The 57,230-nt window shown below is 68.5% G+C and carries 50 protein-coding genes and 1 pseudogene (1 of these 51 running past the window's edge); 14 read left to right on the top strand and 37 right to left on the bottom strand.

Annotated features, from left to right (window positions below; all coding sequences use genetic code 11):
- The 17 genes from Q8O14_06350 to gcvT all read right to left on the bottom strand — a co-directional run.
- Positions 1-749 carry the beginning of a 2Fe-2S iron-sulfur cluster-binding protein gene (locus tag Q8O14_06350; protein ID MDP2360358.1) on the bottom strand. The gene continues 871 nt to the left of window position 1, outside the view, so only the first 749 of its 1,620 coding nucleotides appear in the window; its start codon is at positions 747-749; its stop codon lies off the left edge, out of view.
- A gap of 158 nt (positions 750-907) precedes the next feature.
- Entirely contained in the window at positions 908-2,122 is a 1,215-nt protein-coding gene (locus Q8O14_06345) for an NADH-quinone oxidoreductase subunit D (protein ID MDP2360357.1), read from the bottom strand.
- Complete coding sequence (locus tag Q8O14_06340) at positions 2,115-2,672, bottom strand: NADH-quinone oxidoreductase subunit C (GenBank protein ID MDP2360356.1); 558 nt, start codon at positions 2,670-2,672, stop codon at positions 2,115-2,117. The genes Q8O14_06345 and Q8O14_06340 overlap by 8 nt, the downstream gene beginning before the upstream one ends.
- A 1-nt stretch (position 2,673) precedes the next feature.
- Complete coding sequence (nuoB, locus tag Q8O14_06335) at positions 2,674-3,135, bottom strand: NADH-quinone oxidoreductase subunit NuoB (GenBank protein MDP2360355.1); 462 nt, start codon at positions 3,133-3,135, stop codon at positions 2,674-2,676.
- Positions 3,136-3,152: 17 nt separating this feature from the next.
- A complete protein-coding gene (locus Q8O14_06330; protein MDP2360354.1) occupies positions 3,153-3,521 on the bottom strand; it encodes an NADH-quinone oxidoreductase subunit A in 369 nt (122 codons plus the stop codon).
- Between the two features lie 241 nt (positions 3,522-3,762).
- On the bottom strand, positions 3,763-4,056 hold the full coding sequence (locus Q8O14_06325) for an RNA-binding protein (GenBank protein MDP2360353.1): 294 nt from the start codon (positions 4,054-4,056) through the stop codon (positions 3,763-3,765).
- Positions 4,057-4,172: 116 nt separating this feature from the next.
- The gene (gene pth, locus Q8O14_06320) at positions 4,173-4,775 is read right to left on the bottom strand and encodes an aminoacyl-tRNA hydrolase (protein MDP2360352.1); all 603 of its coding nucleotides are present in this window, start codon (positions 4,773-4,775) and stop codon (positions 4,173-4,175) included.
- 18 nt (positions 4,776-4,793) lie between these two features.
- Positions 4,794-5,342, bottom strand: a complete 549-nt coding sequence (locus Q8O14_06315; GenBank protein ID MDP2360351.1) for a 50S ribosomal protein L25 — start codon at positions 5,340-5,342, stop codon at positions 4,794-4,796.
- Between the two features lie 33 nt (positions 5,343-5,375).
- On the bottom strand, positions 5,376-6,308 hold the full coding sequence (locus Q8O14_06310; GenBank protein MDP2360350.1) for a ribose-phosphate pyrophosphokinase: 933 nt from the start codon (positions 6,306-6,308) through the stop codon (positions 5,376-5,378).
- Positions 6,309-6,381: 73 nt separating this feature from the next.
- A complete protein-coding gene (spoVG, locus tag Q8O14_06305) occupies positions 6,382-6,687 on the bottom strand; it encodes a septation regulator SpoVG (protein MDP2360349.1) in 306 nt (101 codons plus the stop codon).
- Positions 6,650-7,603 (bottom strand): 4-(cytidine 5'-diphospho)-2-C-methyl-D-erythritol kinase, encoded by a 954-nt coding sequence (gene ispE / locus Q8O14_06300; GenBank protein ID MDP2360348.1) that lies wholly within the window; start codon positions 7,601-7,603, stop codon positions 6,650-6,652. Before ispE ends, spoVG begins: the two co-directional genes overlap by 38 nt.
- Before the next feature lie 139 nt (positions 7,604-7,742).
- On the bottom strand, positions 7,743-10,076 hold the full coding sequence (locus tag Q8O14_06295; protein ID MDP2360347.1) for a polysaccharide biosynthesis tyrosine autokinase: 2,334 nt from the start codon (positions 10,074-10,076) through the stop codon (positions 7,743-7,745).
- Positions 10,073-11,191: a lysylphosphatidylglycerol synthase transmembrane domain-containing protein gene (locus tag Q8O14_06290; GenBank protein MDP2360346.1), complete on the bottom strand. Its 1,119-nt coding sequence runs from the start codon at positions 11,189-11,191 to the stop codon at positions 10,073-10,075. The genes Q8O14_06295 and Q8O14_06290 overlap by 4 nt, the downstream gene beginning before the upstream one ends.
- Positions 11,178-11,828, bottom strand: coding sequence for an outer membrane lipoprotein carrier protein LolA (locus Q8O14_06285; GenBank protein MDP2360345.1), 651 nt, complete (start codon positions 11,826-11,828; stop codon positions 11,178-11,180). The genes Q8O14_06290 and Q8O14_06285 overlap by 14 nt, the downstream gene beginning before the upstream one ends.
- Entirely contained in the window at positions 11,825-14,179 is a 2,355-nt protein-coding gene (locus tag Q8O14_06280) for a DNA translocase FtsK (GenBank protein ID MDP2360344.1), read from the bottom strand. Before Q8O14_06280 ends, Q8O14_06285 begins: the two co-directional genes overlap by 4 nt.
- Positions 14,179-14,982, bottom strand: coding sequence for a 2-phosphosulfolactate phosphatase (locus Q8O14_06275; protein ID MDP2360343.1), 804 nt, complete (start codon positions 14,980-14,982; stop codon positions 14,179-14,181). The genes Q8O14_06280 and Q8O14_06275 overlap by 1 nt, the downstream gene beginning before the upstream one ends.
- Positions 14,979-16,082, bottom strand: a complete 1,104-nt coding sequence (gene gcvT, locus Q8O14_06270; protein ID MDP2360342.1) for a glycine cleavage system aminomethyltransferase GcvT — start codon at positions 16,080-16,082, stop codon at positions 14,979-14,981. Before gcvT ends, Q8O14_06275 begins: the two co-directional genes overlap by 4 nt.
- 111 nt (positions 16,083-16,193) lie before the next feature.
- On the opposite strand from gcvT, the gene Q8O14_06265 reads away from it, so the two are divergent.
- From Q8O14_06265 to Q8O14_06245, 5 genes are all read left to right on the top strand, one after another.
- Positions 16,194-17,591, top strand: coding sequence for a peptidoglycan DD-metalloendopeptidase family protein (locus tag Q8O14_06265; protein ID MDP2360341.1), 1,398 nt, complete (start codon positions 16,194-16,196; stop codon positions 17,589-17,591).
- Positions 17,592-17,656: 65 nt separating this feature from the next.
- Positions 17,657-18,856, top strand: coding sequence for a hypothetical protein (locus tag Q8O14_06260; GenBank protein MDP2360340.1), 1,200 nt, complete (start codon positions 17,657-17,659; stop codon positions 18,854-18,856).
- Entirely contained in the window at positions 18,853-19,989 is a 1,137-nt protein-coding gene (ricT, locus tag Q8O14_06255) for a regulatory iron-sulfur-containing complex subunit RicT (GenBank protein MDP2360339.1), read from the top strand. Before Q8O14_06260 ends, ricT begins: the two co-directional genes overlap by 4 nt.
- Before the next feature lie 263 nt (positions 19,990-20,252).
- Entirely contained in the window at positions 20,253-22,301 is a 2,049-nt protein-coding gene (gene metG / locus Q8O14_06250) for a methionine--tRNA ligase (GenBank protein MDP2360338.1), read from the top strand.
- A gap of 211 nt (positions 22,302-22,512) precedes the next feature.
- Entirely contained in the window at positions 22,513-25,152 is a 2,640-nt protein-coding gene (locus Q8O14_06245; GenBank protein MDP2360337.1) for an ATP-binding protein, read from the top strand.
- Here Q8O14_06245 and lon read toward each other — a convergent pair.
- From lon to Q8O14_06200, 9 genes and pseudogenes are all read right to left on the bottom strand, one after another.
- The gene (gene lon / locus Q8O14_06240) at positions 25,145-27,484 is read right to left on the bottom strand and encodes an endopeptidase La (GenBank protein MDP2360336.1); all 2,340 of its coding nucleotides are present in this window, start codon (positions 27,482-27,484) and stop codon (positions 25,145-25,147) included. The two genes, Q8O14_06245 and lon, sit on opposite strands and share 8 nt — an antisense overlap.
- Positions 27,484-27,921, bottom strand: a complete 438-nt coding sequence (locus Q8O14_06235; GenBank protein ID MDP2360335.1) for an Hsp20/alpha crystallin family protein — start codon at positions 27,919-27,921, stop codon at positions 27,484-27,486. Before Q8O14_06235 ends, lon begins: the two co-directional genes overlap by 1 nt.
- Positions 27,922-27,997: 76 nt before the next feature.
- Positions 27,998-28,981, bottom strand: coding sequence for a tRNA-dihydrouridine synthase family protein (locus Q8O14_06230; GenBank protein ID MDP2360334.1), 984 nt, complete (start codon positions 28,979-28,981; stop codon positions 27,998-28,000).
- 89 nt (positions 28,982-29,070) lie between these two features.
- Positions 29,071-29,508 (bottom strand): SUMF1/EgtB/PvdO family nonheme iron enzyme, encoded by a 438-nt coding sequence (locus tag Q8O14_06225; protein MDP2360333.1) that lies wholly within the window; start codon positions 29,506-29,508, stop codon positions 29,071-29,073.
- 66 nt (positions 29,509-29,574) lie between these two features.
- Positions 29,575-30,156 (bottom strand): annotated as a pseudogene (locus tag Q8O14_06220) (SUMF1/EgtB/PvdO family nonheme iron enzyme).
- Positions 30,157-30,735: 579 nt separating this feature from the next.
- Positions 30,736-31,653 (bottom strand): HDOD domain-containing protein, encoded by a 918-nt coding sequence (locus Q8O14_06215; protein MDP2360332.1) that lies wholly within the window; start codon positions 31,651-31,653, stop codon positions 30,736-30,738.
- 25 nt (positions 31,654-31,678) lie between these two features.
- Entirely contained in the window at positions 31,679-31,930 is a 252-nt protein-coding gene (locus tag Q8O14_06210; protein ID MDP2360331.1) for a hypothetical protein, read from the bottom strand.
- A gap of 25 nt (positions 31,931-31,955) precedes the next feature.
- Entirely contained in the window at positions 31,956-33,158 is a 1,203-nt protein-coding gene (locus Q8O14_06205; protein ID MDP2360330.1) for a response regulator, read from the bottom strand.
- Between the two features lie 106 nt (positions 33,159-33,264).
- A complete protein-coding gene (locus Q8O14_06200; GenBank protein ID MDP2360329.1) occupies positions 33,265-34,686 on the bottom strand; it encodes a sigma-54 dependent transcriptional regulator in 1,422 nt (473 codons plus the stop codon).
- Between the two features lie 118 nt (positions 34,687-34,804).
- On the opposite strand from Q8O14_06200, the gene Q8O14_06195 reads away from it, so the two are divergent.
- Complete coding sequence (locus Q8O14_06195; GenBank protein MDP2360328.1) at positions 34,805-35,113, top strand: hypothetical protein; 309 nt, start codon at positions 34,805-34,807, stop codon at positions 35,111-35,113.
- A gap of 553 nt (positions 35,114-35,666) precedes the next feature.
- Here the strand turns inward: Q8O14_06195 and Q8O14_06190 are convergent.
- Positions 35,667-36,572 carry a DnaJ domain-containing protein gene (locus tag Q8O14_06190; protein ID MDP2360327.1) on the bottom strand — a complete coding sequence of 302 codons (906 nt, stop codon included), beginning with the start codon at positions 36,570-36,572 and terminating at the stop codon, positions 35,667-35,669.
- 388 nt (positions 36,573-36,960) lie between these two features.
- Here Q8O14_06190 and Q8O14_06185 point away from each other — a divergent pair, with 388 nt between their 5' ends.
- Together Q8O14_06185 and Q8O14_06180 are read left to right on the top strand one after the other, a co-directional pair.
- Complete coding sequence (locus Q8O14_06185; protein ID MDP2360326.1) at positions 36,961-37,269, top strand: hypothetical protein; 309 nt, start codon at positions 36,961-36,963, stop codon at positions 37,267-37,269.
- A gap of 191 nt (positions 37,270-37,460) precedes the next feature.
- Positions 37,461-38,933: a hypothetical protein gene (locus tag Q8O14_06180; protein MDP2360325.1), complete on the top strand. Its 1,473-nt coding sequence runs from the start codon at positions 37,461-37,463 to the stop codon at positions 38,931-38,933.
- A gap of 118 nt (positions 38,934-39,051) precedes the next feature.
- On the opposite strand, the gene Q8O14_06175 is transcribed toward Q8O14_06180, so the two are convergent.
- The 9 genes from Q8O14_06175 to Q8O14_06135 form a co-directional block, all read right to left on the bottom strand.
- The gene (locus Q8O14_06175) at positions 39,052-39,822 is read right to left on the bottom strand and encodes an NYN domain-containing protein (GenBank protein MDP2360324.1); all 771 of its coding nucleotides are present in this window, start codon (positions 39,820-39,822) and stop codon (positions 39,052-39,054) included.
- A gap of 103 nt (positions 39,823-39,925) precedes the next feature.
- Positions 39,926-41,098: an RluA family pseudouridine synthase gene (locus tag Q8O14_06170; GenBank protein MDP2360323.1), complete on the bottom strand. Its 1,173-nt coding sequence runs from the start codon at positions 41,096-41,098 to the stop codon at positions 39,926-39,928.
- Entirely contained in the window at positions 41,095-41,694 is a 600-nt protein-coding gene (locus tag Q8O14_06165; protein MDP2360322.1) for a signal peptidase II, read from the bottom strand. The genes Q8O14_06170 and Q8O14_06165 overlap by 4 nt, the downstream gene beginning before the upstream one ends.
- Positions 41,669-42,046: a TraR/DksA family transcriptional regulator gene (locus Q8O14_06160; protein MDP2360321.1), complete on the bottom strand. Its 378-nt coding sequence runs from the start codon at positions 42,044-42,046 to the stop codon at positions 41,669-41,671. The genes Q8O14_06165 and Q8O14_06160 overlap by 26 nt, the downstream gene beginning before the upstream one ends.
- A 39-nt stretch (positions 42,047-42,085) precedes the next feature.
- Positions 42,086-45,241 carry an isoleucine--tRNA ligase gene (gene ileS, locus Q8O14_06155; GenBank protein ID MDP2360320.1) on the bottom strand — a complete coding sequence of 1,052 codons (3,156 nt, stop codon included), beginning with the start codon at positions 45,239-45,241 and terminating at the stop codon, positions 42,086-42,088.
- A 16-nt stretch (positions 45,242-45,257) separates the two neighbouring features.
- Positions 45,258-46,142: a purine-nucleoside phosphorylase gene (locus Q8O14_06150; GenBank protein ID MDP2360319.1), complete on the bottom strand. Its 885-nt coding sequence runs from the start codon at positions 46,140-46,142 to the stop codon at positions 45,258-45,260.
- Positions 46,143-46,146: 4 nt separating this feature from the next.
- Entirely contained in the window at positions 46,147-46,659 is a 513-nt protein-coding gene (locus tag Q8O14_06145) for a DivIVA domain-containing protein (GenBank protein ID MDP2360318.1), read from the bottom strand.
- Between the two features lie 8 nt (positions 46,660-46,667).
- Entirely contained in the window at positions 46,668-46,916 is a 249-nt protein-coding gene (locus tag Q8O14_06140) for a YggT family protein (GenBank protein MDP2360317.1), read from the bottom strand.
- Positions 46,916-47,626: a YggS family pyridoxal phosphate-dependent enzyme gene (locus Q8O14_06135; GenBank protein MDP2360316.1), complete on the bottom strand. Its 711-nt coding sequence runs from the start codon at positions 47,624-47,626 to the stop codon at positions 46,916-46,918. Before Q8O14_06135 ends, Q8O14_06140 begins: the two co-directional genes overlap by 1 nt.
- 197 nt (positions 47,627-47,823) lie before the next feature.
- Between Q8O14_06135 and Q8O14_06130 the strand changes: the two genes are divergently transcribed.
- The 6 genes from Q8O14_06130 to Q8O14_06105 all read left to right on the top strand — a co-directional run bounded on the left by Q8O14_06130 (position 47,824) and on the right by Q8O14_06105 (position 56,200).
- A complete protein-coding gene (locus Q8O14_06130) occupies positions 47,824-48,501 on the top strand; it encodes a hypothetical protein (protein MDP2360315.1) in 678 nt (225 codons plus the stop codon).
- A 114-nt stretch (positions 48,502-48,615) separates the two neighbouring features.
- Complete coding sequence (locus Q8O14_06125; GenBank protein MDP2360314.1) at positions 48,616-50,442, top strand: N-6 DNA methylase; 1,827 nt, start codon at positions 48,616-48,618, stop codon at positions 50,440-50,442.
- Positions 50,439-51,728, top strand: a complete 1,290-nt coding sequence (locus Q8O14_06120) for a restriction endonuclease subunit S (protein ID MDP2360313.1) — start codon at positions 50,439-50,441, stop codon at positions 51,726-51,728. Before Q8O14_06125 ends, Q8O14_06120 begins: the two co-directional genes overlap by 4 nt.
- On the top strand, positions 51,725-52,846 hold the full coding sequence (locus tag Q8O14_06115; protein ID MDP2360312.1) for a Fic/DOC family N-terminal domain-containing protein: 1,122 nt from the start codon (positions 51,725-51,727) through the stop codon (positions 52,844-52,846). The genes Q8O14_06120 and Q8O14_06115 overlap by 4 nt, the downstream gene beginning before the upstream one ends.
- 116 nt (positions 52,847-52,962) lie before the next feature.
- The gene (locus Q8O14_06110; GenBank protein MDP2360311.1) at positions 52,963-55,914 is read left to right on the top strand and encodes an HsdR family type I site-specific deoxyribonuclease; all 2,952 of its coding nucleotides are present in this window, start codon (positions 52,963-52,965) and stop codon (positions 55,912-55,914) included.
- Positions 55,901-56,200 carry a M48 family metallopeptidase gene (locus Q8O14_06105; protein ID MDP2360310.1) on the top strand — a complete coding sequence of 100 codons (300 nt, stop codon included), beginning with the start codon at positions 55,901-55,903 and terminating at the stop codon, positions 56,198-56,200. Before Q8O14_06110 ends, Q8O14_06105 begins: the two co-directional genes overlap by 14 nt.
- A gap of 83 nt (positions 56,201-56,283) precedes the next feature.
- Here Q8O14_06105 and Q8O14_06100 read toward each other — a convergent pair.
- Positions 56,284-57,230, bottom strand: a 947-nt coding sequence (locus Q8O14_06100; protein ID MDP2360309.1) for an RsmB/NOP family class I SAM-dependent RNA methyltransferase, incomplete at its 5' end; no start/stop codon positions are given.

The raw sequence follows: 57,230 nt of genomic DNA, 5'->3' as shown, positions 1-57,230 counted from the left end.
TCCGTGTTCTTGTAGTCGCGCTTCAGATCGTATTGGATCTCGATGTTGCAGCCGCGGCTGCAACCTGGACAGATGCTGTCCGCCTTCCTCATGAACCAGACACGGCGCTGGAAGCGGAAGCTGCGGTCGGTGAGGGCGCCCACCGGACAGATGTCCACCACATTGCCCGAGTAGGCGTTGTCCAAGCGTTTGCCCTCGGCCAGGTGCAGGGTGCTGTGCGCGCCGCGCTCCTCGATGCCCAGCTCGTGCGTGCCGGTCACCTCCTGGCAGAAGCGCACGCAGCGGGTGCAGAGCACGCAGCGCTCGGAGTCCAGCATGACGTGAGGGCCGATCTCCTGGCGCTTGGGCTTGTGGATGGCCTCGGTCAGCCGGCGGCTGCCGGTGTCCACCGCCCCCCAGTCCATGTAATAGTCCTGCAGCTTGCACTCGCCGGCGCAATCGCAGTAGGGGCAATCGATGGGATGGTTGAGCAGGAGAAATTCCATCACGCCCAGGCGGGCATCGCGCACCTCTTCGCTCTCGGTGCGGACGACCATGCCCTCCATGGCCGGTTCCACGCAGGAGACGGCCACGCGCGAGCGGCCGCCCATTTCGATCTCGACCATGCACATGCGGCAGTTGCCGGCGACGGAGAGGCCGGGGTGGTAGCAGAAGTGGGGCACCACCACGCCGGCCTGCTTGCAGGCCTCGATCACGCGCGTGCCGGTCGGCACCTCCACCGGACGGCCGTCGACGATCAGTCTCGGCATCCGCTCACTCCTTATGCAAGCGTTGTGTCTGCCCCGGGCGGCATGATCCGCTCGACCAGGCGGAAAGCCCTTCCGCGCTCAGGCCCGGCTTCCCTTCACCGCCACCACCATTCGCCCAAGCCCGATCCGACCTGGCGATCGAGTTCCCCGCCGACATCCTAGCGATCGAGTTCCCCGCCGATCATGTTGATCGAGCCGAAAATGGGCACCACGTCGGCGATGGTGTGCCCGATGATCATCTCCCGCAGGGCCTGGGTCAGCCCGAAGCAGGGCGGCCGGCAGCGCACCTTCCAGGGCTGCTCCTCCCCCATCGAGATGAGGTAGAAGCCCAGCTCCCCGTTGCCGCCCTCCACGGCGTGGTAGACGGCGCCGGGCGGCGGCGCGATCATGTGGCCCCACATGTGGTGCTTGAAATGGTTCATGAGCGGCTCGATGCGCGTGTAGACCTTCTCCTTGGGCGGCAGCGTGTAACGGCCGTCCTCCACACTGACGGGACCGCTGGCGGGCAGCCGCTCGAGGCACTGCTCGACGATGCGCAGGCTCTGCTCCATCTCGTGCATGCGGACCAGGTAGCGGTCGTAGACGTCGCCATTCACGCCCACCGGCACCTCGAAATCCAGCCGGTCGTAGTACAGGTAGGGGTGCTGGACACGCACGTCGTACTCGATGCCGGCGGCGCGCGCCACCGGCCCGGTGAAGCCGTAGCTCAGACAACCGGCGCGGTCCAGCACGCCGATGCCCTTGGTCCGGTCGATGAAAATGCGGTTGTCCGTCATCAACTTGTGGATCTCGCGGTTGACGTCCCGCAGGTCCGGCAGGATGGCGCGGATCTCCGCGACCATGCCCTCGTAGGGCTCGTAGGCCAGTCCGCCGATGCGCGTGTAGCTGGTGGTGACGCGGGCGCCGCAGATCTTCTCCAGCACCTCCCAGATCAGCTCGCGCCCCTTCATCAGGTAAAGGAAGGCGGTGAAGGCCCCCAGTTCCATGTGATGCGCGGCGATGCAGGTCTGGTGGTCGCACACGCGCATCAGCTCGCTGGTCAGCATGCGCATCCACTGGCCGCGCTCCGGCACCTCGAGGCCGAGCAGCTTCTCCACGGCCATGTGGTAGCCCACGTCGTTGATGATGGGCGAGACGTAGTTGAGCCGATCCACGTAGACCACCGCCTGGTTCCAGGGATGGTTCTCGCACATCTTCTCGAAGCCGCGGTGCAGGTAGCCGATCTCCACCTCGCAGTCGACGATCTCCTCCCCCTGCACCTGCACCTTGAGGCGGACGATGCCGTGGGTGGTGGGATGGCTGGGTCCCATGTTGAGCGTCATCTCGGCGGGCAGGGGTCCCGGCGCGGCGGGCACGCCACGAAGCTCAGGCATGGGCGTCCTCCGTGGCCCCGTGGCCCGGGCTGCCCGGCCCGATCAGCGGCTGGCGGGCCTTCATCTTGTAGTCCTTGCGCAGGGGATGGCCCTTGAACTGGTCGTAGAGCAGCAGGCGGCGCAGGTCGGGGTGGCCGGCGAAGCGGATGCCGTAGAGATCCCAGGCCTCCCGTTCGAACCAGTCGGCGGCCTTCCACAATCCGGTCAGGCTGGGCAGTTCGGGCTGATCCCCGGCCAGGGGAATGCGGACGCGCAGGCGCCGGTTGCCCTGCAGGCTGTAGAAGTGGCAGACCACCTCGAAGCGGGGCTCGCGGCGACCCAGATAGTCCACGCCGCAGAGGTCCATGAGGTATTCGAAGCCCAGCTCATCGCGCAGGGCGCGGGCCAGGGCCGGCAGGATCTCGCGGCGGATGGCCAGCTCGCGCTCGCCCAAGGCGTCGGACTCCTCCAGGATGGACTCCCCGAAGCGGCGGCGCAGCTCCTCGCCCAGTTCCGGCCCCGCCCAGCTCCCCGTGGCGCTGAAAGCTCCCGCCCGCGGCGTGTCGCTCATCTCAGACCTCGTGCTTCTGGTGCTGGATCTTGGCCTGCAGCTTGACCAGCCCGTCCAGGACGATCTCCGGATGCGGTGGGCAACCCGGGATGTAGATGTCGACGGGAATGACCAGATCGATGCCCTGCAGCACGGCGTAGTTGTTGTAGGGTCCGCCCGAGATGGTGCAGGCGCCGAAGGCGATCACCCACTTGGGTTCGCACATCTGGTCGTAGACCTGCTTGAGCACGGGGGCCATCTTCTGGTTGATGGTGCCCACCACCAGGAGCACGTCGCTTTGGCGCGGGCTGAAGCGGGGCAGGCCGGCCCCGAAGCGGTCCAGGTCGTAGCGGCTGCAGGCGGCGGACATGTACTCCATGCCGCAGCAGGCCGTGACGAAGAGGTAGTTGAAGATCGAGTACTTGCGGCCCCAGCCCAGCACCTTGTCCAGCTTGGTGGTGACGAAGGGCTCGGACAAACCCATGCCCCGCTGGACGGGACTCAACTCCATGCCACGACTCCTTTCCGAAGCACGTAGAAGAGGCCGATGCCCAGAGCCCCCACGAACACGAGGATCTCGACCAGGCCGAAGAGGCCCAGCTCCGCGTAGCTGACGGCCCAGGGGAAGAGGAAAATGACCTCGATGTCGAACACGACGAAGAGGATGGCCACCACGTAGAAGCGCAGCCGCAGGCCTCCCTCGCGGGGGCTGCCCACCGGTGTCATGCCGCATTCGAAGGGCTGCAGCTTGGTGGCGTTGAATCGCTTGGGCCCCAGGTAGGTGGCGGCCAGGTACATGATCGCCACCAGGACCAGGGCCACGGAGAAGAGCACGGCCAGGGCCACAACGTTGGGATTCAGAGCGGTCATTGGACCTCGCCTCGTCTGAACTCAGCCGGCCTTCGCTCGCCGCGGATCAGGCTCCGCAGGCGGGTGTTCAACGATTGGCACGGCCCACAGGCGAATATAGGGATTCAGCCGGGAAGGCAGCTGCTGCGAACTGTCTCCCGCGGCGGCAAGGAATGGTCCAGCGGGCTGCCCGGCGTGGTCAGGCCATGAGAAAGCCCGCCATTGCGACGGGCTTCCACATCATGTCTGGTTTCGGCCGGGGCTACCAGCGACGCCCGCCGCCCCCGCCCCGGCGGCCGCCGTCATCCCCGCCCGGACGGGGTTGCGATTCGTTGACCTTCAAGACACGACCCATGAAGTCCAGTCCATTGGTCTGCTCGATGGCCTTGGCGCCCGCCGCGCCGTCCGGCATCTCCACGAAGCCGAACCCCCGGCTGCGCCCCGTTTCCCGATCCATCACCACCCGCGCCGCGCCAACCTCGCCGTACTGCTCGAAAAGCTGGCGCAGATCGTCATCCTGCGTGGAGTACGAAAGATTGCCCACGTAGAGGTTCATGCCTGCTTCCCCTGCTTGTGTCATGCGCTCCGCCACCGATTCTTCAGCCATGACACCAGATGAAGCTCGGCCTGGATCCCTGAAGACCCACGGCGAAAATGCCATCCTTTCGCCGATCAATCAACCGGATCGCCCTTGGTGGCCGGTCCGGCGGAGGCCGAACGGTTCCAGCCGTTCATGGCCCGGCGGATGCCTTCGCCCAGCCAGGCCCGCACGCCGGCCTCCGCCCGTTCCAGCATGGCGTCCACCTCCTCATGGAGGGCCGCGGGGATGGGGGCCAGGACAAAGCTTTTGAGCTGGGCGGCGGGCACCGGATGGAGTGGCCGGAAGCCCAGGCGCAGCCGGTGCAGCTGCGGCCCCAGGTGGAGCACCACGTGGCTCATGCCGTTGTGGTTGCCCCCGCTGCCGCTTTCACGGAAGCGGATCTCGCCCAGGGGCAGGTCGATGTCGTCGAACACGACCAGGACATCGGCCTCATCGACCTTGTAGAAATGGCAGGCCTCGGCCAGGGCCTGGCCGGAGAGGTTCATGAAGGTGGTGGGCTTGACGAGCAGGGTGTCCCGCCCCTCAAGCTGGAGGCGCGCTTCCAGGAAAGAGCCGCGCCCGCTGCGGAAACTGGCCGCCGGAGCGGCCAGCCGATCGAGCAGCATGAAGCCCAGGTTGTGCCACGTCCGGCGGTAGCGCTCCCCGGGATTGCCCAGCCCGCAGACGATCTTCACCTCAGGCTCCAGCGCGGATTACTTGGGCCGCGCCTTGGTGATCTGGACCACGGCCACGTGGTCGGGATTGAGCAGGCGGATCTTCTCGCTGCCCAGATCCTTGACCAGCAGGTTGCGCCCCGCCTCCAGGTTGGTGATGTCGATGTCGAAGAAGCTGGGCAGGTCCGCCACGGCGCAATTCACCTTGACGCGGCCCAGCAGCCGGCGCACCTGGCCACCCTGCTTGACGCCGATGGGGTTGCCGTTCAGGCGGACGGGCAGCTCGGTGGTCACCTTCTGGTCCGGCTGGACGACCATGAAGTCCACATGCACCACCTGCTCGTTGACCGGATGGCGCTGGATGTCGCGCACCAGGCAGGGCAGGACCTGGCCCTCGGCCTTGAGATCCACCAGGCGGGCGTTGCGGGTCAGGATCATCTCCAGATCGTGGGCCGGCACCGCCAGGTGGCGGGTCTCCTGGTTGTGGCCGTAGACAACGACCGGCACCAGTTTCTGGCGGCGCGTCTGGCGGGCGCCGCCTTTGCCCAGGCGCTCGCGGTTGAGGGCTTCAAGGGTTTCAGCACCCATGGATCGATCTCCCGAATTTGTTGATGTGCCAACTCAGCCGAACAAGGTCGCGATGGACCGTTCGTCATGGATCATGCGCACGGCCTCGGCGAATATGGGCGCCACGCTCAGCACGCGCAGCCGCTCGACCCCCATGTCCTCCCGGAAGGGGATGGTGTCCGTGACGATCAATTCCCGCATGGGCGCGGCGTTGAGGCGCTCCACGGCCTGCCCCGAGAGCAGGGCGTGCGTGCAGGCGCAAGTGACGCTGAGGGCGCCCAGGTCCATGGCCACCCGCACACTCTGGGTCATCGTGCCGGCGGTGTCCGCCATGTCGTCCACGATGATCACGTTGCGGTTCCGCACGTCGCCGATCAGGTTCATCACCTCCGCCACATTGGCGGCGGGGCGGCGCTTGTCGACAATGGCCAGGTCGGCGTCCAGGCGCTTGGCATAGGCCCGCGCCATCTTGACGGAGCCGATGTCGGGCGCCAGCACGGTGGGATTCTCCAGCTGCAGCGACTCCAGGTAGGGCAACAAGACCGCCCGCCCATAGAGGTGGTCGAAGGGGATGTTGAAGAAGCCCTGGATCTGCTCCGCATGCAGGTCCATGGTCAAGACCCGGTCCGCTCCGGCGCTGGTCAGCAGGTCCGCCACCAGCTTGGCGGCGATGGAGACGCGGGGCTGGTCCTTGCGGTCCTGCCGCGCGTAGCCGAAGTAGGGGATGACGCAGGTGATGCGGCGGGCGCTGGCCCGCTTGGCGGCGTCCAGCATCAGCAGCAGCTGCATCAGATTGTCGGCTGGCGCCAGGGTGGACTGCACCAGGAAGACGTCCGTGCCGCGGATGTTCTCCTGGTACTTGACGTAGAGTTCGCCATCGGCGAAGCGGCGCAGGTCCACGTCGCCCAGCGGGATGTGAAGTCCTTCGGCGATGCGGGCCGCCAGACGACGGCTGATCTCGCCGGCAAAAATGCGCAGATCCGTCACGCGGGGAATCCTCGTCTGCACGATCGAGCAGGCCGTCCCCTCGGGCGGCCATCGGGTGCTGCTGCGCGGCGGTTCAGCGTAAGGAGTCGCTCTCCTCCTCCGCCCGGCCCTCCGCCGGTGCTTGACCAGTCCTCAGCCGATCGTAGGCTGCCAGGACCTCGTCCTCGATCTCCTGCCGGAACTCGTTGGTGATGGGGTGGGCGATGTCGCGGTGGCTTCCATCCTCCAGGCGGCGGCTGGGCATGCAGACAAACAGGCCGCGCTGGCCCTCGATCACCTTCAAGCCCCGGATGACGAAGACGTCATCAAAGGTGATGTTGACGAAGGCCTTGAGCCGTTCCTCATTCCGGAGGTTCACATTGACTTCGGTGATTCTCATGGCGTCCCTTTCCGCCTTCCTCCCGGGCGAAGGCTGCACCCCGCGGCCGGGTCAGCTGGACGACCGGATGGCGGGAGCGGAGTTGCTGTGTCACACGCGAAGCCGACTGAGCGCTGTCAAAGAGGCCGTAGACGGCGGATCCGCTTCCGGACATGGCCGCATGGCGGGCCCCGGCATCCAGCAGTGTCTGCTTGAGCTCCCCCAGGACGGGATGCTCGGCGAACACGACCGGCTCGAAATCATTGCCGGGCCACGAAGCGGGATCTACCTGCCCGTTCACGAATCCGCTGAAGCCCTGGAAGCTAGCGTAGCGACCCTGCTTTGTCAACGAATCGGACAGGCGGGCATAGGCCCATGTCGTCGGAACATGGAGGCCCGGCCATACCAGAACCACGTCATCGGAGAAAAAGGGCGCGATGGGCGTGATGATCTCCCCGCGACCCGTGACGTGCGCCCAGTCAGGCTGCAGAAAGAAAGGAACATCGCTTCCCAGGGTCAAGGAAAGACTGGCCAGCACAAAATCCGGCAGGGCGGGCGGAAAAAGCCGCCCCAACAGCCGCAGACAGGCCGCGGCGTCACTGCTGCCGCCGCCCAGGCCGGCCCCGGCCGGGATCCTTTTCACCAGCTCCAGCTCCACCGGCCGGCTCCACCCGTCGTGGCCCGCCTCCCGCGCCGCCCCGCGCCAGACGGCAAGGGCCCGCCGCACCAGGTTGCCCTCGTTGGTGGGGAGGGAGGGATCCGAACAGGTGAAGAGATCCGCGCGCGCAGGCCGGCCGCGGAGCAGGTCGTGCCATTCCAGCGGCACGAAGACGGATTCCAACTCATGGAAGCCGTCGGGCCGGCGTCCGAGGATGCGCAGGCCAAGGTTCAACTTGGCGGGAGCCTCAGCGGTCAACCAGGGAGACTCGATGGGCATGACGCACTCTCAACTAAGCTGCTTGCCTCTTACGAGGATCTTTCACGAGGATCTTTCCAGAGATGTGTTAAATGGATTATCAAAAATCATTGAACTATGATTAATATCTACGTCTCATTAAATACTCTTTCAATGATCATCATACAATGGCTTTCTTCTTGCGCCGCTGCTTGGAGGAACGACGGGCACCCCGCTTCTGATCACCATAATAATAATACCTGTTGTAATAATGGTAGTAATAATAGTAACTACCATAAACTCGTTTCAAGTCATAATCATTCAACACCGCCCCCAGCACCCAGCATTCGCTGTGCTCCAGGCGTGACATGGCCTCGGTCAGTTCCCGGCGATGGCTGGCATTGCTGCGCACAACCAGGATGACGGTGTCCACCAGCCGCGTCAGGATGGTCGGATCGGTGACGGGGACGACGGGCGGCGTGTCGATGATGATGAAATCGTACTCGCGGCGGGCCCATGCCACCACATCCGCCATGGCCTGGCTGGCCAGCAGTTCGGCGGGATTGGGGGGAATGGGGCCGGCGCTGAGCACATAGAGGTTCTCGATGTCCGTGTCCGAGACGGTCGCCGCCGCGGTCTGGCTGCCCGAGAGCAGTCCGGAGAGGCCCACATTGCGCTCCAGGCCGAAATTCTTGTGGGCGGTGGGACGGCGCATGTCCGCGTCGATCACCAGGGTGCGCCGGCCAGTCTGGGCCAGGGTGACGGCCAGGTTGGCGCTGGTCAGGCTCTTGCCCTCCTGCGTGGTGCTGGAGGTGACAATCACGGCCGGCGCCAGGCCGCTGCCCGGCTGCGGTCCCCGCCGCTCCTGCTCCAGGCGCATGAGCAGGGCCGTGCGCAGGGCGCGGTAGGCTTCGCTGATGGGCGACTTGGGACTGAAGTGGGTGATCAGCTTGCGCTTGATCTTCCATACATCCTCTTCCCGCATGGCCTGCCCGCTCTTCACGCGCAAGGCCCGCTCCAGGCGGCGCACATTGATGGTGGGCACGGCCCCCAGCAGTTGCAGGCCGGACTTGCGCAGATCCTCCGGCGTGACGATGCGGGTGTCGAAAAGATGGTAGATGAAGGAGGCGCCCACCCCCAGCAGCAGCCCCAGCAGAAGTCCCAGCGCCAGGTTGAGCCGCTTGTTGGGGCGCACGGCCTGCGCCGGCACCTCCGCCGTGTCCAGCAGGCGCACATTGCCGATCATGCCCGCCGCCACCGCCTGGTTCTCCTGGTACTTCTCCATGAGCAGGCGGTAGAGCTTCTCGTTGATCTCCACGTCGCGGGTGAAGCGCACGTACTCGCGGCCGGCCTCCGGCAACTGGCGCAGGCGGGCCTCGAACTCGGCCACGACCCGCGACTGGGCCTCGCGGGCGGCGCGCAGGGCACGGCCCTCCACGTCCAGATCAATGATCCGCTCGAAGATCCGCTGCATGGTGCCCAGCGGATCGGCGCTGCGCATCTCGCTGGCGGACAGCTTGTTGGTCTCCTCCTTGAGGGAGGATTTGACCTTGCGCAGCTCATCCTCCAGCCGTTGGACGTAGCTCTCCCACCCCGGCTCGGCCTTGGCCCGCACGTTGGCGATCTGGGTCTGTTTGTCGGCGATCTCCTTGGACAGCCTCTCGATCGTGCCGGTGGAGAGGTTCTCCACATCATCGACCAGGCTGCTCTGGCCCTGGCTGTAATTCCGGCGCAGGTTCTCCAGGCTGACCTCGTTGGACTGCAGCTCGAGGTTGATGCGGCTGAGTTCAGTCTGGGCGTTGGCGCTCTGCTGGATGATGGTGGCCGTCTCCACGTCGAGGGCGGCCAGGCGGGAGCCCTCCTTGAAGGTCGTCAGCGTCATCTCCGCGCCTTGCAGGCGGAGGGTGACCTGGTCCAGCTGCTCCTTGAGGAAGCTGGCCAGTTCCGTGTACTCCGCCCGGCTGAACTCCTGGTTCTGGCGGTAGAAGCGCTCGGCCACCTGGTTGGCCAGGTAGGCGGCCTCGAAGCCCGAAGGCGCCTCGACGCTGATGGACAGCACGTTGGAGTTCTGCACCTGGCGGACAACCAGCCGGCTGAGCAGCCAGGAGACGGCCTCCTCCTCGGAAAAGCCCTTGGGCCGGTCGGGATGGCCCAGCACGGCCAGGCGGTCGGCGTAGGCGCCGTCGCGCACAGTGGTCACCACGTCCTTGGCCAGCCGCCGGCTCTCCAGGATGCGCAGTTGGTCCACCACGCTGTAGGAGGCGACGGAACCCTTCCCGTCCAGCGAGAGACCGGCCTCCCACGGGCTGTTGGTCACGACCATGGCCGTGGCCGTGGCGCGGAAGACGAAGGTCATTTGCGAATTGATGAGGAGGGCCAGGGCCAGCCCCGCCGCCATGGCCGCCAGGACGAACCAGCGCCCGGCGTAGATGACGCGGTAGATCTCGCCCGGATCCAGTTGGAAGGAGTCCTGCTCCATTTGGCCGTGGTCCGTCCGCTCGCGGGAGTTGGTCACGCCCTATCCTCCTTCCACTTCATCACGTCGCCGAAGCGCAGCCCCAGGAGGGGGAGCGCCACCAGGCCCATCAGGGTGAGCAGCAGCCAGGTGATTAGATGGTTGCCCAGCGCGTAACTCATGGCCTCCTCCGTGCCGGCGCCGATCAGCGACATGGCCAGGGCCGTGAAGTACTGCACCGTGCCGAAGGCGCCCGGCGCCGCCGGGATCATGTAGCCCAGGCTGACGAAGACCAGCAACAGCAAAAGGGAGGCCATTGGCGCCTGCTGGAGCAGGACCAGATCATCAGCCATGCCGTAGGCGTGGATCATGCATGCCAGCGATCCAAGATAGCACGCCAGCATGAAGGCCGTCTGGCCCAGTAGCAGCAGCGCCTCCCAGGGGGAGCGCAGGATCTCCAGGCCGGCGGCGAAGGAAACAGCCAGGCGGTGCAGGCGCGCGGCCGCCGGGGCGGGGAGGAGGCGGTCCAGCACGCGTTCGCCCATGTCCAGGAAGCCCTTGCGCCAGATCACGAGCGAGAGCAGGAGGGCGAGGCCCGCTCCCGCGGCCAGACCCAGCAGGGGAGCCAGAGCCCGGAAGCGGGCGAGCACGTCCAGGGCTTCGCCGTTGGCCGAGGCCTCGGCGGCCGCCACCAGGGAACCTTGCAGGAGCAGCATGGCCAGCAGCGCCGCCAGGGCGCCAATGACATCCAGCAGGCGCTCCAGGACGACGGTGGCCATCGCCCCGGGCAAGGGGATTGCGCTGCGCCCGGCCAGGGCCCCGGCCCGCAGCACCTCCCCCAGGCGCATGGGCAGCAGGTTGTTGGCCAGGTAGCCCAGATTGGTCAGGTGGAACATGCGCGTCAGGGGAACGCGGTCAAGTGGGCCGGCGATCACCCGCCAACGCCAGGCGCGCACCACCAGCGAGAGGAGCAGGCAGCCCGCCGCCCCGGCAAAGGGCAGGCCGCGCAGGTCGATGAGCAGGCGCCACACCTCCGGCCAATCCACCCGGCTGGTGAAAAAGGCCTCCCGCCAGGCCGCCTGGCCGGCCAGCCAGGCGGCCGGCGCGGGGTTGAAGGCGAAGAGGTAGAGGAAGAAGAGGGAGATGCCGAGGGACAGGGCGCTACCGCGTCGCATCGGGGTCCCCGCTGCGCAGGTCCACCACTTCCATGCCCCCGGGCAGCTTGAAGACCAGCTGCTCCCGGCGGGGGCCGCGGTCCGGCCAGGATTCGCGTCGCTGGACAAGGAAGCGCACGCGGGCGTCGGCGAAATCCGTGAAGGAGATCTCCCGCGGCCACCACTGGCCCTTCTCCCGCGTCATGATCAGGGTCACGTCGCGGAGGAACTCGGATCCGCTGCGCGGCTGCAGGCGGATGATGCGGCGCTCCGCCCCCTGGGAGCGGATGCCGGTGGGACGGAAGCGCTCCTCGACCAGAATGAGCATCTGATGGGGCAGCAGGACGTCCTCGCTCTGGCCCACCCGCTCCATCAGCACCTGGGAACCGCCGTCCTCCCAGCGCCAGAGGTCGCGGCCGTCGCTGAGCAGGTGCAGGCCCTCCATGTCCACGCGGAAGGCTCCGTCGGGACAGGCCAGCAGGCGTCCACCGCTGCGCAGCGTGTCGCCGCCCGCCCCGGGCAGCACCTGCTGCTCGAAGAAGATCTCCCACAGGCCACGGCCCTCGAACTGCCGGCGCGCCTGCCGCAGCAGATTCTCCGCCTCGCCGGCCCGGGCGGCCGGCGCCAGCAGCAGGATGATCAGGAGAAATGCTCTCATGTGCCGCGATGCTCCTCGATCCAGCTCAGGTCCACCAGGACCTGGCGCGCCTTGGAACCGTCGAAGGGCCCCACCACGCCGGCCAGCTCCAGTTCGTCGATGAGGCGGCTGGCCCGGCTGTGCCCGATGCGCAGCCGGCGTTGCAGGACGGAGACGGATCCCTGCTGGGAAAGGATGACCTGCTCGGCCGCCTCCCAGAACAGCTCGTCCCGCGCCGCCGGTTCCGCCACCTGTCCCCGCGCCCCTTCGCTTTCGACGGCGACGGGCAGGCGGAACTTGGGGAAATCCCGGCTCTGCTTGCGGATGTGATCGAGCAGGGCGCGGATCTCCTTGCCCGTGATCAGACTGTTGTGCATGCGGACGGGTTCGGGGCTGCCCGAGGCCAGGTAGAGCATGTCCCCCCGCCCCAGCAACTGATCGGCGCCCATGCAATCAATGATCGTCTTGCTGTCCACCTTCTGGCGGACGGCGAAGGCGATGCGGGCGGGAAAGTTGGCCTTGATCAGGCCGGTGAGGACGTCCACGCTGGGACGCTGGGTGGCCACCACCAGGTGGATGCCCACCGCCCGCGCCTTCTGGGCCAGCCGGGCGATGGAGATCTCGATCTCCTTGCCCGCCGTCATCATCAGATCGGCCAGTTCGTCGATGATGACCACCAGGTAGACCATCTTCTCCGGCAGCTGGTCCTGGCGGCCGGGCAGGGTCAGATCCCCCGCCTCGAGGCGGCGTCCCACCTCCCCCGCCGCCAGCGCCTCGTTGAACTCCTGGATGGAGCGGTAACCGGTCTGGCTCAGGTAGCGGTAGCGCCGGTCCATCTCCAACTCGAGGGAGGCTAGCACGCGCACGGCTTCCTGGGGATCGGTCACCACGTCGCCCTCCTGGCCGTCCATCCCTGCGATGAAGTGGTCGGCGATGCGGCGGTAGTCGGACAGCTCGATCATCTTGGGATCCACCATGACGAACTGCACCTCGGTGGGCAGGGCGCGCAGGAGGATGCTGCAGATGATGCCGTTCACGCAGACGCTCTTTCCCGAGCCGGTCTGCCCCGCCACCAGCACGTGGGGCATGGCGCGCAGGTCGGCCACCGCCGCCTCGCCGCTCGAGGTCTTCCCCAGCACGACGGTGAGCGGGCTGGCGGCGCGCGTGAACTTCTCCGTGTTGACGATGGACTTCATGAAGACCGTGTTGCGCACGCGGTTGGGCAGCTCGATGCCGACGGCGCCCTTGCCGGGCACGGGCGCGATGATGCGGATGCGCTCGGCCTTCAGCTTCATGGCCAGGTCATCGGCCAGGGCGACGATGCGGCTGACCTTGACGCCGGCCGCCGGCTCCAGGTCGTAGCGGGTGATGACCGGACCGGGGTGGACGTGGACGACCCGGGCTTCCACGTTGAAGTCGCGCAGACAGGCGATGAGCGCCTCCGAGTTGGCGCGCAGGTCCTCCTCCGTGACATGGTACTCGTCGGCGGGGGGGTCGGCCAGCAGGTCGACCGGGGGTGGCTTGTAGCGGAACTCGGCGCGGCGGTGGTCGGCCCGGAAACGCTGCTCCTCCTCCACCACCTCCTGGGTGATCTCGAACTCCCCGGCGGACGGCTCCTCCTCGGTCCGGCTTTCGTCCCTGGCCTTGATGGGAGAAAGGGGCGGCACGAAGTCGGGCGGGGCGGAACGGGGCGGCGGATCGTCCTGCTGGAGGCGGGTGGGGGCGGGCGGATCCTCCGCCGGCCGGGGCCTGGCCGATCGGCGCGCGGCGGCCTCGGCCCGGGCACGTCGTCGCTCGCGCCAGGCGGCCAGCAGACGGGGTCCCAGGCCGCCGGTGAGAGCCAGCGCCCTCTCCAGTGCGGGGGCGGGATTCCAGCGGAAGACGACGGCCAGCACGAGGAGATCGAAGGTGAGAAGGCTGATGAAGAGCCCCACGGCGCCCGTCCACTCCACCATCTGCCTGATGAGGGCATAAAGCCAGACTCCGCTCACCCAGCCGCCGCCGGCGTCCACGCTGTGCAGACCGCTCACCTGGGCCACCGCGCCGTGGCTGAGCGCCCCGGCCATGGCCAACAGGAAGAGGCGCAGGCCGCGCTTGAGGACTGGTCCCCAAACGCCGCCGCCGACCATGTTCCAGGCCACCAGCGCCAGGATGACAGGCAACGCCAGCGACCAGATGCGGCCCAGTCCGAAATCGATCAGCAGATGGGAGGTCCACCATCCGGCATGGGAGAGCAGGTGCTGGGCCGCCTCGCCGGCACCCAGGTCGCGCCGGGCGAACAGGAGGGAGACCAGCAGAAGCAGGCTTAGCCCCAACAGAGCCAGGCCGGCCAGGGTCCTCTTGCGCGGGGAGTTCTTGGCGCCGCGCGGCATCAGGTGCTTTCCCGCCGTTTCCGGCCCGTCCCGCCGCCGGTCGGTCCCGCCGGGGCGGTCGGATCGCGCAGGGTGATCTGCTCCCCGGCCTGGATGGGCAGGATGTCGAAGGCGTCGCGCCGGGCGCAGAGTTCCAGGTCGGCGGCGAAGCCGGCCTCGGCCAGGGCCCGCCCGTGGGCGGCCTCCGCCAGGCAGGCGGGCAGATCCCCGCCCCACTGCGCCGCCAGGACCAGTCCCACGCGGGCGGCGTCGCTAAGCTGCATGGGTTCCCCCCTGCGGAGATCCTGGATGCGCTGGACCAGCAGGCCGGCGCAGACGGCATCCTCCAGGCAAAAGCGGCCGTGATGGCCGGCGCAGACGATGGTGGCCCGCCCGCCGCCCCCCGCCAGCCATCGGGCGGCCCGCTCCAGATTGACGAAAGCGGCGACGGCCACGGCGCGCAGATGGCGCAGCCGCGCCAGGGCGGCCGTGCCGTTGCTGGTCAGCATGACCAGGTTGGCGCCGCGCAAACGGGGGTCGTCATACTCGCCCGGACTGTTGCCCAGATCGAAGCCGGCGATGCGGCGCGAGTCCCGCTCGCCGCCCAGCAGCAGGCTGGCGCGACCGAGGGTCTCGATCCGCTGGGTGGCCTCCCCCAGGTCGGCGACGGGGATGATCCGCTGGCAGCCCGCCGCCATGGCGTGGCAAATGGACGTGGTGGAGCGCAGGACATCGATCAACACGACGGCCCCGTCGCGCAGGTTGGTGCCCGACCCCACCGCGTCCTCCTCCCGCGGTGGCGTGAAATGCAGGTCCAGGATCACCGGCAAGGCACTTCCGGCTGCACGAAAGGGGTGGGCACCACCAGCGCCACGACGCGGCGAGCCCCCATCTCCACCTCGAACTCGAGGCCGATCCGGTCATGGGGCAGGTCCAGGTAGGCCATGCCGATCGCCTTTCCCAGAACCGGGCTGTGCCCGCCCGAGCTGACCGTCCCGATACGCTGACCGTCCAGCCAGCAGGCCTGGCCATGGCGGGCGATGCCGCGCCCCGTCACCTCGAAACCCATCAGGCGGCGGCGCAGACCCTCCGCCTTCTGCCGGCGGAGGACCTCCAGGCCCAGGAAGGGCCGGCCCTTCTTCAGCTTGGTGATCCAGCCCAGATCCGCCTCCAGCGTGCTGGTCGTGTCGTCGATGTCGTTGCCATACAAGGCATACTTCATCTCCAGGCGCAGGCTGTCGCGGGCCCCCAGGCCGATGGGGCCCATCCCGCGCTCCTGCAGGGCCGGAAAGAGGACGTCCCACAGGGCGGCGGCCTTGTCGTTCTCCACGTACAGCTCGAAGCCGCGCTCGCCCGTGTAGCCGGTGCGGGCGACGATGAGCGGAATGCCGCGCAGGCTGCCCGGGCGGAACCAGTAATAGGGCATCTCCGCCAGATCCTCGTCGGCCAGCTCGAGGACGAGCTGGTAGGCGGCGCGGCCCTGCAGGGCAAGCAGGCTGTAGTCGTCGGAGCGGTCGGTCAGGTGGACGTCCTCCCCCGCGTGGCCCTGCAACCAGGCCCAGTCCTTGTGCCGGTTGGACGCGTTGACGACCAGCATGAAGCGGGTATCGTCCATCCGGTGGACCAGCAGATCGTCCACGATGCCGCCCTCCGGCGTCATGAAGGCCGAGTACTGGACCTGGCCGTGGGCCAGGGCGGCCACGTTGTTGACGGTGACCAGGTCAAGGAAGGCCTCCGCCTGCGGCCCCTCGACGAAGAACTCGCCCATGTGCGAAACATCGAAGACGCCGCCCAGGCGGCGCACGAGGAGGTGCTCCTCGATCATGGATCCGTATTGGATGGGCATGCGGTAGCCGGCGAAATCGACCATTTTGGCGCCGCAGGCCAAGTGGCGGTCATTGAGAGCGGTGGGTCTGGCGCTCATGTATCGGCCTCATGAATAGAGTGGATCGCGTGCGGACAATGTAGCCAACCAGTGCGAGTCCGGCGGAAGGGAGCGCGGGGGCTGGCGCCGGCGCCATGCCATATTGCGGCCATGGCGAAGCGGCAGACAGGTCCATCAGGCAAGATCATCCGGGTCGCGGGCGCGGCCCTGGCGCTGCTTGCCCTGTTGCTGGCGCCGCAGGGAGGCACACCCGCCGCCACTCGTCTGGATGAATCCCTCCGCCAGCTGGACAGCCTGGCCGCCGCCCAGGAGCGCGAGCGGACGCGCCTGGGCGATCTGGCCCGCCGGGAGGAGGGCGGAGTCAAACGCCTTGACCAGCTTGAGGAACAGGAGCGGGCACGGTGGCGGCTCTGCCGTTCACTCGAAGGGGAGCTGGAGCTGCTGCGAAGCAGCGAGACGCTGCAGCTGGCGGAATTGGCCGCCGGGACCCGGCGCCTGGACAGCCTGGATGTGGAGCGCGTCCGGCTGGAAACGGAGACGGCCCGCCTGCGGAGCGAGACGGCCGCCCTCGCCCGTCGCCTGTTTCCATTGCGTCGGCTGGACGTGGTGGGGCTCTGGCTGCAGTCCCGCAACCGGGAGGAGGCCACCCGCAGCATGCGTCGTCTGCCCTGGCTGGCCCGGGGCCTGCAGGAGAGCCTGGCGCGACTGTCCGCGACCCGCAGCGCGGTGGCCGGACTGGTCGACCGCGAGGGAGCGGAGCGGGAACGGCGCCAGGGACTGCTGGCCCAGCTGGAGCGCGACCAGCGCCGCGCCGGGAGAGCCCGGACGGAGGCCGACCGCGAACTGGCCCGCCTTGCCGGGGAGCGCGAGGAGCAGGATCGCCTGCTGCGCAGCCTGCGCGAGGACCGCGAGTTGGCGGCCCGCCAGGCTGATCGACTGCGCCACGCGGGCGAGGAGGTGGCCCGCCAGCTGGCGGACCTGCAGCGCCGCTGGGACGAGCGGGCCAGCCGGCGCGAGCAGGAGGAGCGGCGCCAGACCACCATCAGCGGACGCTTGGCTGGATCCGTCCTTGAGGTGGAACCGGTGGTGGTGCCCGAGCGGCCCCCTTCAGCCCTGCCGCGTCTCGATCGGGCGCCCACGGGAGGCCTCGCCGCCCGCCGCGGCCGCCTGCCATTACCGGTCAAGGGCTGGGTGGCGCGCCCCTTCGGCGAGCGCCAGGATCCGCTCCTTGGCACCGTCCTGGACAATCCGGGGGTGGACTTCGCCTGCGCGCCGGGCAGTCCGGTGCAGGCCGTGCATGCCGGCCGGGTGGAGAAGCTGACCTGGGTGGCCGGCTTCGGCGAGACCGTCCTCCTCGCCCATGGCGAGGATTGCTGGACGGTCTACGCCAAACTGGGGGAAGTGGCCGTGCGCGAGGGCCAGACCGTGGCGGCCGGGGAGATCCTGGGCCGGGCCGGTCGTTTCGAGGCGCCCGGGCAGGGTTCCCTTCACTTCGAGCTGTGGCAGGATCGCCAAGCGCGCGATCCCCGCCAATGGCTGGCCCCCTGAGCGGAGCCGGCCTCCCCGGACCATTCGCTACCTTTCCGCCTTCGATTCCGGGCATGGGGATGGAAATGCCAGACTACGACAGCCTGGTCGGCCAGGAGCTGCCGGCCCGCATCCTGCGGCGCGCCGTCCGGCGCGGGCAAGTGGCCCATGCCCTGCTCATCCATGGCGAGCGCGGGCTTGGGATGGAGCTGGCCGCCTGGGTCCTGGCCCGGGTCCTGCTCTGCCGCGCGGGGGGGGAGGATCCCTGCGAGGCCTGCCCCGCCTGTGCCAAGACGCGGGAGATGGACCACCCCGACCTGGAGTTCGTGCTGCCCATGCCCTCGCTCAGCGCCGGCGCGGCGGCCGCCGGCGAGGGCGGCGATTCCGGAGGCGGCGCGGCAGAGGCGGTGGACGCCGTGGTGCGGGAGACCGCCGACCGCCAGGTCGAGGCGCTGCGCGATTGGCGCGAGCGGCCCTTCCTGCCGCCACGGGTGGACAAGGCCCGCCAGATCCAGGTGGCCCAGGTGCGGCTCCTCAAGAAGTGGGCCGGCATGCGGAGCTTTGAGGGTGGACGGCGGGTCGCCATCATCATCGAGGCCGAGCGGCTGGGCGTCCAGGCGCAGAACGCGCTGCTGAAGCTGCTGGAGGAACCGCCCGACGACCTGGTCATCATTCTTTGCAGCCGGCAGCCGGAGGCCCTCCTGCCCACCATCCTCAGCCGCTGCCAAAGCCTGGCCCTGCGCCCCGTGCCCAGCGAGCAGCTGGCCTCCTGGGTCTCGGCGCAGGGTTTGGACCGCCAGGCCGGCATGGCCGCCCGCGAGCTGGCCCAGCTGGCCGGCGGCAACCCCGGCCAAGCCCTGCAACTGGCCGAAGAGGCGGCGGGCCGGGCAGCGGATCCCGTCTGGCGGCCGGAGGGCTTCATCCGTGATCTCCTGGCCCGGGACAGCGACGCCCTCTACCATCGCATCATGGCCATGGACGAGTCGCGCGACCGCGAGCGGATCAAGGCCCTGGTCGAGGACCTGCAGATCTGGCTGCTGGACGCCGAACTGGTCCGCCTGCTGGGCAAGGAGGCGGGGGACCGGGTGGTCCAGGCCCGCCAGCTCGAGAACCTGGAGCTCTTCTCGGCCCGCTGGCGCTTCCCCCGCCTGGACCAGGTCCTGGAGACGCTGGCCGAGGCGGCGCGGCGCCTGGACCGCAACGTCAACATCTTCGTTCTGCTCGTCACGCTGGCGCAGTCCATGCGCCGGGCGGCGGAACCGATTCCACGAAAGCAACCGGCATGAACTATTTCGAGATCCAGTTCAAGGGCAACCGCCGCGCCTCCTTCACCAACCCCATGGGCTTCCCGGTCAAGCTGGGCGACCATGTCATCGTCAACGCCGAGAAGGGGGAGGATCTGGGCCGCGTGGTCCAGATCAGCGGGGAGGACCGCATCTCCCAGGAGGGCGAGCGGGACGAGGTGCGCACCATCGTGCGCAAGGCCAATCCCCACGACTTCCAACGCAAGCGGCGCAACCTGCAGCGGGAGAACCGCGCCGAGGAGGTCTGCCGCCGCTTCGTGCTGGAACACCGCCTGCCCATGAAGGTGATCAACGTCGAGTTCCAGCTGGACGGCAAGAAGGTGACCTTCTTCTTCACGGCGGAGGGACGGGTCGACTTCCGCACCCTGGTGCGGGACCTGGCCGGGGAGTTGCGCACGCGCATCGAGCTGCGCCAGATCGGCGCCCGCGACGAGGCGCGCAAGTTCGGCGGCTTCGGTCCCTGCGGCCAGCGCCAGTGCTGCAGCGGTTGGCTCTCCCGCTTTGATCCTGTCACCACCTCCATGGCCAAGGAGCAGAACCTGCCCCTCAACCCGGTCAAGCTCTCCGGCAACTGCGGGCGGCTCAAGTGCTGCCTGCGTTACGAGCTGGACTTCTACCGGGCCGAGCTGAAGCGCTACCCGCCGCTGGAGCGGGCGGTGGAGACCCTGCGCGGCGCCGCCTTCATCGAGAAGATCGACATCTTCAACGAGGAGGTGCTCATCCGCTACGTGAGCGGGGACCTGGAATCCGTCACGCGGCAGGAGCTGGAGCGCCTGATGAGCTTCGATCCGGCCGAGAACCACTGCGAGGGCGCCTGTGGCCGTGAGGGCCTGGGGCCGGACCACGAGCGTCCCGCCGTGCCCGGTGTCCTCGTCGCCAGCGCCCATCCTCCGGCGGAATCGCCCGGGACCGCGCCCGATGGGCCGGAGGCTGATGCCATCGCCGACGGACCGGAGGAAGAGGATGGGTTGGTGGACGCGTCCTCCGCGGCGCCCTCGGACGAGACCGGGTCGAATGCGGCCGGGGCGGAGGGCCAGCGCCGTCGGCGCGGGCGGCGCGGCGGGCGGCGCAATCGGAGGCCCGGGGAGGGCGGAAGTCCGGCATCACAGGGGTGATGGTCCGCCGGATCGGGTGGATCGCCCCACCCGCCATCGGGATCACTATCGCTATCGGTATCGGTATCGATATCGATATCGATGCCGCTGGTCTGTCCGCGCGGGCGGCGCGGCGGGCGGCGCAACCGGAGGCCCGGGGAGGGCGGAAGTCCGGCATCACAGGGGTATGGTCCGCCGGATCGGGTGGATCGCCCAACCCGCCATCGGGATAGCTATCGGGATCGGGATCGGAGGCCCACCGCGGGAGGGGTTGCGGGAGCCTGATGGGGGGTTTCGATAGCGATACCGATACCGATAGCGATACCGATACCGATAGCGATACCGATAGCGATAGCGATAGCGATAGCGATAGGAAAAGCGAAGATGAGGATCTGATGAAGCCGTTCTACATCACCACTCCCATCTACTACGTCAACTCGGACCTGCATCTGGGGCATGCCTATACCACCGTGCTGGCCGACGTGTTCACCCGCTACCACCGGCTGCTGGGGCGGGAGGCCTTTTTCCTGACGGGCGACGACGAGCATGGCCAGAAGGTGCTCGAGGCCGCCCAGCGGGAGGGGATCGGCCCCCAGGAACTGTGCGACCGCATGTCCCTCCGCTTCCGCGACTTGTGGCGGCGCCTCGAGATCCGCTTCGACCACTACATCCGCACCACCGACCCCGGGCATGTGGCGCTGGTGCAGACCCTCCTCCAGCGCCTGCACGACCGGGGGCACCTCTACGCCGCCGATTACGAGGGGCAGTACTGCGTTCCCTGCGAGCGCTACTTCACCGAAAAGGACCTGGCGGCGGGCAATTGTCCCGAATGCGGGCGGCCCGTCCAGCTGCTCACGGAGCGGAACTGGTACTTCCGCATGTCGGCCTTCCAGGACTGGCTGGTGGGCCACATCGAGGCCAACCCGGACTTCATCCTGCCCCACAGCCGCCGCAACGAGGTGCTGGGCTTCCTGCGGCAGCCCCTGCGCGACCTCTGCATCAGCCGCAACAAGGAGCGCATGAGCTGGGGCATCGAGCTGCCCTTCGATCGCGACTTCGTCTGCTACGTGTGGGTGGACGCCCTGATCAACTACTTGACGGGGGCGGGCCTGGGCCATGACCCGGAGCGCTTCGCCCGCCTCTGGCCGGCCAGCGTCCATCTCATCGGCAAGGACATCCTCACCACGCACTGCGTCTACTGGCCCACCCTGCTCAAGGCCCTGGACATCGAGCCGCCGCGCAGCTTCCTCATCCACGGCTGGTGGCTGATCGGCGAGCAGAAGATGTCCAAGAGCGTCGGCAACGTGGTCAAGCCCCTGGATCTCATCGAGCGGGTGGGAGTGGATGCCTTCCGCTTCTTCCTCATCCGCGAAATGGTGCCCTGGAACGACTCCTCCTTCGGCCCGGACCTGCTGGTCAAGCGGATCAACACGGACCTGGCCAACGACCTGGGCAACCTGCTCAGCCGCGTGACCAACCTGGCCGGACGGCATTTCGCGGGAAGTCTGCCGCCGGCGCGGGGCAAGACCGGCGACGGCCAGCTCAGGCACGCGGCCGAGGCGCTGCTCTCGGCCCTTCCGCCGAAGCTCGACGGGCTGGACCTGCACGGCATCGTCGACCAGGTCTTCGGCCTGCTGCGCCTGGGCAACCAGTTGATGGAACAGACGGCGCCCTGGAAGCTGGTGAAGACCGATCCCGCCGCCGCGGGGGCCGTCCTGGCCGATGTGGCGGAGACCCTGCGCCTGGCCGCCTGCCTGCTTGCGCCGGTCATGCCCGGCTTGAGCCCGGCCCTGCTGCGACGCCTGGGGGTGACAGAACAGGCCGGTCCGGACCAGCTGGCCTGGCGCGAGGAGGGCGTCGGCCTGATCGTGCATGGCGAGCCGCTGGTGCCGCGCATCGACGAGGAGGCCTTTCTCGCCAACCTGGCGAGACCTGCCCCGGCCCCATCCGCGGACCCGGTCCCGCCCGCACCCGCGGCGGCGCCGGCCGGGACGACTCCAGGCGGGGACGCCCTCATCTCCTTCGCCGAGTTCGGGCGCGCCCGGCTGGTGGCGGCGCGCATCCTGACGGCCCAGCGCGTCCCCGGCGCCGACCGCCTGCTCACGCTGGAGATCGATTGCGGGGAGGCGAGCCCCCGCACCATCGTGGCGGGCATCGCGGCCGACCATGCCCCCGGGACGCTGCTTGGGCGCATGATCTGCGTGGTGGCCAACCTGGAACCGGCCCGCATCCGCGGCGTGGCCAGCCAGGGCATGCTGCTGGCGGCCAAGGGTCCCACCGGGCTCTGCCTGCTGGATCCTGGCCCCGTGCCGCCGGGGACGCCCATCGGTTGATCCCGCCCGACCCGGCCCCATGGCCGGCAGCTTGCGGCACGGACCCGTGCCGCCGGGGACGCCCATCGGTTGATCCCGCCCGACCCGGCCACTTCTCCATGCTACTGGCCCTAAGACCCTTCCCGCTGCCGCCCGGCCCCATTTCCCCCTCCCGGATGCCGATAAAGCGGTGGATGACCGCCCTTCACCTTGAAGCCGGGAGCGCGCCGCCATGAGGACCGAAATGATCAGCCCCCTCCTCCAGCAGCTTCTCCAGCGCAGCCGAGACGGCTGCCTCCTCCTCGAACAGCGCATCGTGCTGGCCAACCAGGCCTTTCTCGACCTCTGCGGTTGCAGCCTGGCAGACCTGGCGGGCCGGGAAGCGCACAGCGTGGTGGACGCCTTGCCCGCTCCGGGGGAGCGGCGGAAGCTGGCCCTGCGCACGCCCGACAGCACCCTGCCGGTGGAGGGCGAATGCCTGACCGAGGACTCCCTGCTTCTTCTGATCGTCCAGGATCCGGCCCGGCCGGACAGCGCCCAGCTGGCTGAACGGCTGCAGGCCATCCTCGACATCTCCCGGCGCATGGCTGGCGCCGTGGACATGAACGAGCTGATGCAGCAGATCACGCGGGCCTGCCACCATCTGGTGGAGGCCAACAACACGACGATCTACGGCCTCCACCCGGAGGGCGACCGCCTGGTTCCCCTCTACACGGACGACCCCCACTACGCCGATCTGACAATGAACTTCGAGATCCCCGTCGGCACCGGCCTCACCGGTCACGTGGTGCAGACGGGCCGGGCCGCCATCGTCAACGATCCGGCCACCAGCGGGATCGTGGTGCAGGTCCCCGGCACGCCCGACGAGATCGACGAGGTGCTCATGAGCGTGCCGCTCATGACCGGCGAGCGGGCGCTGGGGGCGGTGACGATCACGCGGCCCATCACGCGGCCCTTCAGCACCGGCGACCTCGAGATCATCAGCATCCTGGCTGGTCAGGCCTCCGCCCTGCTGGCCCAGGCGGAGCTGGTCCGCCTCATCGCCGAATCCGAGCGTCAGTTCCGCTCCCTGGTCGAGAACGCCGACATCGGCCTCTTCCGCATGACCGCCGAAGGCGCCCTCATCGGGGTCAACCCCTACATCTGCCGCGTGCTGGGCCTGGCCAGCGGGGTCGATGTCTCGCCGCGCCGGGTTTGGGGCAGCGAGCGCGAACACCTGGCCTTCCTCGAGCGGCTGAACTCCGAGGGATCGGTCACCGACGCCCCCGTCACCACCATGCGCTCCGACGGCCGCCTGGTGGAGCTGCTCATCTCGGCTCGGCGCGTGCCCGGCCAGAGGGAGATCGAAGGCAGCCTGCGGGACGACACGGAGCGTCGCCGGCTGGCGCTGGAGAGCGTGGCCCGCCTGGGCTTCCTGGACAATTTGCTGGCGCAGCTGCAATTGGGGATGGTCATCCTGGACCCGGGCGGACAGGTGCGCCAGCACAATCCCGCCTTCGCCCGCCTGACCGGCGGCGATGACCGGACCGGGGAGGAGCACGCCTTCTTGCGCCTGCGCCGCCAGATGCCCGAGGTGGAGGCCCTGTGGCAACGGGCCCTGCGCCGCGAGGCGGCCCGCGTCGAGGAACTGGCGATGCCCCCCGACTGCTGTGGCGACGGCGGCCTGCGTCACATCTCGGTGGCCACGGTGCCGGTCAGCAACCAGTCGGGCGTGCTGACGGACGTGGTCTTCCTCTTGGAGGATGTGAGCGAGCGCCGCGCCCTGCGCACCCAGCTCATCCAGAGCCAGAAGATGGACTCGGTGGGCAGCCTGGCCGGCGGCCTCGCCCATGGCTTCAACAACATCCTGGCCGGCATCCTGGGCAACACGGGCCACCTGCGGCGGCTGACCGGGGAGATGGCCGGCGCCTGCGGTCCCCTCGACACGATCGAGCGGGCGGTGGGCAGCGCCGCCCAGTTGACCCGCCAGCTGCTTGGTTTCGCCCGCCTGGGCGAGGAGTCGATGGAGGCCCAGGACATCAACACCACGCTGGGCCACTGCCTGGACCTCTTCCGGCGCGGGCTGAAACCGGATGTCCGGCTGGAGGAGGAGCTGGGCTCCGGCCTGTCCAGCGTCAAGGCGGACACGGTCCAGGTGGAGCAGGCCGTGCTCAACCTGCTGCTCAATGCGGCCGATGCCATCGGGGAACAGGGCACCATCACTCTGCGCAGCCGGTTGCGGGCGGCGGAGGCGGGCTCCACCGACAGGGCCGCCTGGGTGGAGGTGGAGGTGCAGGACACCGGTTGCGGCATCCCGGAGGTGCTGCTGCCCAAAATCTTCGACCCCTTCTTCACGACCAAGGAGAAGGGGCAGGGCAGCGGCCTGGGCCTGGCCATGGTCTTCACCATCATGGAGCGCCATGGGGGTCGGGCCGAGATCCAGTCCCGCGTCGGCTACGGCACGCGCGTGCGCCTGCTCTTCCCGGTGGCGGCCGTCCGCGAGTCCTCCTCGGCCGCCGCGCCCCAGGACACGACCCAGGTTTGGATCGCCGACGACGACACGGTGATGCGGGACATGCTGCGCCGCATCCTGGAGAGCCAGCACTATCAGGTGCGCGCCTTCGACGGTGGCCCGGCCATGCTGGAGGCACTGCGCGAGGAGCCGGGGGCGCCCGACCTCTTCGTGCTGGACGTTCTCATGCCGGGGATGAACGGGTTGGAACTCTGCCACGAACTGGCCGGCCTGCGCCCCGATCTGCGCGTCATCCTCTGCTCGGGCTACACCCAGTGTCAGCGGGGCGAGCTGCTGGAGCTGCCCGGCGTGCGGGGCTTCATCGCCAAGCCCTTCACCATCTCGTCGATGGGATCCCTCGTCCGCCAGGCGCTCAACTAAGGACGCGGGCGAGGGCCTCCTCCAGCCTTGACACGCCGATGATCTCGAGATCGTCCCGGATCTCGCGCGGGATCTCCTCCAGGTCCTTCAGGTTGTCGCGGGGCGCCAGGATGGTGCGGATGCCCGCCCGGTGGGCAGCCATCACTTTCTCGCGCAGGCCGCCCACGGCCAGCACGCGTCCGCGCAGGCTGAGCTCCCCGGTCATCGCCACGTCGTGCCGCAGCGGCCGTCCGGCCAGCAGCGAGACGAGGCAGGCGGCGATGGCCACCCCCGCCGAGGGGCCGTCCTTGGGCGTGGCGCCTTCCGGGAAGTGCAGGTGCAAATCCAGGCCGCGGTGGAAATCCGCGGGGACGCCCAGCTGGACGGCGTGGCTGCGGATGTAGCTGAGGGCGATCTCCCCGGATTCGCGCATCACCTCGCCCAGGCTGCCGGTCAGGCGCAGGGAGCCGGAACCCGGCATCGCCCCCGCCTCGATGAACATGAGGGCGCCGCCGTAGGGCGTCCAGGCCATGCCGGTGGCCACTCCCACCTCGGGCGACCGGTTGGCCGTCTCGGGCTGGACACGGCGGTTGCCCAGCAGCGACCGGATCAGAGACCGCCCCGCCTTCAGGGCCGGCGTCTCGCCCTCCGCCACCCGGCGCGCCACTTTGCGCGCCACGGAACCGATCCGTTGCTCCAATTGTCGGACGCCGGCCTCGCGCGTGTACTCCTCGATGATGGTGCGCAGGCCCTCCGCCTGGAAGGAGAGCTGGCCGCGCGACAGGCCGCAAGCCTCCAGCTGGCGGGGCACCAGGAAGCGGCGGGCGATCTCGAGCTTCTCGGTGGGCAGGTAGCCGGGCAGTTGGATGACCTCCATGCGGTCCCGCAGCGGGGCGGGGATCCGCTCCAGCTGGTTGGCGGTGGCGATGAACATCACCTGGCCCAGGTCGACTGACACTTCCAGGTAGTGGTCGGCGAAGGTGTGGTTCTGGGCGGGATCCAGCACCTCCAGCAGCGCGGCGGCGGGGTCGCCCTTCACGTCCGCCCCCAGCTTGTCGATCTCGTCCAGCATGAAGACCGGGTTGAGGCGCCCCGTCTCGCGCAGTTTCTGCACGATGCGGCCGGGCATGGCGCCCACGTAGGTGCGCCGGTGGCCGCGGATCTCGCTTTCATCGTGGACGCCGCCCAGGGCCAGGCGGACGAAGCGCCGGCCCAGGGCCTCGGCGATGGATTTGCCCAGACTGGTCTTGCCCACGCCGGGCGGTCCCGTGAAGCAGAGAATGGGGCTCTTGCGGCCGTCGCCCGTCAGCTTGCGCACGGCGATGAACTCGAGGATGCGCTCCTTGACCTCCTCCAGGCCGAAGTGGTCGCGGTCCAGGATGCGCCGGGCGCGCCCCACGTCGAGGCGGTCCCGGTCATGGACGGTCCAGGGGAACTGCACCAGCCAGTCGACATAACTGCGCGCCACGCTGTACTCGCCCGAGGACTGGTTCATGCGCTGCAGGCGCCGCAACTCGCGCTGGCCGGCCTCGCGCACCGTCTCGGGGACGCCCGGCTGCTCGAAGCGCCGCCGCAGCTCCTCCAGCTCGGCCTGGGCGTCGTCATCCTCGCCCAGCTCGTGCCGGATGACCTTGATCTGCTCGCGGAGGTAGTACTCCTTCTGGTTGCGGTCCATGGCGCCGGCCAGATCCTCCTGGATCTTGCGCGTCAGCTCGGCCACCTCCACCTCGCGGCGCAACAGCTTGAGGGCCGCCCGCGCCCGTTCCGTGACGGACAGCTCGCCCAGCACCAGCTGGCGGTCCTCCACGCTGAAGCTCAGGTTGGCGCTGATCAGGTCGGCCAGATGGCCCAGCTCCTGCACCTGGCGCAGGTTCTGGCGCAGGTCATCGTTCACCCAGCTGTTGTGCTGGCAGTACTCGTCGAAGGACTTCATCAGCGCCTTGCGGTAGCTCTCCGACCGCACACTGACGCGCATGTCGTCCGCGTGCCGCTCCACATGCACCTGCAGATGGGGCGTGCGGCCCGCCATCCCGACGAAGCGCAGGCGCTCCACGCCGCGCAGGAGCAGGCCCATGGAGCCGTCGGGCACACTGAACATCTTGACGATCTGCACGGCCGTGCCCACGGCGGCGAGGCGTCCGTTCTCCTCGCTCTCCTGCTTGAGGAAGACGGCGAGCAAGCGCTCGCCCCGCAGCACGGCCTGGATGGAGCGGATCAGCCGTGGATCGCTCACCACATAGGGCAGGATGACGCCGGGAAAGACCACCACGTCGGTGACGGGCAGCAGGTTGAGCACGCCGGGCACGGCGGCGGGCAGCACCAGGTCGAGATCGTCGTCCAGATCGGTTCTCATCAGTTTGTCTCCTCCCCGTTGCCGGAGGCGGGTCCGCCGCCCCGGGGGATGCGCACCACCAGGAAGCCGTCGCGATAGGCGGCCGACACCTGCTCCAGCCTGAGACCGAGGGGGAGGGCGACGCGGCGCTCGAACTCGCCGGTGGCGATCTCCAGGGCCAGGACCTCCTCCCGCTCCAGTTCCACGGGTTCCCGCCGGCATCCCTGCACCACCAGCTCGTCCTCGCCGGTGGCCAGGCGGATGTCCTCCCGCCGGATGCCGGCCAGCTCCATCACCACCACCACTTCGCCCGGTCCCACCAGCACGTCGGCGGGAGGCCGGAAAGCCCCCGTGGCCGGCAGCTCCGGCCGGTCGCCCAGCAATTGAAGGAAGCGGCGCTCCAGGTCGGGATCCACGCCGCGGATCTGGTCCAGTTGACGCCGGTCGAAAACGTGCATGGGGCCTCCGGAGACGTTTGGCGCGGACCGGCACGCCGGCCCGCCCTCTCATGATCGGCTGGACGGCCGGTCAACTTCATCGGGGCGAAGGGCTGGCGCCTTGTTTCAGGAAGGGGTTGTCCCGCATGACCGGCAGCGGCCCGGCCTGCAGCCGCTCGAGCAGGAGCGCCTGCCACTGGCCACTCCGCCGGCGGTCGGCCAGGCGGAACTGGGCATCCTCCCCGGCGGGGAGGCCGAAGTGGCGCAGCAGGCCGGGCAGGATGCGGCGGCCCTCCTGCCAGTCCAGGTCGGAGGCCAGGGCGGTCAGCAGCTCCGTCAGATGCGCGGCTTGCTCCGCGGGCTCTGGCGCGGGCCGGCCCTGGCAAAGCGCGAAGATCCAGGGGGCGGAGAGGGCGGCGCGCCCGATGAGGACGGCTTCCAGGGCGGGATGGCGCTCCAGGGCAGCCCGGGCCGCCGGGGCGTCGCACAGGTCGCCCACCGCCCAGAGGCGCGGCCCGGTTCGCGGCAGACGATCGACCAGGCTCCAGTCCGGTGGCTCATGGTAGGCCCCGGCCAGGCTGCGGGGATGCAGGCAATACCAGTCCAGGCCCCGCTCGGCGGCCAGACCATGCAGGATGAGGAAGTCCTCGTCGCCCGGCCGGCGGCCGCTGCGGCATTTGACGCCGGCGGGCAGCCCCGCCGTCGCCAGCGCGTCCAGCAGGGAGCGCACCGTGTCCCAGTGCCCCAGCAGGGCGCTGCCGCAGCCCCGTTCCACCACCGGTCCGGCCGGACACCCCAGGTTCAGCTCCACGCCCTGGAAGCCCAGCTCACCCGCCCGCCGGACGGCGCGGCCCAGGATGCCGGCCTCGGCGGCGAAGAGCTGCAGGATCTGGGGTCCCGCGTCCTCCCCGCGATGGGCGCGCCGCAGGCTGCCCGCCGATCCGCCGGCCAAGCCGGCGGCGTCCACCAGGCCGGTGGAGGCGGCGCCGGCCCCCAGCCGCAGGCAGAGCGCGCGGACGCCGGCCGTGCTGAGGCCGGCCATGGGTGCCAGGAGAAAAGGTGAGGCGAGGACAAGCGGCATGGGGGAAGGTAGGGCCTGCCGCCTGTTCTCGACAGGGCACGGCGGAGGCAGGGCTTGGCAGGGGGCCTGGTATCTGTCTACGCCACGCCCTACTGGACCGTGCGGCAGACGCGGAAGCCCGCATTGTCATAGCCGTGGGTTGGCGAGGATTGGGCGCGCCACGAGCCGCGCATGTGGGCGTTGCTGAAGCTGTACCAGTGGCCATTGCGCAGCGCGCGGTAGTCCGTGCGGGATGGGCCCATGGGATCCGTCACCGGGGCTTCCGAACTGAGGAGTTCCACGTAATCGTTGCACCACTCCATCACATTGCCGCCCAGATCCTGGAAGCCCAGCAGCCTGTCGGGCTTGGGCCTTGGATGGGATTCGCGCCCAAATCGAGGCCGGTTTTTCGGAATTTTCGCAGGGCATACTGGTGGTCTGTTCAAGAAAATTGCGGAAGATCCGGGCCGATTGGGGCGATGAAGACCGCCAAGTGGCCAAGTCCGACGGGCTGCTAGCGCGCTGGTGCCCAGCGGATGCGATCCCACCGCCTCGGTCCATCCGACGCAGTAGCCGAGGTGGCGGTAGTTGACCCGCTCGCAGCTCGGCGTCTCGTTGCCCCAGGGGTAAATGCGCTGATCGCCAAAGCTCGCTGCCCGCTCCCATTCCGCCTCGGTGGGCAGGCGCCAGCCCTGGGCCGTGTAGGGATTGTGCACGGTGGGGTCGTGGTAGAACTCGTTGTTGTAGTGGGTGGGCAGCCCGCTGCGCAGGCTGAGCCAGTCGCATTAGGCGGCGGCGCCCATCCAGGTGACATACTTGACGGGGTGCTGGGCGGGATCGTAACCGTCGGGATAGGCGAAGCCGGGGCCTCGGATGTTGGTGTTGAGGGTGCCGGCGTGCAGGATGAAGTGGCCGGCCTCCGCGTCGTAGATGATCACCAGATCGTCATGGGTGGCGGCGCGCGCCACCGGCAGCAGCGGCATGCTGCCCAGCAGCACCCAGTCCATGTCTGTGGAAATGTCGTAGCCGATGGCCAGCCCGCCCTGTCCCCAGGCCCAGTTCAGCGCATCAAGGAATTCGGCGTTGGTGGTTTCCGTGCGGGCCAGCCAATAGTCGTGCGTCAGGGTCGCCTGGTGGAAGAGATTGCCATAGGCCCCGCTGCCCATCACAAAGGTGCCGGCCGGGACCTGCACCATCTCCGGCAGGGCTGATTCCGCCCTCTCCGTGAAGAGGCCCACCGGGCCTGGCCAGACCAGATCGACGCCGCAGCTGTCCACCAGGGCCACCTGCGCGGCTGCGTCCAGCCAATCCGCGCGACCCAGCACTCGATAAGAGGTGGCTCCGGGCACAGGATCCCAATTCAACTGGACGTGAAGGCTGTCGCCGACGCCGACGACCCGGACCTCCACCAGCGGCGCCTCCAGGGCTGCGACGCCGCGCAGACCCAGAACCGTCAGGCCAGCCATCATTCGGCAGGAAAGCATGGGATCCTCCAGTAACGACAGGCTATGGGCAAGACGACCGCGGCTGGGGCTCGGGCTATGGTGGAAGGACGCACGACCGTCTTGGATGAGTCGCGGCGGGATGCCTGATCATTCCAAGCAAAGGATGGACCAAGGGGCCGGGCAGGGGCGCAGCTTCGCCAGGCGAAGCCTTGGCGGCTTTCGTTGTCTTGGCTAAGATTCGGGCATGGACGAGAGGCGTGGTTTCACATTGTGCAGAATCGGGCAAGGCTGTTGGATGTTGAACACGTTCAGCGAAGGACCGACAGACCGCTATCGGCCGATCTCCAGCATCAGGCCCCGCACATGCTCCAGCGCGGCGTGCAGCTCCGTGCTGATCTCGGCCACGGTGTCCCCCCGGTTGGCGACCTGGCTGCGGCGGCACGCCTCGAGCACGGCCCAGGCCGGGTCCAGCTCGAGCTGCCAATGGTTGTCCTCGCCCAGGCAGCCCATCGCCCCGTCCTTGACCAGGTGGTTGGCCAGGCGCACACAGGCGACCAAGGGGGCGTGTGTCTCGTCGGGCTGGAAGCGGTGGTGGTGGAGGATGGCGGCGTGCAGGCTGTCCGGCAGCTCCCAGCGGGAGGCAAGCAGGGCGCCCACTTCGGCGTGGTCCAATCCCAGCAGCCGGTTCTCCGCCTCGAACTGCGGCAGGCCGCGCCGGTGGGACAGATCCAGGCAATCCCTGAACTCCGCGTGGAAATGCTGGTCGAGCACGACCTTGCCCACATCGTGCAGCAGGCCCGCCGTGAAGTCGACTCCATTGAAGCGCAGCTGGAAGCGGGCGGCGATGCGGGCGGCCATTTCACCCGTGCCCAACGAGTGCGCCCAGAAGTGTTCCTTGTCCAGGGTGCGCCCGCGGGCAAAGGCGTCGTTGAAGGAGCGCATGACGGAGATGGTCGTGACCAGCCGGTGGATCTCCTTGGCCCCGAGCAGGACCAGGGCCTGGTGGAGGCTGTCGATCTGGCGCGGCCGGCCAAAAAGGGCGCTATTGGCCAGTTTGAGGACGCGGGCCGTCAGGGCCGGATCCTGCTGCACAAGCGCCATCAATTCGTCCACGCTGTAGTCATCCTCGGCCAGCAGGCGCAGCATCTCGGACACGACGCGGGGCAGCGACGGCAAGGTGTCCAGTGTGGCGATGCGGTCGAGGATGCGCTGGCGCCGCTCATGCTCCAGCTTGCGGGATTCGATCATGCTTGGATCTCCATCATGGAGCGGATCATCGCCCCCAGCTTGCCCAGTCTGACGCGTTTGCGCGGAATACACTTTGGTGGCAGGGGAAGGAGGCCCACAGGGAGGAGGCGCTGTTGAAGCCGGTCATCATCACCACGGGCAGGCAGGCGGCGACCACGTCGCCCACCTCCGGCTCGTCCTTCACCTCCAGCACGCCGGGCGCCTCTGCCGACAGGGCGGCGATGCGCTCCAGGATGCGTCGACCCCGGGCGAGGCTGGACTTGCGTCTGCCCTTCACGCGGAATCCCGCTGAGGCGGCCTGTTCACGATTGCAGCTCCAAGAGGCCGCGCACCCGTTCTCCCAGGTCGCTCAGACGGAAGGGTTTGTTGAGGAAGGCAACTTTGCGGTAGTTGGTGAAACCGAGTACCTGGGTCGCCGAGCTGTAGCCCGACATCATCAGCACGGGCAGCTCGGGATCCCGGTTGCGCACTTCCAGAAGGAGCTTGAAACCGTTCATGCGCGGCATGTAGACGTCGCTGATGATGAGATCCGGCCGACGGACCTGCAGGATGGCCAGGGCCTCGCTGCCATCCTCGGCCTGATGGACTTCGAAGCCCTGCAGCAGCAGGTAGTGGGCCGCCAGCTCGCGGATGCTCTGCTCATCCTCGACCAGCAGCAGGATGGGGGCGGCCTGCCGCCCGTCCCCGGCCACACGGGCGCGAATCTGCTCGGCCAGGCTGCCGGCGCCGTTGCCCGGAGCCTTGAGCAGGGCGCTCACGTCGTGCGACAGGCGGCGCATGGTGGCGGCGCCGGGATCGGGTGCCTGGAGGATGCGCAGGCCGGGTTGGCGACGATGCAGTTGGGTCAGGTAGCCGGCGTGCTGTTCGGCGCTGGTGCTGTCCACCACCACGTGCTCCAGGGGCTCGGTCGGCGGTCGGGGCCCGACGGGCAGGGCGGCGGCGCCCAGATCGGCCAGCTCCCGCAGCAGCTCCGCCTGAAGTTCCGGCTGGCTGATCAACAGGTGGAGGCGGCAGGGAGGGGCCGGGTCGGTGGGCGGCAGCGGCGCTTCCGGGGGCGCCGTCTCGGGCCGGCGCGCTTGCGGCGGGGTCGCCTCGCGGGACTGGCGGCGGTACTCCTGGGCCCGCTGGTGCAGGGCCAGGACGCGCTCGATGAGGAAGTCGTCCGGCGTGTTGCGGGGCAGGTACTCGGCCAATTGGATGCGCGCCAGCTGCTCGCGCTCCTCGCGCAGGGCCTGGCGGTCGGCGGGATCGGCCGCGCCCACCATCATCACCCCGCCCGCCGCCATGCGGGGAAAGGCTTCGCGAATCATGGACATGGCCACGCTGACATCGTGGTGCTCGACCCGCAGATCGAAGATGACCACATCGGGCAGGGCCTGCCGATAGCCGGCCAGGGCGCCCTTGCCCGCCGGGAAAAATTTGAGGCCGGCCAGTCCCTCGCCGCGCAACAGCCCCTCCAGGGCCGCCGCCCAGCTGGCATCATGGCCGATCAGATAGACTGGCATCTCGTTCACGGGCATCCCAAAGCTGGAGTGTGGAACAGCCGCCGTCCTTCCCCCTGCTATCGGCTAGTACAGGGCCGGATTTGCGTCCACTTGTGAATTTCGTCCATCATGGGCGACGCGCCCGGCTCGAAGCGCGGTAGCGGGCGGGGTCCAATCCATGCCGTTTCAACTTGAGTTGCAGATTCTTGCGGGCGATGTCCAGGCGCCGGGCCGTGGCCGAGACGTTGCCCCCCTCCTCCTCCAGCACTTGGGCCAGCAGCTCCCCCTCAAAGCGCTCGCGGGCCTCATCCAGCGTCAGGCGGGCCAGGTCCGCACCCTGGGCGAGACCGGCGCGCCGCCGGTCCGGATGGCGGTAATCGTCCGGCAGGTGGCCGAGATCGAGCCGCTCCCCCGGATCGGCCAGCAGGCAGCGCTCAAGCAGGTTCTCCAGTTCGCGGATGTTGCCCGGCCAGTCCAGTTCCGCCAGATGGGCGAGGAAAGCACCCTCCGCCTGGGGCACGGGGCGACCTTGGCGGCGGCAAAGCCGGGCGAGGATGAAATCGACCAGCTCGGGGATGTCCTCGCGACGTTCGCGCAGGGGGGGCAGGTGGATTTCGAGCACGTTGAGCCGGTAGAAGAGGTCGGGGCGGAAGTCCCCGGCCGCGATGGCCGCCGGCAGGTCGCGGTTGGTGGCCGAGATGAGACGGATGTCCACGCGGCAGCTGCGCGCGCTGCCCACCGGCTCGAACTCCCTCTCCTGCAGCATGCGCAGCAGCTTGGCCTGCAGGGCGGGCCGCAACTCCCCGATCTCGTCCAGGAAGAAAGTGCCGCCATCGGCCTCGGCCACCCGGCCCCGGCGGTCGCGGTCGGCGCCCGTGAAAGCGCCCTTGACGTGGCCGAAGAGCTCGCTCTCGAGCAGGGTCTCGGGAATGGCGGCGGCGCTCACCTTGACGAAGGGACCGTCGCGACGGGGCGAGAAGCGGTGGATGAGGGCCGCCATCAGCTCCTTGCCCGTGCCCGACTCCCCCGTCACCAGGACGCTGGCCCCGGAGTCGGCGATGCGGCTGATGGTCAGCTGCACCAGGTTGTTCATGCGGCGGTTGCGGCTGGCGGGAAGGCCAAGCTGGAAGCGGCGGAGCATCTCGGTCATCAGCTGGCCGCCGCTCGAGGAGAGGCGCAGGTCCACCGCCAGCTGGTCGATCTCCCGCACCAGCTGCGGAAAATCGATGGGCTTGGTCACGTAGCCGATGGCGCCCCGTTTCATGGCCGCCACGGCGTCGGGGATGCTCCCGTAGCCGGTGAAGAGCATCATGCGGGTGCCGGGATGTCCTTGGATGACGGCGTCCAGCAGCTTGAGGCCGTCCAGGCGCGGCATGCGGATGTCGGAGAGGACGAGGTGGAAGGGCTCCTCCGCCAGGCGACGCAGGGCCTCGCGGCCGTCGGCGGCCAGGGTGACGCGGTGTCCCACCGAACTCAGCAGCTCGCCGACCACTTCGCGCACCACGCGCTCATCGTCCACGACCAGGATGCTGAGCCCCGAATCGGTCATGCCGCGCGTGCCCTCCAGGATGGCGCCCGGATCAATGTACCCAGCGCCCGCTCCCGTCGCAATGCGCTTCCCGGCCCCCGGGCTGAAGTTGGGCCCGCCCCCTGCCGACATTGCAGGCATGGTCGTCAAAGTCTTCGCCTGGAACCCCTACCGCTTCCATTGCTACGGCGTGCCCGCCTCCGGCGCGCCGGGCCTGGCCGCGGCGGCCGGCGGGGAGGCCGCGGACGAGATCTGGATCGCCGACCTCTTCCCCGGCTGGATGCTGCCCGGCCTGGCCCTCCACGAATGGGTGGAGCTGCGCACGGGGAGCCATCGCCTGGGCGTGCTGGTGGAACTGCTATGCTACAACGTGCTCTGGCCCTTCTACCACCTGGCCTACCTGTGGATCGTCTGGCGCTACCCGCTCTCCAACAAGCTCTTCGGTTAGCAGCCGGTCGACTTTGGCCGCCTCGCGGTCTTCTTCGCCCCTGTCGGCCCTGACTTCCGCAGCCTTCGGCTTCACCGCGGGCGAACTCCTTCCCCCTGCCAGGGGAAGGTCGGGATGGGGGTTTGCCCCAGGGTCCTCTTTTCGGCCTCGTCACGCGTCGCGACGCTGGGTCTTGCGGCGCGAGCGCCGCGGCTCTTCCCACCTTTCTTCTGGCGAGAAGAAAGGTGGGTCAAAGAAGCGCTCTCCAAGACCTCACCGGCCCTGACGAGCCCGCCTCACGGCGGGCGTCGGACAGAGGGCCGGATGATGTGAGCCGGTTGCCAATGGCAATTGGTTCAGCCCTCGGCTTCACCGCGGGCGAACTCCTTCCCCCTGCCAGGGGGAAGGTCGGGATGGGGGTTTGCCCCAGGGTCCTCTCTTCGGCCTCGTCACGCGTCGCGACTGACCGCCGCAGCAAAGGCGGGAAGTATGCGCGCGCAGAGGCCGACGAGAGGGCGACCAAGAAGAATGGCAGCTGGCTCATGTCGACGCCCAGCGCAGGTTGGCCCACGGCTCAGGATCCGTGTTCGGAGGAGGCGAGGAGATCCCGCAGTTTCTCCGCCAGGCGGCGGGCGCGGAAGCCGGTGACCGGCCGGATGCGGACGCGGATCTCCAGCACGAGGTCCCCCTTGTCCGGCCTCGCCGGCAAGCCCTGGCCGCGCAGGCGCAGGCGCTGCCCCTGCTGCACGCCGGCGGGGAGGCTGAGGTCCAGGCTGCGCCCGGTGGGGTGACGCAGGGTCGTCGTGCCGCCTGTCATGAGCAGCAGGCCGTCCACCTCCAGCTCCTGCACCAGATCGGATCCCTCCAGGCGCACTCCGGCTGGCAGGGCGGGGCGCAGCTCGAGGATGAGGCGGCCGGCCCGGCCGCCCAGGCGCCCGGGCCGGCCACGGCCGGGCAGCACCAGCTCGTCGCCGGGTACGACCAGCGCGGGCAGCGTCACCTCAAGGGCGGCGAGTCCGGGCTGCCCGATGGAAACGCTGCCGCCACCCTCGAAGCGGTCCAGGGGAAGGTGGATGACCTGGCGCAGGTCCGGCCCGTCCTGCGCCTCCGGCGCCGGACGGGGGCGCCGGAAGGGGGCCTCGTCCGCCCCCGGCTGCGCGCCGCCCGTACCTGGATCGGCCGTCGCGCGTTGATCGGCAGCGCGGGGGGAGGCGGCTGCGGCTGAAGCGGGGCCGGTGGGCCTGGCCCGGCGCGTGCGGCGGGCGTAGAGATCGTCGTAGCGGGCCCGCCGCGCGGGCTCCATGAGGAGGCGGTAGGCGGCCTGCACCTGCTTGAAGCGCTGCTCGGAGAGGGGATCCTCGGGGTTGCGGTCCGGATGCAACTGCTTGGCCAGGCGGCGCCAGGCGCGGCGGATCTCCTCCTCAGAGGCGAAGGGCGCCACCCCCAGCAGCTGATAGTAGTCGCGGAACGGCTCGCCCATCCCCTCCCCCGTCCTTGGCCTCTCCATGCCCGGATCATCACAGGTCGCGCCGCGATGGACTCCCGGCGCCGCGCCGGGACCTTCCCCGCATCAGCCCTTCCACCCGCCTTTTCATCGACCACCGCCGCGGCCCTCTTCAACCAAAGGGGCAGGATGCTCCTCCCCCGCCCCGCCGCCTGCTACGCCAGGGTTCCACCCGGCGGCGCCGCTTCCGCCGTCCAGGGTGCCGGGCCGCGCCCGGGCCTCTCTCGACCAACTTCATTCCTCATGCCATATAAATGATTATCAACACTATCCGTCCTATCTCCGTCCTACTACTTCCGAAGTTTCGAATTGCTGGCACAAGCCTTGCTCCCATCCGATCTCGCCAAAGCAGCAGGAGGCAAAAATGGCCCACAGCACCGTCCTTCCTTCCAACTCCGCCCACCTGGTCGACACCCTGCGCCGCTTCAAAATGCACAAGCGGACGCTGGAAATCCGCCTCAAGGCGGTGCGGGAGGAGCGTGACGACCTGCGCCACCTCGTCAACATCCCGGTCAACCCGCGCAGCCGTCAGCAGCCGCTCCTGGACGAGGAGAAGGACAGCCGCCTGGTGGAGATCTTCGCCAAGGTGGACGAGGGCCAGTACTTCCGGCGCGAGTTGGCGGAGCAGATCAGCGAGCGGCTGATGGACCGCCTCTGGAGCATAACCTTCTGATCCCACCTTGTTGATTGGCTGAGGTGACAGGCGCAGCCTGTCGCACGACCGGCGCCGCCCGCGGACGGAACCGGTCTTGCGGCAGGCTGCCCTCCTTGCCTCCGGCGTGTCCCGGCCACGACACCTCGCGTTGAGTATCTTGGCCGCGTGTGGCAAGACACCCAGAACCCGATCCATCCCGCGAGGACACCATGACACACTCTCCCGCATTCCCGCCTGCACGCGGCGCCCTGCTTGGCTGCGTCCTCCTTTGCGCCGTCCTGCCGCTGCCGGCGCAGGAGGAGGAGCCCGCCGCGCCGGCCGCCCAGGGCTGGACGGCCTCGGCCGGCATCGGCGCCGTGACCATGGGCGGCCAGACCTGGACCCAGATCTCGCTGCGCCCGGAGATTCCCATCGGCAAGCTGGGCATTGCCCTCGACCTGACCCTCTACTTCGACCAGGATGGCCAGGTGCGCAAGTCCGACTGGGACGAAGGCCGGGATCTCATCGACAAGATCTACTACCTGCGCTGGGCCCACAAAGGCGATCCCGTCTACCTGAAGGCGGGCGCCCTGGATGATGTCAACCTGGGCTACGGCATCCTCGTGCGCCACTACTCCAACGCCGTGCAGTACCCCTCCGTGCGGCGGGTGGGCGGCGAGTTCGACCTCCGCCCGGGCCAGCCGCAGATCGAAGGCTTCCTGGCCAACTTCCGCGAACTGGACGGCCCCGGCCTCTTCGGCCTGCGCGCCAGTCACCCGGTGCTGGGCAAGCTGCGGGTGGGGGCCTCCTTCGTGATGGACGGCAACCTCTATGCCGGCATGGCCGATGCCGACGGCGACCGGGTGCCGGACCAGCTGGATCGCTTCCTGGACCACAACGACGCCCGCGAGTACCAGCTCTGGCAGGATCTGCGCAGCGAGGTGGGCGAGGGTTCCGAGCTGTGGGAGCGCCTGCGCGGCATGGCCGGCTACCCCGGCGACGACTGGCTGGACCACCCCCTGCCCGACTACTCCAAGGCCGAGGAGTCCCTCCAGGCGCTGGGCGCGGACCTGGGCTACGAGCTGCTGCCCAACCTGGACCTCTACTTCCAGGTGGCCCGCTTCTCCGGCTACGGCAGCGGCTGGGCGCCCGGCCTGCGCTGGCGGCCTCTCCACTGGCTGTCGGCGGGGGCCGAGTACCGGGTCTGGGGCGAGCAGTTCATCGGCGACTTCTTCAACCGCACCTATGACGTGGAGCGCACCATCTATCGCGGCGACAGCCTCTACACCCGCGAGGAGCTGCTCAAGCATGCCCCGGCGATGAAGGGTTTCTACGCCGACGCCCGGGCCAGCCTCTTCAACCTCCTGACGGTCAGCGCCGCCTGGAACACGATGAAACCCGACGAGGGCGGCCACGACGATTGGAACAGCCTGTGGGCGGGGGCCGGCCTCGACCTGGCCAAGGTGCCCAAGCTCAAGGAGCTGGCGGCCTACTACTCGCAGGTGGGCGTCGAATCCCTTTTCGAACTGCGCACAGCGGGCACAATGCACGGCACGCGGGTGGGCTACGAGCTGGCGCCCGGCGCTCTGCTGCGCCTGGACTGGCGCACCACCTACGCCGACCGCAACGGGGACGGCCGCATCCGCGGCGAGGCCGAGCAGGACCGCACCTTCCTGGTGGAAACCGTCTTCCAGTTGCGATGAGCCTCGCGCCCCACCTCAACCGTCTTGAACAACGAATGGGCCGCCCCGCAGGGGAGCGGCCCATTCCATTTCCTTGCTCCAGCCCGTGCGGGCATCCGGCGACGCCCGGCGCCTGCGGCTACTTGGTCAAGCCCTTGAGTTTGGTCACCACCCAGGTGCCGCCGCGGGTCTTGTCCCGCGTCACCTCCAGGATGTCGAAGCGGGCCGCGTCCTCCAGGAACTCGCCGAAGTTGGAGTAGCCCAGGCTGCTTTCGCTGAAGGAGGGGTTCTTGCGCTTGATCGTGTCCTTGATCAGGCTGGCCAGCAGGATCTCGGAGTCCTCGCGCAGCAGCGCGTTGATGGCCGAGACCAGCTGCTTCATGGCGGGCAGCTTGTCCTTGGGAATGGTCTTGCCCAAGGCCGGCACCTCGCGCTGCTCCTCGATCCCCAGGTTCTCGTAGAAGAGGAACTCGTCGCAGTTCTCCACCAACAGGTTGGAGCTGCTCTCGCGCATGCCGATGCCGATGATCGTCTTGTTGTTCTCCCGCAGCTTGCTCACCAGGGGGCTGAAGTCGCTGTCGCCGGAGAAGATGACGAAGGTGTCGATGTGGGGGTTGGTGTGGCAGAGGTCGATGGCGTCCACCACCAGGCGGATGTCGGCGCTGTTCTTGCCGGTCATGGAGCGCTTGGGGATCTCGATCAGCTCGATGCCGTTGGCGTGCAGCTCGTCCTTGTACTTGCTGTAGTAGTGCCAGTCGGCATAGGCCCGCTTCGTGATGATGCGCCCCTTCTCCAGCAGCCGGTTGAGGACCATGCGGATGTCCAGCTTGGTCCCGTTCTTGGATTTGAAGCCGATGGCGATGTTGTCGAAGTCCACATAAAGGGCCAGGTTGCGTTGGGTCAGGTTCATGTCTCGTGATCCAGCTTGGGTCGCCGGCCATCGCGCGGCCGGCGCGGGTTTGTGATTGTCCTCCCCGCCCCGGATCAGGCCGGCGGGCGGGGAACTCGTGCGGTCAGGCCTCGGGGGAGGCGGCGCTCCCTCCCCGCTGCGGCGCGCGGCGCCGGCCATCCTCGCCGGGGCCGCCCGCTCCGCCGCCACCCCAGCTCCAGACCGAGGTGGTGGAGGGCGGCAGGGGGCCGTCCCGCTCCGTCTCGCCGGCCAGGACGGCGGCCATGTCCGGCGGCAGGGGCGCCTCGAAGTCCAGGGCCCGATCCTCCACCGGATGGCGGAAGCCCATGCGCCAGCTGTGCAGGGCCTGCCGCCCCACCAGGTCCAGATAGCGGTGGGCGCGGGTCTGGCGGTCCCCCGTGAAGCCGGCCCGCCGGGCGTCCCGGCCGCCGTAGTCGGCGTCGCCGAAGACCGGGTGCCCCAGGTGCTGCAGGTGGACGCGGATCTGGTGCGTGCGGCCCGTCTCCAGCTTAAGCTCCACCAGCGAGAGGAAATCGAAGCGCGCCGTGGTCCGGTAGTGGGTGACAGCCCGGCGGCCCTGGGGCAGGGTGAGGACGGCCATCTTGAGGCGGTCGCGCGGATCCCGCCCGATTCCCGTCTCCACCGTGCCCTGCAAGTGGCGCGGGCTGCCCCACACCAGCGCCCGGTAGATGCGGTGCACCTCCCGGTCGTGGAACATGCGGCTCAGCTCGCGCACCGCCTCGGGCGTCTTGCCGATCACCATCAGGCCCGTCGTGTCGCGGTCCAGGCGGTGGACGATGCCCGGCCGGAAGTCCTCCCCCGCCTCCTCCGGCAGCTCGTCCAGATAGTTCATGAGGGCGTTGACGAGGGTCCCGCTGAAGTTGCCCCGGGCCGGATGCACCACCATGCCCGCCGCCTTGTTGATCACCATCAGGTGCTCGTCCTCGTGGAGGATGTCCAGGGGGATCTCCTCCGCCGTGATGAGCGGCCGCGGCCGCCGCGGGACGCGCACGAGCAGCACCTCGCCCGGGCCGATGCGCTGGCTGGGCTTGGCGACCGGGCGCCCGCCGGCCAGGACCATCCCCTCCTCGATGATGTGCTGGATGAAGGTGCGGGAGACGAAGCGGATCTGGCGCGCCAGCCACAGGTCGATGCGCTCCGGGCTCTGGTGGGGACCGATCTCCAGCCGGATCTCCTCCACCTCCGGCTCCATCGCCGGCGGGTGCGGGGCCTTGCCGCCGTAACGCACGAAGCTGTGGCGGCCGCGCGGACTCACCCGGCCGTCCCCTCTCCGTCGCCGGACACCGGCGCGGCGGGGGGCTCCTGCTCCAGCCGGCCGCTCAGGCCAAGGATGAGGATGAGGATCATGCAGACGAAAATGAAGCTGTCCGCCAGGTTGAAGACCCACCAGCGCTCCAGGTGGAAGCCCGGGAAGTCGAAGCCGGCGAGGCGGGCCGCCGGCAGGTGGATGTCCGGGATGTCCACGTCGATCATGTCGGTGACGCGACCGCGCAGGACGCGGTCCCACAGGTTGCCCGCGGCCCCGCCCAGCACCCAGGGCAGCAGGCGGACCAGCCAGGTGCGGCCGGGCAGCTGACGCCACAGCCACCAGCCCAGCAGGACCACGGCCGGCAGCGAGAGCGCGGTGAGGGCCCACAGGGGCAGCAGCGAGATGCCCATCACCCCGGCGCGGTTCTCCACCAGCGTGAGGCGGACCCAGTCCCCCAGCAGGGGCAGCGACTGGCCGGGCTCCAGCCAAACGCGAACGGCCAGCTTCAGCAGCTGGTCCGTCGCGAAACACAGGGCGATGATCAGGACGGCGCGGGCGCGTGTGATGGCCGGCCTCCTATTCCTCGGGGGTCTTGCAGTCAACGCAGAGCTTGGCCGTGGGCACGATGCGCAGGCGCTGCTCGGCGATGAGGCAGCCGCATTTCACGCAGATGCCGTAGCGCCCCTTCTCGATCCGCTCCAGGGCGGCGTCCACCGTCTGGACGAACTTGCCCTGGCGCGAGGCGAACATGAAGGTCTTCTCCTGCTCCTGGGCGTCGGTGCCCTGGTCCGCCATGTGGAAGGAATAGGTGCTGGAGTCGCCGGAGGCCTGGGAGAGACCCTCCTCCAGCTCCTTCTTGCAGTAATCCAGCTCCTCCAACGCTTCCCGCCGCTTCTCCAGCAGGATGCGGCGGAATTCCTCCAGCTGCTCCGCTGTGTAGTAGGTCTGTGCCATCCGTCCTCCTCACCGCCGGCCCCGTGCCGCGCGGTCTCCTCAGTGCTCCACCTTCCTCAGGCCGATGGCGGTCCGCACCTCGTTCAAGGTAATGTCCCGCAGCTGATCCTCCTTATCGGCCAGCCGCAGGGTCAAGGCCAGCGTCTCGCGCGCCACCCGCTCGCCGTGGGCGTCCAGCACGGCGCGCAGCTCGGGTCCGTCCCGCACGATCAGCTCGATGCGGTCGCTCACGGCCAGGCCGCTCTCCTTGCGCAAATTCTGGACGCGGTTGATCAGCTCGCGGGCCAGTCCCTCAAGCAGCAGGTCCGGCGTGAGCTCCGTGTCAAGGGCGATGGTGAAGCCGTGCTCGGTGATGACCTTGAGGCCCTCGCGCTCTTTCCGCTGGATGAGCAGATCCTCCCACTTCACCTGCTCGCCCAGCACCTCCAGCATTTCGCCGTGCTCGAGCATGGCGATCTCGCGCAGGCCCCAGCCCTCGATCAGGGCCGCCGCCTCCTTCATGCGCGGCCCGAAGCGCTTGCCCAGGGTGCGGAAGTTGGGCTTGACGCTGATCTCCACCAGCTCGTGCTCGTCGCGGCTGATTTCGATCTCGCGCACGTTCAGCTCTTCGCGGATGAGGCCGGCCATGCGCCGGATGCAGTGGTCGTCCTCGCCGGCCCCCACCACCACCAGCATCTTGGCCAGGGGTTGCCGCGTCTTGAGCTGGTGCTGGGCGCGCAGGGCCCGCCCCAGCTTGACGGCGTGGTAGACAAGGTCCATCTCCCGCTCGAGGACCGGGTCGCGGACCTCCTCGTCCGCCCGCGGCCAGTCGCAGAGGTGGACGGAGACGGGCAGGGCCGGCTCCGCCGGGCGCAGCAGGCGCTGATGGACCACCTCCGTCACGAAGGGCAGGAAGGGGGCGAGGATCTGGGTCAGGTCGCGCAGGCAGCGGTAGAGCGTGGAGTAGGCCCGGTGCTTGTCGGCGTCGTCCTCGCTTTTCCAGAAGCGGCTGCGGCTGCGGCGGATGTACCAGTTGGACAGCTCGTCCATGTGGTCGACGATCGCTTCGCTGGCGCTGAAGACGTCGAAGGCCTCCAGGGCGGCGCAGACCCGCTCGTTGAGCCGCACCGTGGCGGACAGGATCCAGCGGTCCAGCTCCGCCTCCGGCGCGGCCAGCCCCTGGTCGGGCGACCAGCCGTCGATGGCGGCGTAGGTGGCGAAGAAGGCGTAGACGTTCCAGTAGGGGAGGACGATCTCCTTCACGGCGTCGCGGATGAGCTCCTCGCTGAAGCGCTTGGCGTTCCAGGGATGGCTGTTGAAGAAGGTCCAGCGCACGGCGTCGGCGCCGAACTCCTCGAAGACGGCCATGGGATCGATCACGTTGCCCAGGGTCTTGCTCATCTTGCGGCCGTCCTTGTCCCCCACCAGGCCCGTGCAGATCACGTGGCGGAAGGAACTCTCCCCCGTCAGGATGGTGGAGACGGCGAGCATGGTGTAGAACCAGCCGCGGGTCTGGTCCAGGCCCTCGCAGATGAAGTCCGCCGGAAACTGGGAGGCGAACAGTTCCGCCGAACCGGGGCGGGCCGGGTAGCCGAACTGGCCCCAGGGCATGAGTCCGGCGTTGAACCAGCAGTCCAGGACATAAGGCTCGCGGCGCATGGGCCGGCCGCAGGCGGGGCAGGCCACCGGCACGCGGTCGATCCAGGGGATGTGCGGATCGAAGTCGGGACCGAGCGGCCGGCCGGCCAGGCGCTCCAGCTCGGCCAGGCTCTCCACGCAGAGGCGGTGGCCGCAGCCGCCCTCCTCCTCGCAACTCCAGATGGGAAGCGGGCTGCCCCAATAGCGGTCGCGCGAGACGGCCCAGTCCACATTGTTCTCCAACCAGGCCCCGAAGCGGCCCTCGCCGATGCCGGCCGGCACCCAGCCGATCGCCCGGTTGGCGGCCAGCATCCGCTCGCGCACGGACGTCGTGCGGATGAACCAGGAGGGCTTGGCGTGGTACAAGAGCGGGTTCTCGCACTTGTAGCAGTGCGGGTAGCTGTGCTCATGACGGGCCTTGTCGTGCAGGAGGCCGCGGGCGGCCAGGTCCTTCACGATCTCGACATCGAGGCCCTCCTCCTTGAAGTAGCGACCGGACCAGGGGCCGGTCCCCGCCACGAAGTGCCCGGTGTCGTCCACGTGCTGGACGCGGGGCAACCCGTAGGCGCGAATGAGGCGGAAGTCGTCCTCGCCGTAGAGGGCCAGGTGGACGATGCCCGTGCCCTCCGCCGCGGTGACGTAGTCGTCCACCACCGTGCGGTGGGGTTGCCGCCCCTCGCTGTCGGGGCCGGCCTGGAAGTCCCAGAGCGGCTCGTAGTCCAGCCCGCCCAGCTCCCGCCCGGGCACCGTGCGCAGGATCTGGTGGGGCCTCTCCCCCAGCACGGCGGGCAACAGGTCGCGGGCGAAGACGAGGGTCTCGTCCCCCACCCGGGCGAAGACATAGTCCACCTCGGGGCCCAGGGCCAGGGCCACGTTGCCCAGGAGGGTCCAGGGCGTGGTCGTCCAGGCCAGGAGATAAGTGGAGGCCTCGCCCTTCAGCCGGAATCGCGCCGTCAGGGTCAGCTCCGTCACGTCCTGGTAGCCCTGGGCCACCTCGTGGCTGGAGAGGCTGGTGCCGCAGCGGGCGCAGTAGGGCATGATCTTGACGTCGCGGTAGAGCAGGCCCTTGTCCCAGATCTGCTTGATCACCCACCAGTCGCTCTGGATGTAGTCCGCCGTCAGGGTGGCGTAGTGGTCCTCCAGGTCCAGGAAGCGTCCGATGCGGCGGATGCTGTCCTCCCACTCGTCCTTGAAGCGGAAGACGGTGGAGCGGCAGTAGTCCTGGAACTTCTCCACACCGAAGGCCGGGATCTGGCTCTTGTCGGTCAGGCCCAGCTCCCGCTCGGCCTTCAGCTCCACCGGCAGGCCGTGGGTGTCCCAGCCGGCGCGGCGCAGCACGCGGAAGCCGCGCATCGTCTTGTAGCGTGGCCAGAGGTCCTTGAGGGCGGACTGCAGCATGTGCCCGATGTGGGGCCGGCCGTTGGTGCCGGGCGGGCCGTCGTAGAAGACCCAGTCGGGGCAGTGCCGGCGCTGCTCGATGCTGCGGGCGAAGACGCGCTCCTCGTCCCAGAAGCGCAGCACCTCGTGCTCGAGCGCGGGGAAGTCGACCTTGGACGGGACGGGGGTGTAGCGGCTCACGGATGCTCCAGGAAGTTCAGGCACCGCCGGTCCCGGCCTCGTGCCGGAAGGACAGCTCACAGGGGAGGGCGGCGGCGGCCCGCAGGAGGGGATCGGTCTCGCGCAGGAGATCCCGCACCAGGACCGTCAAGTGCGGCTCCACCTGGGCGGCGGCGGCCAGGATCTCCTCCAGCGCGACCGCTTTCAACGCCTCGGGGAAGCCCTCGTCGGTGATGATGGAGAAGCCGGCCACGCGCAGACCCATGTGGCGGGCGACGATCACCTCTGGGATGGTGCTCATCCCCACCACATCGGCGCCGGCCGTGCGCAGCCAGCGATACTCGGCGCGGGTCTCGAGGCAGGGTCCGCCCACCGCGGCGTAGACGCCCTTCTGCAGCGGGATGCGCCGCTCGAGGGCGAGGCGCTCGATGAGGGCGATCAGCTCCGGGTCGTAGGGCGCGCTCATGTCGGGGAAGCGGGGACCCAGCCCGTCCAGGTTGGGCCCGATCAGCGGGTTGTCGCCCAGCAGGTTGATGTGGTCCTCCATCACCATCAGCTGGCCCTTGCGGAACTGCGGATTGACGCAGCCGCAGGCGTTGGAGGCCACCAGCAGGCGAACGCCCAGCAGACCGAAGACGCGCAGGGGAAAGGTGATCTCCTGCATGGACCACCCTTCGTAGAAGTGGAAGCGGCCCTGCATGACCAGCACGGTCGGACCCTGCTCCTCCAGGCGGGCCAGGAGCAGGCGGCCATGGTGGCTCTCCACCGTGGCGACGGGGAAGTGCGGAATCTCCTCGTAGTCCAGGCTGCGCAGGATCTGGGCCTCGCGGGCGAGGGCGCCCAGGCCGGTGCCCAGGATCACCACGGCACGGGGCTGCTCCCCGGCCAACCAACCATGCAAGCGGGCGGCGCCGTGGCGCATCTGCTCAAGCGTCGGACGCTTGTCCGGCACGGGCGGCCTCCTCTTCCTGGTCCTCGCCGCCGGCCGGCGCGCTTTGGGCGAGCAGGTCGATCAGCTCCAACTGCTGTCCCAGCACGTGGCGCAGGCGGCGCACGAAACTGTCGCGCCGCTCGCGCAGGGTCTCGAGGTCGGCACGCAGGGCCCGCTGCTCCTCGCGCCCCCTGGCCAGCAGCTGGTCGGCGTGCAGCTCCGCCTCGCGCAGGATCAGCTCCGCCTCCTTGCGGGCCGTCTCGCGCGCCCCCTCGCTCGTGGTCTTCACCTCCAGCAGGGTGTCGCGCAGGCCCTGGTCCAGGCTGCGATAGCGCTCCAGTTCCCGCTCCAGCTGCAGGGCGCGCGCCTGGGCGGCGGCCAACTCGCGCTCCAGCTGCTCCACCTGGTCGGCCACCCCGCCCAGGAAGACCTGCAGCTCGGCCGGATCGGCGCCGCGCAGGCGGCGGCTGAAGGTGGCGCCACGGATGTCGTTGGGCGAAGTGCGCATGATGGTCCCTAGAATCGCAGCAGGGCGCTGAGCAGCTTCTCCGCCAGCTTGACGGCCAGCAGCGCGATGAGAGGCGACAGGTCCAGGCCGTTGACAGGCGGGATCAGGCCGCGGATGCGGCGGAAGAGGGGCTCGGTGGCCCGCTGCAGGAACTGCGCCAGCGGATGCTCACGGTCGATCCCCATCCAGCTCACAATGGCCGCCGCGATGATGATGAGGATGTAGACGTGCGCGGCAAGTCGAATCAGCTCGTCCATCAGATCTCCGCTTCCTCGCTAAACAGGGACCGTCCTATGCGCAGCAGGGTGGCGCCTTCCGCCACCGCCGCCTCGAAGTCGCCACTCATGCCCATGGACAACTCGCCCAGAAGGCGCCGTCCGGGGTCCAGCCGATCCCGCAGGAGGCGCAGCGCGCGGAAGGCCGGCCGCGCCGGGGCGTCCTCCGCCGCCATGCCCATCAGGCCGCGGATGCCCAAGCCGGGCAAGCGGGCCAGCTCGGGCCAGAGCGCCTCCAGCTCCGCGGCCTCGAAGCCGTGCTTGGAGGCCTCGCCGGAAATGTTCACCTCCAGCAGGACGTCCTGGCGCAAGCCCTGCTCCGTGGCGGCCTGCGAGATGCGACGGGCCAGCTCCAGGCGGTCCACGCTGTGGATGAGGGCGAAGCGCCCCGTCACCGCCCGCGCCTTGTTGCCCTGCACTGTGCCGATGAAGTGCCACTCCTGCGGGGCGGCCTCCCCGCGCAGCAGCTCCAGCTTGGGCAGGGCATCCTGCACGCGGTTCTCACCGAACAGCATCAAGCCGGCCTGGCGCAGGGCACCCATCTGGGCCGCCGCCAGGTACTTGGTGACGCCCACCACCCGCACACGGGCGGCCGCCTCGCCGCCGCCCGCCGCGGCGCTGTCCGCCGCCAGCTTGATGCGCCGCTCGAGCCGGGCCAGGCGTGAAGCCACGAATGCTGCGTCGGTGCGCACGGGACCACCCCTTCCCGGAACCCATGGCGGGACCCGGCGCTCCACGCTCCCGGCCGACCCGCCTGAAATCGCGGCCCAATATAGGGAATGAGCCGGGCGCAGCTTGCCAAGGCAGGGCCCGGCGCCGCGGCGCGAGGGCAGGGTTGGCCCCGCTCGTGCCATATTGCGGACCGCACCGTCAACGGAACGAGGACGCCTTGAGCCCCACACCCCGCCCCGCCCTGCTGCTGCCCCTGCTCCGCCAGACCTACGAGGTGTGGAGCCTGGAATCCAACTGGTTCCTCTTCTACGGCTTCTTCATGCTGGTGGCCGCCTATGCCGCCGGCCAGTTGCCTGTCCTCGGGCTGCCCCTCTCCCTGGCGCTGGAGGGTCCCCTCGCCGCCGGCCTGATCCTCGCCACCCGCCGCGTGCTGCTGGAGGAGCGACCGGGCGTGGAGGATTTCATGGGCGGTTTCCGCGGCGCGCAGCGCCTGACGCTCCTCGCCCTCCTCTCCCTGCTCGTCTCCACGCTGGTGCTGGCCGGCGTGCTCCTCCTGATCGTGCCCGGCATCCTCCTCGCCTCGCTCTGGGCCGTCGCCCTGCCCGCGCTGATGCTGGAGGGCGGGGGCCTGCTCGACTGCCTGCGCACCAGCGTGGCCCTCACCCGGCCGCGCCTGGGTCTGGTGGCCGTGCTGGTGGTGGCCCAGGGCTTGATCCAGCTGCTCCTGGCCCTGCCCATGGCCCGCGTCGTCCTCGCCCAGGGCCAGCCCACCCTCGCGCAGATCCTGCCCTTCCTTCTCGGCCTCGGCTTGCTCGGTCCCATCCACGGCATCCTGAACACGCTGCTCTACCTGCGGCTGAAGGAGGAGGCGGGACATACCCTGGCGCGGGGCTGAGGCGCCAACTGTGCGGCCCAAGAGTCAACAAGGCTGGGGCACGGCGTCTTGATAGGTTCGCAAATTCCATCACTCTGTGCTTAGTTCGTTTGTTATATGTCATATATTGCAGACATGACAAAATCAACGACCATCGCCGCCACGCTACGCGCCATCCGCGCCAAGCTCGACTTCACGCAGGAGCAGCTCGCCGCCTATCTGGGCGTCTCCTTCGCCACCATCAACCGCTGGGAAGGCGGATTGAACGCACCGCAAAAAGCGGCGCGCGACGCCATTGCCGCCCTTGCCGCCGAGGCCGGGATCGACCTGGAGGATCATGAGACGGACTCCACCCAGGCGGCGGCGCAGGTGACGCGGCGCCGGACCCGGGCGCGCGCCGCCGCGCCCACCACCAAGCCCATGGAGCAGATGCTCTGGGACGCCGCCTGCTCCATCCGCGGCGAGAAGGATGCCGCCAAGTTCAAGGACTTCCTCCTGCCCCTGCTCTTCCTCAAGCGCCTGTCGGACGTCTTCGACGACGAGCTGGACCGTCTCGCCGAGGAGTACGGCGACCGGCGGCAGGCGCTGGAGATCGCGGAGGGCGATCACGGGCTGCTCCGCTTCTACCTGCCGCCCGAGGCGCGCTGGGCGGTCCTCAGCGGCCGCGCGCACTACGACTGGCCCGATGACGAACAGGGCCGCGGCACGCGGCCCCGGGACATCGGCGAGCACCTGACCCGGGCCGTGCGCGCCGTGGTGCGCCACAACCCCACGCTGGCGGGCGTCATCGACGTGGTGGATTTCGCGGCGGAGCGCAACGGCGAGCGCGACATCAACCCGGCCAAGCTGATGGCGGTGGTCGAGACCTTCTCCGACGCGCGCTACCGCCTGGGCCTGGCCGACGTGCAGCCGGACTTCCTCGGCCGCGCCTACGAGTACCTCCTGCGGAAGTTCGCGGAGGGCTCGGGCCAAAGCGCCGGCGAGTATTTCACGCCGACGGAGGTGGGCTTCCTCATGGCCCACATCCTGCGGCCGAAGCCCGGCGAGGAATGCCACGACTACGCCTGCGGCTCGGCGGGGCTGCTGGTGAAGCTCCAACTGGTGGCGCGCGAGCTGGACCCCTCCAGCAAGGTGCCGCTCAAGCTCTTCGGACAGGAGCTGACGGCCGAGAGCTACGCCGTGGCGCAAATGAACGCCATCATCCACGACATGGACGTGCAGATGGCGCGCGGCGACACGATGATCAACCCCAAGTTCAAAACCGCCGACAGCCGCATCCGCAGCTACGACGTCGTCGTCGCCAATCCCATGTGGAACCAGCCCTTCAACCCGGACATCTTCGCCGACGACCCCTTCGACCGCTTCCGCGCACAGGGCGGCGTCACCACGGGCAAAGGCGACTGGGCCTGGCTGCAGCACACCCTGGCCTGCCTGAACGAGCGGGGCCGGGCGGCGGTGGTGCTGGACACGGGCGCGGTGACGCGCGGCTCCGGCAGCAAGAACGAGGACAAGGAGCGCGGCATCCGCAAGTGGTTCGTGGACCACGACTACATCGACGGCGTCATCCTGCTCCCGGACAACCTCTTCTACAACACCAGCGCCGCCGGCGTGATCGTGGTGCTCTCCAAACGCAAGCCGGCCGCGCGCCGGGAGCGCATCGTGCTCCTCAACGCCTCGCGCCGTGTCCTGAAGGGCCGGCCGAAGAACTACATCCCCGCGGCGGAGATCCGCCCGCTGGCGGCGGCCTTCCTCAAGGGCGAGCCGGTGGAAGGAGAGATCGCCGTCATCACGCGCCAACAGGCCGAGGAGGCGGACTACAACCTGAGCCCGAGCCGATGGATTGCACAGGCTGACGCAGTCAGCGAGCGCCCGATCAAGGACATCGTGACCGAGCTGTTGGGGCTTGACAAGCAAGCGCACGACATTGACGCCTCGCTTGCCAAGATGCTGGGGCGGCTATGATCAACGAGTCTTGGTCCCTTTGCCCTCTCGGCAAGCTCTTTGAAATCGGGGCGGGCAAGACCATGTCCGCCGCCGCCCGCGAAGGGTACTGCAAGACGCCATTCCTGCGCACTTCAAATGTCCTGTGGGATGAGATCGATCTCACGACGGTGGATGAGATGGCGATTCCGGACCATGAGCTTCTAGATAAGTTGCTGCTGCCCGGTGACTTGCTGGTATGTGAAGGCGGCGAGATTGGGCGCGCGGCCATCTGGAATGGTGAGCGGGAGGTCATGTCCTTCCAGAACCACCTCCATCGTCTCCGGCCGCTGTTGGATGATGTCGAGCCACGCTTCTACGTCTACTTCCTGCAATCCGGATTTACTCAGCTCGGCATCTACGAGGGCGCCGGAAACAAGACCACGATTCCCAACCTGTCGCGGAATCGACTTGCAGCATTGGATGTGCCACATCCTGAGATCGACGAACAGCGAGAAATCGTCCGCGCTCTGGCGAGGGTGCGGGAGGCGATGCATGTTCACGACAGGAGTACCGCCCTGTCCCAAGATCTTAAGCGCGCAGCAATGCGCACCCTGTTCACGCGCGGCCTGCGGGGCGAGGAGCAGAAGGAGACCGAGATCGGTCCAGTGCCGGAGAGTTGGGATGTAGTTCCACTTGGCTCACTCGGAAGAATCGGCAATGGCTCGACACCAAAGAGGAACATCAAGGATTACTGGGATGGTGGTGACTTTCCATGGTTAACGAGTGCGAAGGTCTATGATCGCGAAATCGAAGAGGCGGACCAATTCGTCACTGCCGCAGCGCTTCGAGAATGCCACTTGCCACAGATCGAGCCAGGAGCAATTCTTATAGCCATCACTGGACAGGGAAAGACGCTCGGGCATTGTGCTGTCCTACGAATGCGCGCCACTGTCAATCAGCACATCGCCTATGTCGCAACAGACCTCAAGGTTGCCGAACCGTCATTCGTACGAGGATACTTGGAGACGCAGTACGACTACTTTCGTCAAGTCGGAGCGGGCGGCGGGAGCACAAAAGGCGCACTGACCTGTGCCTTCCTGCGGAGCGTTCCAATTCCGTTGCCTCCGGCATTGGAAGAACAACAGGAAGTTGCAGCCATCCTCAACGCCATCGACCGCAAGATCGACCTGCACCGCCGCAAGCGCGCCGTCCTCGACCAGCTCTTCCGGGCGCTGCTGCACCAATTGATGACCGGCGCCCTGCGCGTCGCGGATCTCGACCTGACGGCCTTGTCCCCGCAAGCCAAGTCGGACGCGGCGGCATGAGCGAGGCGGTCCGCTACCACCTGGGCGGCTTCCCGCCCGGCCAGATCGATTGGGCCCGGCTGGTGCCCCTCATCGGCGACGCCCGCGCCGCGCTGGCGCGCTACGACGGCCTGCTGGCGGCGATCCCCGATCCCGCCGTCCTGCTGGCGCCCCTGACGACCCAGGAGGCCGTGCTCTCCTCGCGGATCGAGGGCACCACCGTCACCATGGGCGAGGTGCTGCAGATCGAGGCCGGCGACGGCGCCGGGCTCTCCCAGCCCAAGCGCGACGAGGCCGAGGAGATCCGCAACTACCGCGCCGCCCTCGTCTTCGCCACGAAGTCCCTGGCGGATCGTCCGCTCTCGCCGCACCTGCTGCGCGAGGCGCACGCCCTGCTGCTGGACGGCGTGCGGGGCCGCGACAAGAGCCCGGGCGCCTTCCGCACGGAGCAGAACTGGATCGGCCCCAAGGGCTGCCGGATCGAGGAGGCCAGTTTCGTGACGGCGCCACAGGAGCACCTGCTGGCTGGCCTGGACGCCTGGACCCGCTATCTCCAGGGCCGCGAGGAGCGCGATCCCCTCGTCCAGCTCGCCGTCCTCCACGTGGAGTTCGAGGCGCTGCATCCCTTCAAGGACGGCAACGGGCGGCTGGGCCGGATGCTCATCCCGCTCTTCCTCTTCGAGCGCGGCATCCTCCGCGGGCCGGACTTCTACATGAGCGGCTATCTGGACGCGCGGCGGGAGCAGTACGTCGAGGCGATGCGCGCCGTCTCGCGGGACGGCGCCTGGACCCCGTGGTGCGCCTTCTTCCTCGAGGGGCTGATCGCGCAGGCCTCCGACAACCAGTCCCGGGCGCAGGCGATCCTCGACCTGCACAAGCGCATGCTGCGGGAGATCACCGACCTGACGCATTCCCAGCACGCCAACCGGGCCGTGAACTTCCTTTTCGAGCGGCCGATCTTCGCCAGCAGTCATTTCATCAATGGCTCGTCCATTCCGAAACCGACGGCGCACCGCTTCCTCGGCCTGCTGCGGGAGGCCGGGATCCTGACCACGATTCTGGAGAGCTCGGGTCGGCGGTCGGCGATCTTCGCTTTTCCATCTTTGCTGAACATAGCTGAAGGACGGATCGTGTTTTGAGTCTCACCAATGCGCATCAAGCTCGTTTGAGTATCACGATACGACGATTATGATACACAACGGCCGTAGGCTTGAACGCGCAAGACGCAAATCGGGCCGGTTCGAGCAGGTGGCAGATGTCTGAACTGTGCATCAGCGAGGTGGGGAGCGTCCAGTTTCCGATGGTGGCCCATGCCGCCGGCGTCGGCTGGACACCGCTGACGCCGGAAGCCGCCCGGCGCAAGCGTGGCGGCGAGGAGGGCATGCTGCTTCGCGACGAACTGGGGGCGGCTCTCGCCAAGTTCAATCCTTGGCTGTCGGCCGATGCTGTCCGCCAGGTCATCGAGAAACTGGAGGCGCTCCCGCCCACCATCGAGGGCAACCGCGAGATGCTCGCCTGGCTGCGCGGCGAGCGGCAGTGGCACGACGAGCAGGAGGAGCGCCACCGGCGCGTCCAGCTCATCGACTTCGAGACGCCGGCGGCGAATGTCCTCCACGTCACCTGGGAATGGAAGCTGAAGCCGCCCGCCCGCAAGGGCAACCGCGCCGACCTGATGTTCGTGGTCAACGGCGTGCCGGTCTGCCTCGTCGAGCACAAGAATCCGAAGGACGGCGGCGCCATCGATCGGGGCGTGACCCAGCTGAGGCGCTACGAACTGGAGACCCCCGAGCTGGTCGGGACGCCGCAGCTCTTCAACGTCACCCACCTGCTGGACTACTGGTACGGCGTCACCTGGAACGTCAACCGCCGCTTCATGGCGCGCTGGAAGCAGCGGCCGGACGAATCCTATCGCTTCGCCGTGCAGGCCTTCTTCGAGCCTGCCGATTTCCTCCGCACGCTCCAGCACTGGATCCTCTTCTATGTCGAGGATGGCGAGACCCGCAAGTCCGTCCTGCGCCAGCACCAGCGCGCCGCCGTCGACAAGGTTGTCGCGCGCTGCGCGGACGCGGGCCGGAGGTGCGGCCTGATCTGGCACACGCAGGGCTCGGGCAAGACCTTCACCCTTTTGACCGCCGCCCGCCTGATCCTGGAGGACAAGGAGCGCTTCCAGCATGCCACGGTGATCCTGGTGGTGGACCGCAGCGAGCTGGAAGGCCAGCTCAAGGGCTGGGTGGAGAGGCTGCTGGGCGAGATGCAGAGCCATGACATCCCGAACTGGCGCGCGAACTCAAAGGTTGAGGTCCAGGACCTGCTGAGGAGCGACAAGCGCGGTTTGATCCTCTCGATGATCCACAAGTTCGAAGGCATCGACAAGGGCGCCAACCCGCGGGAGAACATCTACGTCTTCATCGACGAGGCGCACCGCTCCGTGGCCCATGACCTGGGCACCTACCTGATGGCGGCCGTGCCCAACGCGACGATCATCGGCTTCACCGGCACGCCGATCGCCAAGACGGCGCAGGGCGCGGGGACCTTCAAGATCTTCGGCATTGACGATGAACAAGGCTATCTGGACAAGTACTCGATCCGCGAGTCCATCGAGGACGGGACCACCCTGCCCATCCGCCACACGATGGCGCCCAGCGAGATGACGATTCCCGCCGAGCGGCTGGACAAGGAGTTCTTCGAGCTCGCCGCGGCTGAAGGCATCACCGACATCAACGAGCTCAACCTCGTGCTTGACCGCGCCGTGGGTCTGCGGACCTTCCTCTGCGCCGACGACCGCATCGAGAAGGTCGCCGCCTTCGTCGCCGCCCACTTCAAGGAGAAGGTGCTGCCGCTGGGCTACAAGGCCTTCCTCGTCGGCGTGAACCGCGAGGCCTGCGCCAAGTACAAGCGGGCCCTTGACAAGCTGCTGCCGCCCTCCTGGTCTGAAGCGGTTTACACCGAGAGCGCGGCGGATGTGGTCGAGCGGCCGCTGGTCGCGAAGCTGCAGCTGACCCCCGAGCGCGAGGCCGACGTCCGCCTGCTCTTCAAGAAGCCGGCCGGGGACCCGAAGATCCTCATCGTCACCGACAAGCTGCTGACCGGTTACGACGCGCCGCTTCTCTATTGCATGTATCTCGACAAGCCGATGCGCGACCATGTCCTGTTGCAGGCCATCGCGCGGGTGAACCGGCCTCTCGTGGACGCCAACGGAGTCCAGAAGTGTGTCGGACTTGTGGTCGACTTCGTCGGCGTGCTGCGCGAGCTGAACAAGGCGCTGCAGTTCGACAGCACCGACGTCAGCGGCGTCATCGAGGATCTGGATCTGCTGCTGAAGGACTTCCTTGCAAGGATCGCAAGGGCCAGGACGGACTACCTGGACGCCGGCGAGCAGGGTGGTGCCGACGAGAAACTGGAAGGACTGGTCTACGGCCGCTTTCTCGATCCAGAGCCGAGGAAGGCCTTCTTCGAAGCCTACAAGGAAATCGAGGCTTTGTGGGAGATCCTCTCGCCTTCGCCTGAGCTGCGGGATCACATCGACGCCTTCAAGCGGCTGGCGCAGCTCTATGCGACGGTGCGCAACGCCTACGCCGATCGTGGCGGCTACACCGCCGATCTCGCCTACAAGACCGCCACGCTTGTCAAGGAGAACGCCTCCCAGTATGGCCTGGGACAGGTCACGAGGAGCGTGACCTTCGATGTCGAGACGCTGGAGCGAATTCGCGGGAAGCCTGGTTCGGACGAAGGCAAGGTCTTCAACCTGGTGCGCGGGCTGCAACTGGAGATCGACGAGAACCCCGACAGATCATCGATCCTGCAAACCTTGAAAGAGCGAGCTGAGCGCATTCTCAAGGATCTTGAGAACCGCACCACGACCGGACTCGCCGCTCTGGACATGCTGGCGGCGCTGGCCAGGGAGAAGGAAGAGGCGGTCAACGCCGCCAAGGACAGCGGCCTGTCCGCCCGAGCTTTCGGAGTCTACTGGTCGCTGAAGGACGACAGGGAGCTTGCTGGTGCCGGTACCGTCGCAATGGAGCTGGCGCGGTCATCCGAGTCGCTGCTTGCCCGCTTCCCCAATGCGCGAGTCAATGCCGACGAGCAGCGCAAGCTGCGTGCAGCGCTCTACCGTCCGCTTCTGGGGCTGGACAAGGACAAGCGCGGGCGGGTCGTGGAGATCATCCTCACGATCCTGCTCGGCGGCGATGGCGATGCGAGCGCGTAAGAGAACCCGCCAGCTCCTCTGCCAACGCGTGGAGGACTGGTCTCGACGGTTAAGGGTTGAACCTCGGATCGTCCGTGTGCAGACCATGACGCGCAAATGGGGTTCGTGTTCGACGACCGGCATCATCACGCTGGCCGTGGATCTTGTTGATCAGACCTCGGGCTTTCAAGATTTCGTCATTGCCCACGAGCTCTTGCATCTGCGGATACCCAATCACGGTAGAGTATTCAAGACATTAATGAGTGCATATGTGCCAAACTGGAAGAAATTCAATATTTGTAGATAATTAATTGTAATTAATTCATTTGATTTTTACTCCTTTTAATAGCCGTCAACATCACATATCCATAACAATTCCATTGTGTTATCTTAGTCCATCATGCGCCAGAGGGTGGCGGTGAAGGTGCCGTCGTGGTCGCCGTCCAGCGGTGAGAGGCGCAGCCGGCCGTCGCCGGGGCGGCCGTCCAGCGGGTTGACCAGGGGCGCCGGGCGGAAGGCGGGATGGCGGGCGAGGAAGGCCTGCACCCGCTCCTCGTTCTCCACGGCCAGCAGGCTGCAGGTGGCGTAGACGAGGCGGCCCCCCGGCTTGACGCGCGCCGCGGCGAGGTCGAGCAGCCCGTCCTGCAGGGCGGTGAGGGCGGCCAGCGCGGGGGCGGGGCGCTGCCAGAGGTCGGGGTTGCGGCGCAGGGTGCCGCTGCTGGAACAGGGCGCGTCCACCAGCACGCCGTCCGCCGGCGGGAGGCGGGGCAGGCGCTGGCCGTCCCAGGCGTGTCCCCTCAGGTTGAAGACCTGCAGGCGCCTGGCCCGGCGGCGCAGTTCGGCCAGGCGGGCGGCGCTCACCTCGCAGGCCTCCACCACGCCCTTGCCCGCCATGGCGTCGGCCAATTGCAGGCTCTTGCCGCCCGCCCCGGCGCAGAGGTCCAGCCAATGCTGTCCGGGGGCCGCCCCGCAGAGGGCGCCGATGGCCTGGCTGGCCGGATCCTGCAGGACGAAGGCCCCCTGGCGGTAGGCGGTGGTGGCGTAGAGGTCCTCCCGGCACTCCAGGCGCCAGGCCGCGGGCAGGCGCGGATGGGCTACCGCGCTGGCGGGAATGGCCTCCAGCAGGCGACGCAGCGGCGCCTCGGGCCGGCGGGCGCGGATCCAGAGGGAGGGTGGACGCAGGCAGGCGAGGGCGAGGGCGGCGGCGTCCACCCCGGCGGGCAGCCCGCGGCGGATCCAGTCGGGCAGACGGGGCGCCGCCACGCCGGGCAGGCGGCGGGCCGCCTCGCGCAGGGCGGCGGGCGGTCCCGCTTCCGAGGCGGCCAGCTCCTCCAGGC

It is taken from the genome of bacterium, assembly GCA_030685015.1.
GTDB lineage: Bacteria > CAIWAD01 > CAIWAD01 > CAIWAD01 > CAIWAD01 > CAIWAD01.
The sequence above is the reverse complement of the archived record's forward strand: the minus strand, read 5'-3'. Positions and strand labels throughout refer to the sequence as shown.

Coding starts and splice junctions, on each gene's coding strand:
- Q8O14_06325 (MDP2360353.1), bottom strand. CDS start 4,056: ATGAACCTCTACGTGGGCAATCTTTCGTACTCCACGCAGGATGACGAT.
- Q8O14_06180 (MDP2360325.1), top strand. CDS start 37,461: ATGACACACTCTCCCGCATTCCCGCCTGCACGCGGCGCCCTGCTTGGC.
- Q8O14_06140 (MDP2360317.1), bottom strand. CDS start 46,916: ATGGACGAGCTGATTCGACTTGCCGCGCACGTCTACATCCTCATCATC.
- Q8O14_06190 (MDP2360327.1), bottom strand. CDS start 36,572: ATGGGCGAGCCGTTCCGCGACTACTATCAGCTGCTGGGGGTGGCGCCC.
- Q8O14_06280 (MDP2360344.1), bottom strand. CDS start 14,179: ATGCCGCGCGGCGCCAAGAACTCCCCGCGCAAGAGGACCCTGGCCGGC.
- Q8O14_06330 (MDP2360354.1), bottom strand. CDS start 3,521: ATGACCGCTCTGAATCCCAACGTTGTGGCCCTGGCCGTGCTCTTCTCC.
- Q8O14_06315 (MDP2360351.1), bottom strand. CDS start 5,342: ATGGGTGCTGAAACCCTTGAAGCCCTCAACCGCGAGCGCCTGGGCAAA.
- Q8O14_06110 (MDP2360311.1), top strand. CDS start 52,963: ATGTCTGAACTGTGCATCAGCGAGGTGGGGAGCGTCCAGTTTCCGATG.
- Q8O14_06345 (MDP2360357.1), bottom strand. CDS start 2,122: ATGCCTGAGCTTCGTGGCGTGCCCGCCGCGCCGGGACCCCTGCCCGCC.
- Q8O14_06185 (MDP2360326.1), top strand. CDS start 36,961: ATGGCCCACAGCACCGTCCTTCCTTCCAACTCCGCCCACCTGGTCGAC.
- metG (MDP2360338.1), top strand. CDS start 20,253: ATGGGGGGTTTCGATAGCGATACCGATACCGATAGCGATACCGATACC.
- Q8O14_06260 (MDP2360340.1), top strand. CDS start 17,657: ATGCCAGACTACGACAGCCTGGTCGGCCAGGAGCTGCCGGCCCGCATC.
- ispE (MDP2360348.1), bottom strand. CDS start 7,603: ATGCCCATCGAGTCTCCCTGGTTGACCGCTGAGGCTCCCGCCAAGTTG.
- Q8O14_06105 (MDP2360310.1), top strand. CDS start 55,901: ATGCGAGCGCGTAAGAGAACCCGCCAGCTCCTCTGCCAACGCGTGGAG.
- Q8O14_06120 (MDP2360313.1), top strand. CDS start 50,439: ATGATCAACGAGTCTTGGTCCCTTTGCCCTCTCGGCAAGCTCTTTGAA.
- gcvT (MDP2360342.1), bottom strand. CDS start 16,082: ATGAGCGCCAGACCCACCGCTCTCAATGACCGCCACTTGGCCTGCGGC.
- Q8O14_06115 (MDP2360312.1), top strand. CDS start 51,725: ATGAGCGAGGCGGTCCGCTACCACCTGGGCGGCTTCCCGCCCGGCCAG.
- Q8O14_06125 (MDP2360314.1), top strand. CDS start 48,616: ATGACAAAATCAACGACCATCGCCGCCACGCTACGCGCCATCCGCGCC.
- ricT (MDP2360339.1), top strand. CDS start 18,853: ATGAACTATTTCGAGATCCAGTTCAAGGGCAACCGCCGCGCCTCCTTC.
- Q8O14_06175 (MDP2360324.1), bottom strand. CDS start 39,822: ATGAACCTGACCCAACGCAACCTGGCCCTTTATGTGGACTTCGACAAC.
- Q8O14_06245 (MDP2360337.1), top strand. CDS start 22,513: ATGAGGACCGAAATGATCAGCCCCCTCCTCCAGCAGCTTCTCCAGCGC.
- lon (MDP2360336.1), bottom strand. CDS start 27,484: ATGAGAACCGATCTGGACGACGATCTCGACCTGGTGCTGCCCGCCGCC.
- Q8O14_06340 (MDP2360356.1), bottom strand. CDS start 2,672: ATGAGCGACACGCCGCGGGCGGGAGCTTTCAGCGCCACGGGGAGCTGG.
- Q8O14_06145 (MDP2360318.1), bottom strand. CDS start 46,659: ATGCGCACTTCGCCCAACGACATCCGTGGCGCCACCTTCAGCCGCCGC.
- Q8O14_06200 (MDP2360329.1), bottom strand. CDS start 34,686: ATGACCGATTCGGGGCTCAGCATCCTGGTCGTGGACGATGAGCGCGTG.
- Q8O14_06265 (MDP2360341.1), top strand. CDS start 16,194: ATGGCGAAGCGGCAGACAGGTCCATCAGGCAAGATCATCCGGGTCGCG.
- spoVG (MDP2360349.1), bottom strand. CDS start 6,687: ATGAGAATCACCGAAGTCAATGTGAACCTCCGGAATGAGGAACGGCTC.
- Q8O14_06150 (MDP2360319.1), bottom strand. CDS start 46,142: ATGCGCCACGGCGCCGCCCGCTTGCATGGTTGGTTGGCCGGGGAGCAG.
- Q8O14_06195 (MDP2360328.1), top strand. CDS start 34,805: ATGGTCGTCAAAGTCTTCGCCTGGAACCCCTACCGCTTCCATTGCTAC.
- nuoB (MDP2360355.1), bottom strand. CDS start 3,135: ATGGGTTTGTCCGAGCCCTTCGTCACCACCAAGCTGGACAAGGTGCTG.
- Q8O14_06235 (MDP2360335.1), bottom strand. CDS start 27,921: ATGCACGTTTTCGACCGGCGTCAACTGGACCAGATCCGCGGCGTGGAT.
- Q8O14_06205 (MDP2360330.1), bottom strand. CDS start 33,158: ATGCCAGTCTATCTGATCGGCCATGATGCCAGCTGGGCGGCGGCCCTG.
- Q8O14_06285 (MDP2360345.1), bottom strand. CDS start 11,828: ATGAGAGCATTTCTCCTGATCATCCTGCTGCTGGCGCCGGCCGCCCGG.
- Q8O14_06160 (MDP2360321.1), bottom strand. CDS start 42,046: ATGGCACAGACCTACTACACAGCGGAGCAGCTGGAGGAATTCCGCCGC.
- Q8O14_06290 (MDP2360346.1), bottom strand. CDS start 11,191: ATGCGACGCGGTAGCGCCCTGTCCCTCGGCATCTCCCTCTTCTTCCTC.
- Q8O14_06215 (MDP2360332.1), bottom strand. CDS start 31,653: ATGATCGAATCCCGCAAGCTGGAGCATGAGCGGCGCCAGCGCATCCTC.
- Q8O14_06230 (MDP2360334.1), bottom strand. CDS start 28,981: ATGCCGCTTGTCCTCGCCTCACCTTTTCTCCTGGCACCCATGGCCGGC.